Annotated in this window: 63 protein-coding genes (1 of these 63 only partly in view); 33 read left to right on the top strand and 30 right to left on the bottom strand. The window is 38.4% G+C overall.

Going from position 1 to position 56,693, the window contains the following annotated elements; genetic code table 11:
* Positions 1 to 248 precede the first annotated feature (248 nt).
* The 5 genes from HCCG_RS02665 to HCCG_RS02685 all read right to left on the bottom strand — a co-directional run bounded on the left by HCCG_RS02665 (position 249) and on the right by HCCG_RS02685 (position 6,206).
* On the bottom strand, positions 249 to 1,646 hold the full coding sequence (locus HCCG_RS02665) for an NFACT family protein (protein WP_015453860.1): 1,398 nt from the start codon (positions 1,644 to 1,646) through the stop codon (positions 249 to 251).
* 3 nt (positions 1,647 to 1,649) lie between these two features.
* Positions 1,650 to 3,200 carry an AAA family ATPase gene (locus tag HCCG_RS02670; RefSeq protein WP_015453861.1) on the bottom strand — a complete coding sequence of 517 codons (1,551 nt, stop codon included), beginning with the start codon at positions 3,198 to 3,200 and terminating at the stop codon, positions 1,650 to 1,652.
* Positions 3,201 to 3,260: 60 nt separating this feature from the next.
* Positions 3,261 to 4,154, bottom strand: coding sequence for an NAD(+)/NADH kinase (locus HCCG_RS02675; RefSeq protein WP_002955875.1), 894 nt, complete (start codon positions 4,152 to 4,154; stop codon positions 3,261 to 3,263).
* A gap of 17 nt (positions 4,155 to 4,171) precedes the next feature.
* On the bottom strand, positions 4,172 to 5,458 hold the full coding sequence (locus HCCG_RS02680; protein ID WP_002955876.1) for a hypothetical protein: 1,287 nt from the start codon (positions 5,456 to 5,458) through the stop codon (positions 4,172 to 4,174).
* Between the two features lie 127 nt (positions 5,459 to 5,585).
* Positions 5,586 to 6,206 (bottom strand): hypothetical protein, encoded by a 621-nt coding sequence (locus HCCG_RS02685; protein WP_002955877.1) that lies wholly within the window; start codon positions 6,204 to 6,206, stop codon positions 5,586 to 5,588.
* 158 nt (positions 6,207 to 6,364) lie between these two features.
* Between HCCG_RS02685 and HCCG_RS02690 the strand changes: the two genes are divergently transcribed.
* Complete coding sequence (locus HCCG_RS02690) at positions 6,365 to 7,063, top strand: endonuclease (RefSeq protein ID WP_081445313.1); 699 nt, start codon at positions 6,365 to 6,367, stop codon at positions 7,061 to 7,063.
* Positions 7,064 to 7,125: 62 nt separating this feature from the next.
* Positions 7,126 to 7,605, top strand: coding sequence for a TM2 domain-containing protein (locus HCCG_RS02695; protein WP_002955879.1), 480 nt, complete (start codon positions 7,126 to 7,128; stop codon positions 7,603 to 7,605).
* Positions 7,606 to 7,621: 16 nt separating this feature from the next.
* On the opposite strand, the gene HCCG_RS02700 is transcribed toward HCCG_RS02695, so the two are convergent.
* The 7 genes from HCCG_RS02700 to fabI form a co-directional block, all read right to left on the bottom strand.
* Positions 7,622 to 8,530, bottom strand: a complete 909-nt coding sequence (locus tag HCCG_RS02700; protein WP_002955880.1) for a J domain-containing protein — start codon at positions 8,528 to 8,530, stop codon at positions 7,622 to 7,624.
* Between the two features lie 165 nt (positions 8,531 to 8,695).
* Positions 8,696 to 9,241 carry an isochorismatase family protein gene (locus HCCG_RS02705; protein WP_002955881.1) on the bottom strand — a complete coding sequence of 182 codons (546 nt, stop codon included), beginning with the start codon at positions 9,239 to 9,241 and terminating at the stop codon, positions 8,696 to 8,698.
* Between the two features lie 24 nt (positions 9,242 to 9,265).
* Complete coding sequence (locus HCCG_RS02710; protein WP_002955882.1) at positions 9,266 to 10,471, bottom strand: acetate/propionate family kinase; 1,206 nt, start codon at positions 10,469 to 10,471, stop codon at positions 9,266 to 9,268.
* Between the two features lie 34 nt (positions 10,472 to 10,505).
* A complete protein-coding gene (gene pta / locus HCCG_RS02715) occupies positions 10,506 to 11,522 on the bottom strand; it encodes a phosphate acetyltransferase (RefSeq protein WP_002955883.1) in 1,017 nt (338 codons plus the stop codon).
* Positions 11,523 to 11,713: 191 nt separating this feature from the next.
* Positions 11,714 to 13,720 carry a methyl-accepting chemotaxis protein gene (locus HCCG_RS02720; RefSeq protein ID WP_002955884.1) on the bottom strand — a complete coding sequence of 669 codons (2,007 nt, stop codon included), beginning with the start codon at positions 13,718 to 13,720 and terminating at the stop codon, positions 11,714 to 11,716.
* A gap of 118 nt (positions 13,721 to 13,838) precedes the next feature.
* Complete coding sequence (rimO, locus tag HCCG_RS02725) at positions 13,839 to 15,182, bottom strand: 30S ribosomal protein S12 methylthiotransferase RimO (RefSeq protein WP_002955886.1); 1,344 nt, start codon at positions 15,180 to 15,182, stop codon at positions 13,839 to 13,841.
* Positions 15,183 to 15,217: 35 nt separating this feature from the next.
* The gene (gene fabI, locus HCCG_RS02730; RefSeq protein WP_002955887.1) at positions 15,218 to 16,054 is read right to left on the bottom strand and encodes an enoyl-ACP reductase FabI; all 837 of its coding nucleotides are present in this window, start codon (positions 16,052 to 16,054) and stop codon (positions 15,218 to 15,220) included.
* Positions 16,055 to 16,183: 129 nt separating this feature from the next.
* On the opposite strand from fabI, the gene HCCG_RS12145 reads away from it, so the two are divergent.
* Positions 16,184 to 16,345: a hypothetical protein gene (locus HCCG_RS12145; RefSeq protein WP_002955888.1), complete on the top strand. Its 162-nt coding sequence runs from the start codon at positions 16,184 to 16,186 to the stop codon at positions 16,343 to 16,345.
* A gap of 52 nt (positions 16,346 to 16,397) precedes the next feature.
* Positions 16,398 to 16,526, top strand: coding sequence for a hypothetical protein (locus HCCG_RS12790; RefSeq protein ID WP_268257949.1), 129 nt, complete (start codon positions 16,398 to 16,400; stop codon positions 16,524 to 16,526).
* 102 nt (positions 16,527 to 16,628) lie between these two features.
* Here HCCG_RS12790 and HCCG_RS02735 read toward each other — a convergent pair whose 3' ends face one another.
* Positions 16,629 to 17,351 (bottom strand): triose-phosphate isomerase, encoded by a 723-nt coding sequence (locus HCCG_RS02735; RefSeq protein WP_002955889.1) that lies wholly within the window; start codon positions 17,349 to 17,351, stop codon positions 16,629 to 16,631.
* Positions 17,352 to 17,522: 171 nt separating this feature from the next.
* Here HCCG_RS02735 and HCCG_RS02740 point away from each other — a divergent pair, with 171 nt between their 5' ends.
* From HCCG_RS02740 to HCCG_RS02795, 12 genes are all read left to right on the top strand, one after another.
* On the top strand, positions 17,523 to 17,825 hold the full coding sequence (locus HCCG_RS02740; protein WP_002955890.1) for an aldo/keto reductase: 303 nt from the start codon (positions 17,523 to 17,525) through the stop codon (positions 17,823 to 17,825).
* Between the two features lie 409 nt (positions 17,826 to 18,234).
* Positions 18,235 to 20,274, top strand: a complete 2,040-nt coding sequence (locus HCCG_RS02745) for a DNA methyltransferase (protein ID WP_002955891.1) — start codon at positions 18,235 to 18,237, stop codon at positions 20,272 to 20,274.
* Complete coding sequence (locus tag HCCG_RS02750; RefSeq protein WP_002955892.1) at positions 20,267 to 22,900, top strand: DEAD/DEAH box helicase family protein; 2,634 nt, start codon at positions 20,267 to 20,269, stop codon at positions 22,898 to 22,900. The genes HCCG_RS02745 and HCCG_RS02750 overlap by 8 nt, the downstream gene beginning before the upstream one ends.
* A gap of 74 nt (positions 22,901 to 22,974) precedes the next feature.
* The gene (locus tag HCCG_RS02755) at positions 22,975 to 23,406 is read left to right on the top strand and encodes a MerR family transcriptional regulator (RefSeq protein WP_002955893.1); all 432 of its coding nucleotides are present in this window, start codon (positions 22,975 to 22,977) and stop codon (positions 23,404 to 23,406) included.
* Between the two features lie 119 nt (positions 23,407 to 23,525).
* Positions 23,526 to 23,780 carry a DNA adenine methylase gene (locus tag HCCG_RS02760; protein WP_002955894.1) on the top strand — a complete coding sequence of 85 codons (255 nt, stop codon included), beginning with the start codon at positions 23,526 to 23,528 and terminating at the stop codon, positions 23,778 to 23,780.
* A 25-nt stretch (positions 23,781 to 23,805) separates the two neighbouring features.
* Positions 23,806 to 24,084 (top strand): hypothetical protein, encoded by a 279-nt coding sequence (locus tag HCCG_RS02765; protein ID WP_015453864.1) that lies wholly within the window; start codon positions 23,806 to 23,808, stop codon positions 24,082 to 24,084.
* Positions 24,085 to 24,087: 3 nt separating this feature from the next.
* Positions 24,088 to 24,891 (top strand): DNA-methyltransferase, encoded by an 804-nt coding sequence (locus HCCG_RS02770; RefSeq protein ID WP_002955896.1) that lies wholly within the window; start codon positions 24,088 to 24,090, stop codon positions 24,889 to 24,891.
* 3 nt (positions 24,892 to 24,894) lie between these two features.
* Positions 24,895 to 25,470, top strand: a complete 576-nt coding sequence (locus tag HCCG_RS02775) for an Hpy99I family type II restriction endonuclease (protein WP_002955897.1) — start codon at positions 24,895 to 24,897, stop codon at positions 25,468 to 25,470.
* Positions 25,470 to 26,366 (top strand): Dam family site-specific DNA-(adenine-N6)-methyltransferase, encoded by an 897-nt coding sequence (locus HCCG_RS02780; protein WP_002955898.1) that lies wholly within the window; start codon positions 25,470 to 25,472, stop codon positions 26,364 to 26,366. The genes HCCG_RS02775 and HCCG_RS02780 overlap by 1 nt, the downstream gene beginning before the upstream one ends.
* Positions 26,347 to 27,405 carry a DNA adenine methylase gene (locus HCCG_RS02785; RefSeq protein WP_015453865.1) on the top strand — a complete coding sequence of 353 codons (1,059 nt, stop codon included), beginning with the start codon at positions 26,347 to 26,349 and terminating at the stop codon, positions 27,403 to 27,405. The genes HCCG_RS02780 and HCCG_RS02785 overlap by 20 nt, the downstream gene beginning before the upstream one ends.
* A gap of 308 nt (positions 27,406 to 27,713) precedes the next feature.
* Positions 27,714 to 28,862 (top strand): MFS transporter, encoded by a 1,149-nt coding sequence (locus HCCG_RS02790; RefSeq protein WP_034547933.1) that lies wholly within the window; start codon positions 27,714 to 27,716, stop codon positions 28,860 to 28,862.
* A 97-nt stretch (positions 28,863 to 28,959) separates the two neighbouring features.
* Positions 28,960 to 29,541, top strand: a complete 582-nt coding sequence (locus tag HCCG_RS02795; protein ID WP_002955902.1) for an NAD(P)H-dependent oxidoreductase — start codon at positions 28,960 to 28,962, stop codon at positions 29,539 to 29,541.
* Between the two features lie 21 nt (positions 29,542 to 29,562).
* Here HCCG_RS02795 and HCCG_RS02800 read toward each other — a convergent pair whose 3' ends face one another.
* The 4 genes from HCCG_RS02800 to ribE all read right to left on the bottom strand — a co-directional run bounded on the left by HCCG_RS02800 (position 29,563) and on the right by ribE (position 32,115).
* Positions 29,563 to 29,937: a fluoride efflux transporter FluC gene (locus HCCG_RS02800; protein ID WP_002955903.1), complete on the bottom strand. Its 375-nt coding sequence runs from the start codon at positions 29,935 to 29,937 to the stop codon at positions 29,563 to 29,565.
* A gap of 75 nt (positions 29,938 to 30,012) precedes the next feature.
* A complete protein-coding gene (locus tag HCCG_RS02805; RefSeq protein WP_002955904.1) occupies positions 30,013 to 31,188 on the bottom strand; it encodes an ABC transporter permease in 1,176 nt (391 codons plus the stop codon).
* Complete coding sequence (locus HCCG_RS02810) at positions 31,188 to 31,463, bottom strand: EscU/YscU/HrcU family type III secretion system export apparatus switch protein (RefSeq protein WP_002955905.1); 276 nt, start codon at positions 31,461 to 31,463, stop codon at positions 31,188 to 31,190. Before HCCG_RS02810 ends, HCCG_RS02805 begins: the two co-directional genes overlap by 1 nt.
* A 10-nt stretch (positions 31,464 to 31,473) precedes the next feature.
* On the bottom strand, positions 31,474 to 32,115 hold the full coding sequence (gene ribE, locus HCCG_RS02815; protein ID WP_002955906.1) for a riboflavin synthase: 642 nt from the start codon (positions 32,113 to 32,115) through the stop codon (positions 31,474 to 31,476).
* A 111-nt stretch (positions 32,116 to 32,226) separates the two neighbouring features.
* Here ribE and HCCG_RS02820 point away from each other — a divergent pair, with 111 nt between their 5' ends.
* The 16 genes from HCCG_RS02820 (at position 32,227) to HCCG_RS02895 (ending at position 47,355) form a co-directional block, all read left to right on the top strand.
* The gene (locus tag HCCG_RS02820) at positions 32,227 to 33,018 is read left to right on the top strand and encodes a TatD family hydrolase (RefSeq protein ID WP_002955907.1); all 792 of its coding nucleotides are present in this window, start codon (positions 32,227 to 32,229) and stop codon (positions 33,016 to 33,018) included.
* The gene (locus tag HCCG_RS02825; RefSeq protein ID WP_002955908.1) at positions 33,019 to 34,125 is read left to right on the top strand and encodes a lytic transglycosylase domain-containing protein; all 1,107 of its coding nucleotides are present in this window, start codon (positions 33,019 to 33,021) and stop codon (positions 34,123 to 34,125) included.
* Positions 34,126 to 34,152: 27 nt separating this feature from the next.
* The gene (locus HCCG_RS02830; protein WP_014667403.1) at positions 34,153 to 35,046 is read left to right on the top strand and encodes a septal ring lytic transglycosylase RlpA family protein; all 894 of its coding nucleotides are present in this window, start codon (positions 34,153 to 34,155) and stop codon (positions 35,044 to 35,046) included.
* 38 nt (positions 35,047 to 35,084) lie between these two features.
* Entirely contained in the window at positions 35,085 to 35,681 is a 597-nt protein-coding gene (hisB, locus tag HCCG_RS02835; RefSeq protein WP_002955910.1) for an imidazoleglycerol-phosphate dehydratase HisB, read from the top strand.
* Entirely contained in the window at positions 35,678 to 36,172 is a 495-nt protein-coding gene (locus HCCG_RS02840) for a KdsC family phosphatase (protein WP_002955911.1), read from the top strand. The genes hisB and HCCG_RS02840 overlap by 4 nt, the downstream gene beginning before the upstream one ends.
* Positions 36,153 to 36,689, top strand: coding sequence for a hypothetical protein (locus HCCG_RS02845; RefSeq protein ID WP_014667405.1), 537 nt, complete (start codon positions 36,153 to 36,155; stop codon positions 36,687 to 36,689). Before HCCG_RS02840 ends, HCCG_RS02845 begins: the two co-directional genes overlap by 20 nt.
* A complete protein-coding gene (gene lptA / locus HCCG_RS02850; protein WP_002955913.1) occupies positions 36,686 to 37,171 on the top strand; it encodes a lipopolysaccharide transport periplasmic protein LptA in 486 nt (161 codons plus the stop codon). Before HCCG_RS02845 ends, lptA begins: the two co-directional genes overlap by 4 nt.
* The gene (yihA, locus tag HCCG_RS02855; protein WP_015453868.1) at positions 37,168 to 37,872 is read left to right on the top strand and encodes a ribosome biogenesis GTP-binding protein YihA/YsxC; all 705 of its coding nucleotides are present in this window, start codon (positions 37,168 to 37,170) and stop codon (positions 37,870 to 37,872) included. The genes lptA and yihA overlap by 4 nt, the downstream gene beginning before the upstream one ends.
* On the top strand, positions 37,862 to 38,332 hold the full coding sequence (locus tag HCCG_RS02860; RefSeq protein ID WP_002955915.1) for an N-acetyltransferase: 471 nt from the start codon (positions 37,862 to 37,864) through the stop codon (positions 38,330 to 38,332). Before yihA ends, HCCG_RS02860 begins: the two co-directional genes overlap by 11 nt.
* On the top strand, positions 38,296 to 38,748 hold the full coding sequence (locus HCCG_RS02865) for a Ycf66 family protein (RefSeq protein ID WP_002955916.1): 453 nt from the start codon (positions 38,296 to 38,298) through the stop codon (positions 38,746 to 38,748). The genes HCCG_RS02860 and HCCG_RS02865 overlap by 37 nt, the downstream gene beginning before the upstream one ends.
* Entirely contained in the window at positions 38,745 to 40,532 is a 1,788-nt protein-coding gene (gene mrdA / locus HCCG_RS02870) for a penicillin-binding protein 2 (RefSeq protein ID WP_002955917.1), read from the top strand. The genes HCCG_RS02865 and mrdA overlap by 4 nt, the downstream gene beginning before the upstream one ends.
* Before the next feature lie 30 nt (positions 40,533 to 40,562).
* Positions 40,563 to 41,552 (top strand): UDP-N-acetylglucosamine 4,6-dehydratase (inverting), encoded by a 990-nt coding sequence (gene pseB, locus HCCG_RS02875; RefSeq protein ID WP_002955918.1) that lies wholly within the window; start codon positions 40,563 to 40,565, stop codon positions 41,550 to 41,552.
* A gap of 74 nt (positions 41,553 to 41,626) precedes the next feature.
* On the top strand, positions 41,627 to 42,118 hold the full coding sequence (ftnA, locus tag HCCG_RS02880; RefSeq protein ID WP_002955919.1) for a non-heme ferritin: 492 nt from the start codon (positions 41,627 to 41,629) through the stop codon (positions 42,116 to 42,118).
* Positions 42,119 to 42,170: 52 nt separating this feature from the next.
* A complete protein-coding gene (gene coaBC, locus HCCG_RS02885) occupies positions 42,171 to 43,415 on the top strand; it encodes a bifunctional phosphopantothenoylcysteine decarboxylase/phosphopantothenate--cysteine ligase CoaBC (protein WP_002955920.1) in 1,245 nt (414 codons plus the stop codon).
* On the top strand, positions 43,396 to 44,121 hold the full coding sequence (locus tag HCCG_RS02890; RefSeq protein WP_015453871.1) for a hypothetical protein: 726 nt from the start codon (positions 43,396 to 43,398) through the stop codon (positions 44,119 to 44,121). The genes coaBC and HCCG_RS02890 overlap by 20 nt, the downstream gene beginning before the upstream one ends.
* 21 nt (positions 44,122 to 44,142) lie before the next feature.
* A complete protein-coding gene (locus HCCG_RS02895; protein WP_002955922.1) occupies positions 44,143 to 47,355 on the top strand; it encodes an FAD-binding and (Fe-S)-binding domain-containing protein in 3,213 nt (1,070 codons plus the stop codon).
* Here the strand turns inward: HCCG_RS02895 and HCCG_RS02900 are convergent.
* Genes HCCG_RS02900 through HCCG_RS02915 form a run of 4 tightly spaced genes read right to left on the bottom strand, consistent with a single transcriptional unit; the run spans position 47,324 to position 49,257 of the window.
* The gene (locus HCCG_RS02900) at positions 47,324 to 47,680 is read right to left on the bottom strand and encodes a hypothetical protein (protein ID WP_002955923.1); all 357 of its coding nucleotides are present in this window, start codon (positions 47,678 to 47,680) and stop codon (positions 47,324 to 47,326) included. The genes HCCG_RS02895 and HCCG_RS02900 overlap by 32 nt on opposite strands.
* On the bottom strand, positions 47,667 to 47,870 hold the full coding sequence (locus HCCG_RS02905) for a hypothetical protein (RefSeq protein WP_015453872.1): 204 nt from the start codon (positions 47,868 to 47,870) through the stop codon (positions 47,667 to 47,669). Before HCCG_RS02905 ends, HCCG_RS02900 begins: the two co-directional genes overlap by 14 nt.
* A gap of 39 nt (positions 47,871 to 47,909) precedes the next feature.
* Positions 47,910 to 48,878 carry a hypothetical protein gene (locus HCCG_RS02910; RefSeq protein WP_002955925.1) on the bottom strand — a complete coding sequence of 323 codons (969 nt, stop codon included), beginning with the start codon at positions 48,876 to 48,878 and terminating at the stop codon, positions 47,910 to 47,912.
* A gap of 28 nt (positions 48,879 to 48,906) precedes the next feature.
* A complete protein-coding gene (locus tag HCCG_RS02915) occupies positions 48,907 to 49,257 on the bottom strand; it encodes a hypothetical protein (protein ID WP_002955926.1) in 351 nt (116 codons plus the stop codon).
* A 134-nt stretch (positions 49,258 to 49,391) separates the two neighbouring features.
* Here HCCG_RS02915 and HCCG_RS02920 point away from each other — a divergent pair, with 134 nt between their 5' ends.
* A complete protein-coding gene (locus HCCG_RS02920; protein WP_002955927.1) occupies positions 49,392 to 49,649 on the top strand; it encodes a helix-turn-helix transcriptional regulator in 258 nt (85 codons plus the stop codon).
* Here HCCG_RS02920 and polA read toward each other — a convergent pair.
* From polA to HCCG_RS02965, 9 genes are all read right to left on the bottom strand, one after another.
* Entirely contained in the window at positions 49,641 to 52,382 is a 2,742-nt protein-coding gene (gene polA / locus HCCG_RS02925) for a DNA polymerase I (protein WP_002955928.1), read from the bottom strand. The genes HCCG_RS02920 and polA overlap by 9 nt on opposite strands.
* 185 nt (positions 52,383 to 52,567) lie before the next feature.
* Positions 52,568 to 52,927: a hypothetical protein gene (locus HCCG_RS02930; protein WP_014667410.1), complete on the bottom strand. Its 360-nt coding sequence runs from the start codon at positions 52,925 to 52,927 to the stop codon at positions 52,568 to 52,570.
* 10 nt (positions 52,928 to 52,937) lie between these two features.
* Complete coding sequence (locus tag HCCG_RS02935; RefSeq protein WP_002955930.1) at positions 52,938 to 53,711, bottom strand: hypothetical protein; 774 nt, start codon at positions 53,709 to 53,711, stop codon at positions 52,938 to 52,940.
* Positions 53,711 to 54,025 (bottom strand): hypothetical protein, encoded by a 315-nt coding sequence (locus tag HCCG_RS02940; RefSeq protein WP_002955931.1) that lies wholly within the window; start codon positions 54,023 to 54,025, stop codon positions 53,711 to 53,713. Before HCCG_RS02940 ends, HCCG_RS02935 begins: the two co-directional genes overlap by 1 nt.
* Complete coding sequence (locus HCCG_RS02945; RefSeq protein WP_002955932.1) at positions 54,022 to 54,651, bottom strand: hypothetical protein; 630 nt, start codon at positions 54,649 to 54,651, stop codon at positions 54,022 to 54,024. Before HCCG_RS02945 ends, HCCG_RS02940 begins: the two co-directional genes overlap by 4 nt.
* Positions 54,652 to 54,671: 20 nt before the next feature.
* Entirely contained in the window at positions 54,672 to 55,343 is a 672-nt protein-coding gene (locus HCCG_RS02950; protein ID WP_230197840.1) for a hypothetical protein, read from the bottom strand.
* A 119-nt stretch (positions 55,344 to 55,462) separates the two neighbouring features.
* On the bottom strand, positions 55,463 to 55,663 hold the full coding sequence (locus tag HCCG_RS02955) for a DUF4006 family protein (protein ID WP_002955935.1): 201 nt from the start codon (positions 55,661 to 55,663) through the stop codon (positions 55,463 to 55,465).
* Positions 55,664 to 55,673: 10 nt separating this feature from the next.
* On the bottom strand, positions 55,674 to 56,543 hold the full coding sequence (ccoP, locus tag HCCG_RS02960) for a cytochrome-c oxidase, cbb3-type subunit III (protein ID WP_002955936.1): 870 nt from the start codon (positions 56,541 to 56,543) through the stop codon (positions 55,674 to 55,676).
* Positions 56,544 to 56,557: 14 nt separating this feature from the next.
* On the bottom strand, positions 56,558 to 56,693 hold the 3' portion of the coding sequence (locus tag HCCG_RS02965; protein WP_002955937.1) for a cytochrome c oxidase, cbb3-type, CcoQ subunit. Its footprint extends 95 nt past the window's final position; the window shows 136 of its 231 coding nt (coding positions 96-231); the start codon falls outside the window, past its right edge; the stop codon is at positions 56,558 to 56,560.

The raw sequence follows: 56,693 nt of genomic DNA on the forward strand, positions 1-56,693 counted from the left end.
AGATTTAAGTATTTTTCACATCTTAAGGGGTATTGAATACTCCTTTCTTTTTTAATCTCGCATTTTTGATTTATACACTCATTGACAGGAACTTGTTTGTAGCATATATTGGGGGGTGGGGAGGCATAAAATCTAATACTTTATTACAAAAACTACCCGCCAAAGTGTAAAAATGTAATTTTTCTTTAATTTACAAAAGAGCTACAAAAACCCTAGCGATAAATAAGGCTTTTACCTTATGCCTTGTCTCAAACAGATATTCTACCCACGACTTTGCATTCCGTGCTATCAGCTTTGCAAATAATGCTTGTATATTTGGCATAGGTTACCTGTGCGTTTTGGGAGAGCTTTACAAATCGCCTTTTTGTATAATCCACCACAAAGTCTCCGACACCCTTTCGTGCGATATATAGCCCTACGAGAATCTCCGCACTCTTATGTAGCACTTCATTTGGCGGGGTGTTTTTCCCACAATGGATAATCAAATGAGAGCTTGGCACATCTTTGATATGAAACCACAAATCTTCAGCCCTAGCCACTTCTAAAAGCCTTTGATTTTCCTTTGCGTTACGCCCCACACTGATTTTATACCCATCAATAAAAAAGCTCTCAAACTCGGCTTTTTCCGCCTTTTGCTTCGCCCCAGCATTTTTTAGCTTAGGATTCTTAGAAAACAGCTCAACTTCCCCAAATCGCTCCACAAACGCCATTTCATCGCATATAAAATTGATTTTATATTCTAAATTCTCTTGCTGCAAATGCAAATGTTTAGCCTTTTTATTAAGCTTTTTACTCTGTGTGTAATAAAAATTCCCCGCTTCTGTGAAATCCCGCACATTTTGTGGCAGCGGCACAAGCACATTTTTGCCATTGAAATCTTTTACTTCAACTTCTGCATTTTGGCATTTATAAGGTGGCAAGGTATGTAAATGTGTAAAAAGCAGTTCCCCATATTTCGCATACAACGCCGCAGATTCTATTAAGCTTTCATATTGTGGCAAATCTGCTAAAACCTGCTCTAGCTTTGCTTTTTTCGCTTTTAGGCTCATAATGGCATTGTGCTTTTTCTGCTCCTGCTTTGAAAGATAATGCTTTTGATAGGCTGCAATAAGCTCTTCTTGCGTCTCACTCTCGCTTAAAGATTCTATTTTCTCCCCCGCCCTTTGTGGTAGAGATTCTAAAAACGCACCGACTTTTACTTCACGCCAAGACTTGCTTTGTGGGATATGCCGCAAAGCCTCAATCACAATGAGCTTTTCATCGCAAATAATCATATTAGTATGTTTGCCTGTAAATTCACACATTAGCCAAAAGCTCTGCTTTTTATATTTGCCTTTTTGGGTGAGTAAAAACTGCAAGATTCTATTCTCCCCATCAACACGCACCTTTTGAATCTCCGCATTTGTGGTGCATTGCGTGAGCTTGGTATCAAAAGGGGCGTTAAACTCACGCGTTTGCAAAATCTCTTTTGGAGCGATGAAAATATGACTTTGAGCCTTACTCATATCAAAATACAAACTCTGCCTTGCCCCGCTTGTATCCCTAAACACAAATAAAAAAAGATTAGAATCTTTGCGTTTAGCCACAGCAATGCTTTGCATCCCTTGCAAATACCGCTCCACACCTTTCAGCAATGCTAGATTCAAAACTTATTCCTTTAATGCTTTTAAATGCTTCCTAGCAAACTCCATTGCTTCATTTGTGATATTTGCTCCACTTATCATACGCGCAATTTCTTTTACCCTACCTTCAAAATCAAGCTTTGTAATCACACTAGAATCTTGAGCCTTTTCCACAAGGTAGTGCGTATCCGCAAGGGAGGGCATATGGGTTTGATGAGAAATCGCAAAGATTTGATAATCTTTTGAAAGCGTTTTTAGAATCTTGGCCACCCCCTCGCTCTCTTCCCCGCTTAAATTCGCATCAATCTCATCAAGCACCAAAATCCCACTTCTGGGTGTAAGCTCGGTATCAATACACATTATCGCTAAACGCAAACGATTATACTCCCCAGAAGAGAGCACAGACACATCGGCATCGCCTAGTTTTAATATAAGCTCACAATTCCCACTTTTTTGCATTGCCACTTCTTGAAGCTTCAATACACTAGCCTTAAGCCGCAGTCTCTCACAAAGCTCTGTGATTTTAGTATTCAACGCTTCAAGGGACTTGGAGCGGTTATTAAATAGCTCCTTAGCCATATTTTCACAAGATTTACTTAAAATTGTAATTTGCTTTTCTAGCTCCTGCTTATTAAAATCTAAATTTTCATATTCTTTGAGTTTTTGCTTTTGCTCCTCCATATATGCCAATGATTCTTTTACCCCGCCAAATCGGCGGTTTAGCTCGGCATAAGCAGCAATTTTATCAAGCATAGATTCAGGATTTAGCCCCTCTATCTCGCTTAAACGCTCTTCTTGTGTCTCAATAATGGCTTCAAACTCACTTAGCCCTTCAAGCAAGGTGGGGCATTTCTCATCAATAAGGCTTAAAAACTCTTCAAAATGCTGTGTCGCATTTAACGCTTCTCGCACCTTATACATCTGCTCTTTAATCCGCTCTTGTTTGGATAGCATTTTTTTTAGGGCTAAAAGCTCTTCATACTCGCCCTCTTTTGGCTGGAGTGATTGTATTTTTTGTATTTCAAAAGTGGCAAATTCCTTGAGTGTGGCGATATTTGCCTCCTTAGATTCTAGCTCTTTGAGCTGTTTTTGAGCCTCTTGCAGTGCTAAAAAATCTCTCTCATAGTTTGTAAGCAACTCTAAATGTGCCTTATGCGTTTTAGCAATAAAATGATCTAAAATCCTTAAAAGATTTTGCGGGCTTAGCTCATCGCCACTTTTGGTGCTGATATGTTTAGCAAAGCCGCAAACAAGCTCATTAAGGCGTTTTTTTGAGCTTGAAGTGTGATTAAGAAAGTAGCGTGTTTTATCCTTTTTTACAATGCTTAGCACAATCTCATTTTCTAAATCATTAGGAATGCCATAATTATCCCAATCAAATGCAATGTGCGATACATCAATATTTGCCTCTATCAAGTCCGCATTGCTCTCTTTAATCCCAAAAATAGCAGTCAAAGATTCCATAAAGACAGACTTTCCGCTACCACTTGCCCCACTAAAGACATTAAAGCCCCCTTGCAGATATAGCTCTACATCTTTAAACGCAGGGGAGTTGTGGATTAAGATTCTACTCATCATTCTATTTCCTTTTGTGTGCTTGGGCTAAGAATCTAACACTCTTTTGATGATCTTGCTAAATTAATGCTCCTGCCCCCAGCTAAACTTTTCTTTCAAAACGCTAAAGTAATCCCTATTTGGCGGATAAATTAGCATAGCACTTTGGGGCAAAGCACGAATCTGCACCTTGTAATGTGGCAAAATATCTAGCATTTCTTGCCCATCAATAATCAGCTTTGCTCTCTGCTTGACATAAAATTCTAACACAAATTCATCACTTAACACCAAAGGGCGTTGCGTTAAGGAATGCGGAGCTATGGGAGTAAGCAGAATATTGCGACAATATGGATAGATGACAGAGCCTCCCGCACTGATATTATACGCCGTAGAGCCTGTGGGTGTGCCGATAATCAAGCCATCGCAACGATAGGAGTTAAAATACATCTCATCAATATGTGCGTCAATCTGCACCATACCGCTTAACTCGTGCTTGTTAATAAGAAACTCATTAATCGCTAGAATGCTGTGCAGTGGCGTTGTAGAATCTTTGCTTTCAAACACAAGGGCTTGCAACACAAGATGAGATTCTAAAGCGTAGCTGCCATTTTGCAAATGCGGGATAAATGCTTGTAATTGATCTGGCATAAAAGCGGTTAAAAAGCCTAGCCGTCCTGTATTTATCCCCATACAAGGCAGATTATAAGCAAAAGCTCGTCTTAGCATTGAAATGAGCGTCCCATCGCCCCCAAGACTCATAAAGCCATCGCATTGCGAGGCGATTTTGGCAAAATCTCGCCCTAAAAGCTCTATCATTCCTCCGCTTATGCTTTCAAGCATTACTTCAATGCCTGAATCTTCAAGCATTTCACGCGTTTGTAAAAATACGCCTTTAAGCTCGGGGCTACTTGGTCGTAGCACAATGCCGACTTTGCGTATGGGCTTGTTTGTATTCATTCTATCGCTCATTTTTATCATTCTTAATCAAGCTATTTTCAAGGCAAATCGCCCATAACAAGCTGTGATTTATGGATATAACCTATCTTTGCTTCCGTGATTGTTTGTGTCTTTGGCGAAAGGCTTGGTGGGAAGTAAAGCACCTTTATCCATTCTTGTCCCATAACTTCTTTATAACCACTAAATTCAGCCCTTTCAAAGCCAAGCTGCCTTTGCCATTCACTCACACCTTTAACTTCCCATAGCGACATATTGAGATTAAGCAATAAAATTGCATCACTTTTAGCAGTAGGGATTTGCTCTAGAATCTTACCATTTGGCTTTTCGCGCAGATTCACATATCTATCTGTGCTGTTTAGTTTAAGCCTATATACATTCAATTCACTCTCTATGTTTTCATAGTCTTTTCTAGTATTTGGGTTATCTTGCAGCTTTTTTTCCACTTTGATATTTGTGATAGTTACATATTTCCCATCTGCACACGCTGAAAAACTCCAAGGCATAATACCTGCAATCTCTACTTCCACTTCATAGCCTACACTCCCACCAAGCCCATTTTTATACCACTTTGGCAAAAGCTGGGCAAGCTTGTCATAATACTCACGCTTATCTAAAACAATATGCCCATCATTGATAAACTCTAGCCTAGAATCTTGCGTCTTAAAAGTGCTAAAATATGCAGGATAATCACACGCACCCACTTCATTAGGCGGCGAAGAAAAGTCAGCATTAAAAGTAAGTATGCCTTTTGCCTTTACAGGCTTTTTAAAGATAAACTCACACTCGCCACCACCTGCATCACCATAGGCACAATTTCTTATCTCTTGCCCTTCTTTGTCTATTTTTGTGGCAAATGCGGCATTATGCTTAAAAAAGAGAAAAGATTCATAAGCCTTTTTTGTGAAAATCTGCTTAGAATCTCTAAGATTTGCTCCATTAAACCAGAATACTAACTCATTATACAAGTAATATTCAGGCTTAATCTCCTCAATGTCATTGCCTAAAGGAATGCCGTATTCTGCAAACAAATCCCCAAATTCTTTAGCAAGAAATGGGGAAAGTTTAGAGTAATAAACACTCGCAAACTCCCTATTACTCCCGCCATTATACACGCCATCTATCCCATCTACAATGCCAAATCTAGCAAGTGTTTGATATTCATTAAAGTTTAAATCCCTTTGCTTAGATATGGATTTTAGCTGTGTGAGATAGGCTTTTAGCTCTGTAAAATCCCCTTGCTTTATGCGATTTACATCAAGCTCCTTTGCAAATAAAAACGCACTTAACAAACATAGAAAAACTAGAATCTTTTGAATCTTTTGCATATTAGCCCCTTTAAATCGTACAAATCAACATAGCCTAGATTCTAAAATAGAAAAGCTAATATCATTACAGCCCAACGCCTACATTCTTTATCCTAACGCTATTTTGCCTTAAGAGATGAAAGGCATTTTATTTATTCTCTACATAAAACGCACGGACGACAAAACCCCGCTGATTTGCCCTCTGTTGAGATAATCCCTCAAATGCCGCTACACTTGGCATTTGCCGAGTGGCTATCATAATGGCTTCTTTTGCACGAAAACTCGCTAATCCTTCTTGCTTTAGCTCTGGGCTACGCCCCGCATAAGGACGCGTATCCACAATGCCTGAAATCTCAAACGCCACAATCGTATTATCTTGCTTAATTATCTCATTTATGCCACTTTTTAGCGATTCGGTGCAGTTTTTAGGCATAGCATAGCGTCCTACTTTCATATTGACACAATGAGCTACGATTTTATCCTTTGGCTTAATGGAGTAGCGTAGCTTCATCGGTGCGTTATCCTGCTGTTTTTGTAGGCTCTCTTTTTGAGCCTTTAAAAGCTTGATTTGTGAATTTGCAGAATCTAGCTGGGATTGCTTAGCGATATTATCCTGCTCTAAAAGTTTAGATTCTATATTTTGGGTTACTTCTTCTAAAGAATGCGTTGAGAACTCCACCATATAGTAATACACCCCGCCAAGTGTAGCAAGAAGCAAGAGCGCAAAACCCATAAGATAAAACTTCGCCTTTGATGACTTCCTTTCCATTGCGATACTCCTTTATCAAACACGCACATTCCGTGCTTTGAAGTAGGATTTAGCAAAAAGCATTCCTTTCATCGCCCTTGTTGTATTTGCCCTTTTTCATCTTCAAGGCGACTTTACTTATTCCTGCTAGAATCTGCTAAAAATCATAAGAAGTAAAAATGTCAAAACCCAAGTTCCAAGCCCTTTTTAGCCATAGTGTTATTGCTGTGCTTTTTGCTATTTTTGCCTATGGTTGTGCGAATGTTAGCCCAGAATCTATAAGCTTTTCTCAAAGCAAACAGCAGCTCAAACAAGCCTATAAGCAGCACAATTTCCACACGGAGTTTTATTGCGGAGTGGAGTTTGATATAGACAGGCTAAAGATTCTAGAATCTCCGCAATACACCCAAAGGAAGCCTTTTACAAGCAAGGGCAAGGCAAATATACGGGCAAAACGCATTGAGTTTGAACACATTATGCCAGCCCATCGCTTTGGTGGGAATCTTGAATGTTGGCAAAAGGGCGGTAGAAAAGCGTGTGCGAATGATGAAAATTTTAGAAAAATGGAAGCAGAAAAAAGAAATCTCGTCCCCGCCATAGGCGAGATAAATGCCGATAGAAGCAACTTTGCCTATGCTGAATCTAAGCAAGTCCCACAAGGGCAGTATGGCAAATGCCAAGCCTACACGGACTTTAAAAACAAAAGATTCTATCCACGCGATGAAGTCAAGGGCATAATCGCTAGAATCTATTTGTATATGGCAAAGCAGTATAAAATCACCCTTACACAAGAAGAGCAAAGCCTAATGGAATCGTGGAATAAAGCCTATCCACCGACAGAATATGAGATAAGATTGCTTCAAATGCAGGGTTTTTAGGAAGTTAAAGCATTTAATAACTTAGACTATAATTTTGCTTTTCATCAACAAAGGATTTCACTATGGATAATTACGCATTTATGCTCACTCAACAATGGGCAAATAAGATTCCAGCAGAGACAGCCTTCTCACTTCAACAGCAGCTTGATAAGTTCCCAAATGATAAGATTTCTTCCCTTGGCTTTTTACCGCTGAAAGATCCTGTGATTGGCTTGGTGCTAGGCTTGTTTTTGGGACATTTTGGAGCGGATAGATTCTATAAAGGCGATATTGGACTTGGAATCTTAAAGATAATTCTTGGGATTTTAGGCTTTGTTTTCTTTGCAGTATTTATTGTAGTTGGGGCAAGTATCGGTAGGACTGATGGAGATGAGTATTTTTTCATAGGATTTTTTTTGGGGTTGTTAGCCTTACTTGTGCCATTTATCTGGGTAATTGCGGATTGGTTTTTTGTGTGGAAGGGCATTAAGCAGGATAATTTTAATAAAATCACAAAATGTCTGTCTATGTTAGAAGCTGGGGATTCTAGCGGGATAAGGTAACTACATATCACAAAATTTAGGAGGCTTTGAGATAGGTTTTAATCTTTTCATACGCTTCTTGAATCTTCCTAAACCTATCATTATAGCTCTCTACAATCTGTGAATCTTGCCCAAAGACATTATCAGGGTGATATTCTTTAGCAAGTTTGAGATAGTTTTTCTTTACCAAGGCAAAGTCATCTTGGTAATGACACTCTAGCGTCATATAGCACCCTCGCAAGATTCTCTCCTCATCAGTCAAAAATGAACTCTCAAAGCTCCCTAACCCCCCGCGATTTTTAAAGCTATCATAATCAAAGTCTAAAATGACATTATGTATCACTTTGAAACTAATAAGATTCATTATGCTTTCCCAAAAATAGGGCTTTGTAGAATCTAGATAAATCTCATCTCTATCGCAGCCCACATAATATTCCTCAAACATTTGTGCGATATAGCGTCTAGCGACAGAATTTGCCTTATCCATTTTTAGCATTATGCGTTTTGTGTTGAGTAATCGCAGGGAGATTTTCACGCGTTCAATAAGAGAGTTTTTCCCCACAATCTTAATGCGTATAGGGAGATAGGTAAAATCAAGCAGATATTTTAAATCCTGCAACGGCTCTTCTATGGGTTGTTGCAATTCATTAGATTCTAGAGATTCTAGCGTGGGATTCTCACGCCCTTGATACTCGCCAAGCTCACCTTTAGAATCTAGCAGATGATGAAGCTTTTGGTGCTTTTCATCTTGCCCAAAGGCGTGATACGCCCAATTTACAAGATAATCTTTCTTAAATCGCTCCCCATCATCAAGGATAAGAATCGTGCGGGATAGACGATAGCTTTTGGAGAAGTATTTTTCGGCATAGGCAAGGGCTTTGTGTAGGAACTCATTATCTTCTTCAACCGTGATTTGAATATATTTTTGCAGTAGTGTTACATTCATAGCCCTTGTGCCTCACTCTTTGTAGAATCTGCCCTTTAGAAATTATGTAAGATTCTATACTATCGGCAAAATAAGCAAATAAAGTTCCTAAGATTAATTTTAAAGACTATTCAAACCACCCAGATTCAGTTAAATAGACCAAAGAAAACAAGGTAGAATCCAAATCTACTTCACAAGATTTGAGACTGCCTTAAAATGTTCGTGTTTAGAATCTCCTAGCATTCTAAACAAAATCGCCTCTGTGGGTAGGACATTCACACCAATGGTGCGGAAAAACTCTAAGGCAAGGTCGTGATTGAGAGCATTGCGTGAGCTAGAAGCATCAGCTACAAAGTAGCATTCGTAGCCTAGATTCCTAGCTTCTACTATGCTTTGAAGCATACAAATATGACTTTCAATGCCAAAAAACACTAAAGTCTTACATTTGCTTTTAGCAATATGATTTTTTATGCCCTCACTCCCAAAGATTCCAAAGCTCGTTTTTTCTAAAATAGGCGTATTTGCTGGAATCTTAATTGCACTATGCGTTTTGCCTAGCCCCTTTGGATACTGCTCTGTAACCAAAAGTGGCGCTTGTAAAATCTGTGTAGCTTGAAGCAAGATATTCGCATTTTTTACCACACTCTCTTTATGAGCCATAAGCTCCAAAAGTCGCTCCTGTATATCCACGCATACAAAAAGCATTTTCTTTGCTTTTAATACCGTACGCATTTTCCCCTCCTAAGTAAGATTTAGCTAGTCTTTAAGCTGTGAAACGATAGTCTTTGTATCCCGCGCAATGACAAGCTCTTCATTTGTGGGGACAACACACACCTTGACTTTAGAATTTGGTGTTGAGATAATCGCCTCTTGTCCGCAGATATTATTTGCCTCTTCATCAAGCTCTACACCCAAAAACTCAAGCTGTTTTACTATCATACCGCGGATAAACTTCGCATTCTCACCTACACCGGCACAAAAACTCACCGCATCAACGCCATTCATCGCCGCACAATATGCTCCCACATACTTCATCACACGATAGGCAAAGGCTAGACGAGCGAGTTTTGCCCTTTCATTACCGCCCAAATCCGCATCAAGCAAATCTCTAAAATCACTTGAAACGCCCGAGATTCCAAGCACACCAGATTTTTTATTCAGCATATTTAAAATGCTTTGTATATCTAAATCCTCTCGTTTTGAGATGTATTCCAAAATGGCAGGGTCTAAATCCCCACTGCGAGTCCCCATAATCAACCCCTCCAGCGGAGTAAGCCCCATACTTGTATCCACACATTTACCATTTTTAACTGCTGAAATTGATGAGCCATTCCCCAAATGGCATACGATGATTTTAGAATTATGATAATCTAGCCCCAAAAACTCCGCTGTTTTTTGCGATACATACTTATGACTTGTCCCGTGGAATCCATATCTCCGCACCTTGTGCTTCTCATACCACTCATAAGGCACACCATAGATATAAGCTTGTGGGGACATAGTTTGATGAAATGCTGTGTCAAAAACAGCCACCATAGGCGTATTTGGCATTTTCTGCCGACAAACATCAATCCCCATAAGATTAGCTGGATTATGCAATGGGGCTAAGTCTGCACATTCCTTAATATGAGCAATAACCGTATCATTAATAAGCACAGATTCTTTAAAAAATTCTCCCCCGTGCACCACACGATGCCCCACAGCACGAATATCAGCAAGTGAGCTAATCGCACCATTTTGCTTATCAGTCAAAGCTTCTAGCACCATTTCAATAGCTTTTGTATGATTTGGCATTGGCTCTTTTTTCTCACGCTTTTTACCCTCACTATCTTTGTAGTTTAGCACACTGCCTTCAATGCCGATTCTATCGCAGATTCCACTTGCTAAAACCTTTTCCGTATCAGCATTAAAAAGCTGAAATTTTAAAGATGAACTCCCACAATTAATCACTAAAACATTCATTTTCTCTCCTTTAGATTCTAAAATTATTTGATATTTATTTGGCTTGAAGTGCTGTTAAAGCCACTACGCCCACTATATCATCAGCACTGCACCCACGCGAAAGATCATTAATTGGCGCACCCATACCCTGCGTGATTGGTCCATAGGCTTCTGCACGAGCAAATCTCTGCACGAGTTTATAGCCGATATTCCCCGCATCTAAATCTGGGAAAACAAGCACATTTGCCTTTCCTGCGACACTTGAGCCTTTTGCCTTAGATTCTCCCACACTTGGCACAATCGCCGCATCAAGCTGCAACTCCCCATCAATCTTAAGATTAGGTGCTAAACTTTTAGCTATTTTCGTAGCCTCTACCACTTTATCCACATCGGCGTGCTTAGCGCTCCCATAAGTAGAATGACTAAGCATTGCTACCATAGCTTCACTATGCATAACAGATTCAAAACTTTTTGCACTTGAGATAGCAATGTGGGCGAGTTCTTCAGCGGTAGGATTTTGACATAAACCGCAATCAGAAAAGACAAATGTCCCATTCAAGCCATAATCACAATGTGGAATATCCATAATAAAAAAGCTTGAAACAAGCTTTGAATCTGCCGCTGTGCCAACAATCTGCAATGCCGCACGCAACACATCGGCTGTGGCGTGTATCGCTCCTGCAACCATACCATCAGCCCTGCCACTTTTGACAAGTGCTGCACCAAAATATAAGTTATCATTGACAAGTAGCTCTCTAGCCTGTGTGCTATCCATTCCCTTATGAGCACGAAGCTTCACAAGCAAGGCTGTTAGGTCATCAAGCAATGCACTGTCTTTAGCATTAAGAAAAGTGGCGTTATTTAAAGCTTCTATAAGCGGCAGGTGAGCTTGGCTCAAGCCTTTAGCTTGAGTAAGAATCTCATCTTTTTGCCCAACAAGAACAATGTCTGCAAAGCCCTCGCTCAAAATCTTTACAGCCGCTTCAATCGTCCGCAAATCAGTCACTTCAGGCAGGACGATTTTCTTTTTATTTGCTCGTGCTTGAGCTTTAATCGTGTCAATAAAACCCATTTTCTCCTCCCAAGATTCTAAAATATTGTAAAACTCAATCATAAACTAAGTGTGTTAAAAATATACATTATTGTTAAAATAGCTTTTATAAAATGTGTAAAAATGATACATATTTTTATGAGTTTATACAAGATTTTTTTATCTTTTTTGAGAGAATCTGCCCTATCTTAATGATATATTATATCAATACATCAAATTTTAAAAGTGCCAATCATCTCATCAAGCTCTTTTGTCTGTGTGCCTAAATTTTTAGAACTTTCCTGCATTTTTTCATTAATATCTACAATCTCATCAACGCACACTGCTATTTTTGCACCATTATCTAGTATTGCACTTGTATTGGCATTGACCTTTTTTGCACCCTCCAAGCTTGAGAGAGATTTTTCCATAGCTTCTTGCACAAGATGTATAAGTGCTTCTATATTACTATGCATAACCTCTGATTGCTCGGCAAGATGTTGCATTGATTTAGAACTATTTTCCATATCTGTGGAAATCTCATCAATAGACTGCAAGATAGATTGAATAATGCTACTTGTCTCCGTGATGGAATGCTGTGTGCGTTCAGCCAACTTTCTCACCTCATCAGCCACAACCGCAAAGCCCCGTCCGTGTTCCCCAGCACGAGCAGCTTCAATGGCGGCATTTAAAGCTAGTAGGTTTGTTTGATCTGCAATATCAGTAATCACGACAAGCACACCTTGAATATTTTTTGCTTCATTGGCAAGAGAGAGAATCTTATCGGCATTTTGGCTTTCTTTTATGGCATCATCACGAATCTCTTGATTAGTAGATTCTATAATTTCCCGTGTATGCCCTACATTATCCAACACAGATTCTAAAGCTTCTTTTGTCGCATTAGAAAGGGTGATATTCTGCTCTATAATGCTGCGACTTTTTTCTCCTAAGCTTTTGTTGTCTGCCGAAATTTGAGAAATATGCTTTGTGTTGCTATCAAGTTTGCTTGAAACATTAACAAGAGCTTGTGTGATAGAGAGATTGTTTTTAGCCTGTTTGGCAAACTCTACAAACACATCGTGAATATAACGGATAAAGGCATTTACAGAACGCGCCATTGTAGATATCTCATCATTTGCCAACACCTTTATCTGCTCTTTTAAATCGCGATGTTCGGTGATATAAGAAAGCTTTGTATTGACATTATTAAGTCGTGTAAGAATGCTTCGCAGCACAAGCACACATAAAATAAGTACCAAAAGAATCAGGATTCCACTCACAATAAGCCAAGTTTTTAGCTCACTATAAAGCTCATTAAGATAAGAATTTATAAAGGTATCAAGACGACGAGAGATAAAATCCTCAATCTCTTTAAGCGTGTCAATCTTTGTTGTAATAGTATCAAACCACTCTTTTGCCTCCACGCCAAAATCCCCGCTATGTCGCTTTGTATGAAGTATCTCTCGCATTTCTTGCACTTTAGCAAAGCTTGGATGTTTAATAGCATTAAAATAAAATCTAATACTCTCTTGCGAAGCAAGGGAAACAAAAAGTTTCATAAATGCTTCTTGTTCAGCAATAAGCGATACAAACTTGTTGTAGTTTGTATCGCTTGGCACAACATTACTCGCAAAGATTCCATTTGCTGTGGCTCGCTCTAACCCCGCTCGCTCCTTTGCATACAAAAAAATCACATAAGCAACCATTGATTTTGCCAAAGTTGCATCGTGGATAAGCTTTGTAGATTCCAACACACTATCAAGCAAAAATGCTATTGTCGTGGTGTAGTATCCTATGACTTGCGGCGTTACATTGCTATGGCTTAATAGAGAATCATCAGCCATAGTGCGTATTTGCGTAATTTTAGAAACAGATTCTAATCCTTGATTAAGTTGAGCTTGGTAACTTTGTGGTAAATCCTTGCTTTGTGCGAATAAATCACTCAAATTCTTATATGCTTTATCCGTAAGAAGTCGTTGGGCTTGAAGCTCACTTGCAAACTTCTTACCCTTACTTGCGAGAAATCCCGCACTCATACCGCGTTCTTTTTGCATTTCGTGCACAAGGGCAGAGAGTTGCTCGGAGATTCTAATCTGCTCTTTTAGAATTTCAGCTGATGAAATGGAATGTAAAGTTTGGGAAAGTTGTACAAAAAATAAACACACAAGTGCAATAATAGGAATGGCAACAAGAGCGAGAACTTGCCCTTTGATGCCCAAATGACGAAGAAAGAACAACATAGAGAACCCCCTAAAAACGATATGCAAATTATAACACTCTATAACCTAAACTCTTAAAAAGAAACCTAGCAATACTAGCAAAATTTGTCAAAATGTGTAAATTTTGCTAGTTTTACAACTACAAACGCTCCAATGCCCTAGCGAAAAGAAAATCCTGCTTCTGCTCCGTGATAAGGATACGATAATAGCCTTCATCTAAAGGGAGCATTTGCCCTAAATTATCGCAAATCTCACTATCATTTATAAGAATCTCCCCATCAATATCCTTGCCCCACGGCTGCAAACGAGCTTTGTAAAAATACTCACTTATCTCACTTTTGCCCTCGCAAATAGCGATAACTTCCTGTCCTAGCAGGGCTTTACTGTGAGCTTTAAACTGCGATTTGACAATGCGGTTAAGCTTGTTAATGCGTTCATTTGTAGTTTTAACACTCACACTTTGGGGCATATCATAAGCAAATGTTCCAACCTGTGGCGAGTAAGCAAAGAGATTAATCCTATCAAAGTTAAAGCCCTCCACAAAATCGTGTAATTCCCTAAACTCCTTTTCACCCTCCCCCGGATGTCCTATCACAAAGCTTGTGCGGATAAAACTCTTTGGAATCTTCCGCATAGATTCTAGCAATTCTATGTGTTTAGCCCTATTTGCCCCACGCCGCATAAGTTTCAGCATAGAATCCGCGATATGCTGAATGGGCATATCAAAATAAGGCAAAAAGCAAGTGGAATTAGCAATAGTCTCTATAAGCTCCAAAGTTGTGGTGGTGGGATAGAGATATAAGATTCTACAACTTATGGGTAATTGCAGATTGTCAATAGCTTTTATAAGCTCTATTAGCCCATCTTTTTGCCCCAAATCCCGCAAATACGAGCTAGAATCTTGAGCGATAAAGCTAAAATCTCTAAAGCCCCTTTCATACAGGCTTTGCAATTCCTTGATTGTAGAATCCAGTGTGCGGGAGTGGAGCTTACCTTTAAATGAGGGAATCGCACAAAAGCTACAACTTTGATTGCATCCTTCACTTAGCTTAATATAAGCGTGAAAAGATGAGCCTATAATCACGCGTTCATTAGATTCGGTCGCTAAAAACACCCTTTGAGATTGGAGAGATTTTAGCTCCTTTACCATTACATCAATCTTGTCATAATCCCCCACACCCGTGATAATATCAATCTCTGGAATCTCCTTTTTCAATTCCTTGGCATACCGCTCACTTAAACAGCCACTCACCACAAGCACTGCCCCGATCTTACGCAAAGCAGAAGCTTCAAGGATAGTTTGGATACTCTCCTGCTTGGCAGATTCTATAAATCCACAAGTATTGACAATGATAATGTCAGCTTTTGTAATTTCAGGGGTAAGTTGATAGCTTTTTAACTTCCCTAGCATCACTTCAGAATCTACAAGATTCTTCGTGCAGCCAAGGGAAATGAGATGAAGATAATTTGTAGAAAATTGCAAAAAGCCTACCTTTTTATTTGTGTTGATTGTATGAGCTATTTGCGAGTGTTAGCTGTGAGTATATCCCATCGTGGCGTTACCTTACCATCAATGCTTTCAGTAGCACACATACCCATAATGTTATATCCCGCATCAACATAATGCACCTCACCCGTAACGCCACTTGCCAAATCACTCAAAAGATACATAGCCGAGTTCCCCACCTGCTCAATGCTAACATTTTTACACAATGGTGCATTTGCCTCATTCCACTTAAGCATAATATTAAAATCACTTATCCCACTTGCTGCAAGTGTTTTGATGGGACCAGCGGAGATGGCATTCACACGCACACCTTGTTTGCCTAAATCATAGGCAAGATAACGCACACTAGATTCTAACGCTGCCTTTGCCACACCCATAACATTATAGTTTGTTACATACTTCACACTGCCTAGGTAAGTCAAAGTCAATATAGACGCTCCATTATTCAGTAATGGAACAAGTGTGCGGACAAGCTCAATAAGAGAATACACAGAAATTTCCATTGCTGTGTTAAAGGCTTCCTTGCTTGTTTGGATAAAATCCCCCTCTAATGCATCTTTTGGTGCAAACGCCACAGAATGCACGATAAAATCAAAAGAGCCAAAATCTTTTTTAAGACTTGAAGCAAGAGAGCTAAAATGTGCTTCCTTGCCCACATCAAGCTCATATACACGCTCCTTTGCTCCTAATTCCTCAGCAATAGGACGCACACGCTTCTCTAATGCTTCATTCAAAAATGTAAAAGCAAGCTCTGCTCCTTGCTCTCTACACGCCTTAGCTATGCCATAAGCGATAGAGCGATTATTTGCCACACCAACGATAAGTCCCTTTTTGCCTTTTAAGATCATATTTGCCCCTTCTACATAGATTTTTGCACGAATTTTACAAAGTGTTTTAAAAGTGCAAATTATACTTCTTTTGCATTAATATTTTTCAGGCTTTTACAAGACTTTTAAAGAAAAAACAAGGAGAGAAAAATGAAAAAAGTTGGTTTTACCTATTATCTTATCGGTTTATCTTATCGGTGCGGTCCTACACCTCAAGCGGAGCTAGAGCAAAACTCTCAAGAAAATATCTACACTTACACAAAACCGAGCATTGATGAGCTATACAAAAAGATATTGAATGAAAAAGAATGAGAAAACCTTAATGCTTGTGTAGCTAAAGAAATGACAAAAAGGCTTTCACAAGATGAGAAATTTTTCCTTGGCGGTAACGCTCAAGAAAAACTCCAAGCCAAATGCACTAAATTCACTCAAAGACAAAGCTAAGCCTACAAGCAAAGAGATAAAAGAATCTATTGGGCCTTGCAGTGTGTGAGTATAGAAAAAGCTATTAAAAAGCTTAAATAAAGTTTCCTACAAGCCCTTTTAGTCTATCGTTGCGGGGGCTTGTAGCTTCTTTTACTTGATAGCAAATCCCCTAAAGTGCAGATTTAATAATCTTAGCAAAGCTTTCCATTTCCAAACTTGCCGAGCCTACAAGCACACCACTTACATTTGGAATCTTTAGAATTTCCCCCGCATTATCCGCATTCACACTCCCGCCATACAGCAATGGAGCTTGTGTCATCTCCGCTAGAATCTTATGTGTTTTTGCAATCTGCTCCGCCTTTGCACTTACCCCCGTGCCAATCGCCCAAATAGGTTCATAGGCTACAACCAGTTTAGGATAACTTACATCAATGTTTGCAAGTTGTGCATTCAAAAAGTTCTTTAACGCTTCTTCGCCTTTTTCACGCGTTTGCAAATCCTCCCCTATGCAGTAATAAATCTCAAATCCCGCTTCAGCATAGAATCTAAACTTTTTGGCAATACATTCACTATTTTCACCAAGCAGATTCCTACGCTCACTATGCCCAATCAAAATACGATGAATCTCAAATTCTTGTAATTGTAAAAGCCCAATTTCGCCCGTAAAACCTCCAGATAGAGCAAAATAGCCATTTTGTGTGCCAATGTGAAAATGCTTAAAATTATCCTCAAGTAACGCCGTGTATGAGGGGAAAATATCCACTTGTAGCTTATGATTTTTAATAGAATCTGCACATTGAGATTCTAAAAACTTCTCTAATCCTTGCGTATAAGCCGCCACCTGCTTTCGCGTTAGATTTGCCTTAAAGTTCCCAGCAATAATTGTTTTCATATTACTCCTTTACATCGCTTATTGCTCAAACATAAAAAGCCCAAATTCTACCCTAAAACCCCCAATCATTCAAATTTATCATTTTCAGCTACAATTCCCATCATCTCACTTTATCTCACAAAAGGCATTGTATGAATACTCTTCAAGCACATATTTTATTCCAACAGCACATTGCAAACATTTTTAGAATCTAAGCATATCCACTTACAAGCGTGGAGTCCTTTAGCCTGTGGGAAAAATGGCATTTTTACAAATGAGACTTTGCAAAGTATAGCAAAAGCTCATCATAAAAGCACTGCACAAATTGCTTTGAAATTTTTGCTAGATAAAGGAATGAGTATTATCCCAAAGGCTTCAAGCTTAAAGCGACTGCAAGAAAATCTCACGCTTTTTGACTTTAGCTTAACGCAAAAAGAGAGAGATTCTATCACGCAACTTGATAGGAATAAAAGCCTTTTTGGCTGGGACTGCTAAGGCTATCTCTATACACAAACTGCCCACAAAACGCTAGATTTTAGTATAGATTGCCACGAATTTGTTAATGCAAAATCTCGCAATGACAAAAATTTAGATGTCTCCCCTTGTCATACTGAGCCTTTAGGCGAAGTATCTAAAAATACAGAATCTAAAAGAGATTTTTCGTTTGCTACGCAAACTCAAAGCGAAGCTTCTTTAGAAAATGACAAGGGATATTTCGCTAACGCTCAATATGACAAGCAAAGTGCGGTTTCTTAAAAAAACAAGCAAAGCAAAGTTTCTTTGAGAGAACAAAGCGTAAGTTTTTTTAGACACACAAAGCCTAGTTTCTTTGAGAAAATCCTGCAATTATCAATCTTTGGCTACAATTTTATGCAGTAATTACCAAGCTTTTAAAGGATACACAATGCAAAAAGCAACACACAAAGAGCATAATCTACTACAAACCTTGCAAGAGAAGTTTCAAAGCATAGAGAATCTTCGCACTCTAGCCATAGATTCTAATAGAGAGCTTTTAAGCTTTTTGCTAGAAAATGCCGAGTTTAGAGAGCGGTTTTTCACTAGAGTTGATAGCGTAGCAGTCTTTGAAAAGGATAAGTTTTTAGACTTTTTAAAGCTTAGAATGCTTAATAAATCCTACACTGCTTTTAGTAATAAAATCGGTTTGCAGTTAGAATCTAGCTTTGAAAACACTTCAAAAGTCGTGCTAAACTTCCCCTTTAAAGACTGCGTTTTAAAGGGCGCACAAAGCAAAGATGAGCAAAAGAGCAAGGAAATATTTTTTAATGAAGTGTTGGCTAGAAGTGAGATTGATATTTTATTTTCTCCAAAAGCTTTGCAAAATTTTGAGCTTATAGGGCAAGGGGATTTAAAAGAAAATCTTAACAATGCTAATCTCTTAATCAAAGGCAATAACCTTTTAGCTCTGCACTCTTTAAAAAAGAAGTTTGCAAATCAAGTAAAACTTATTTATATTGACCCACCTTATAATACAGGCAATGATAGCTTTAATTATAATGACAACTTCAATCACTCCACTTGGCTTACTTTTATGAAAAATCGCCTTGAAATCGCAAAAGAGTTTTTAAGAGATGATGGCGTGATATTTATACAATGCGATGACAACGAACAGGCTTATTTAAAAGTGCTAATGGACGAATTTTTTGGGCGGGAGAATTTTATTTGTATGATTACTTGCAAAGTTAAAGCACCTAGCGGAGTTGGTAGTGGAAAAGAAGCTTTTTTTGATTGTGCTGAGTATATATTATGTTATGTTAAAAATAAATCTGCGAGCGATTTAAAAACTTTAAAAATTGACACTTCTGTTGTTGGTAGCGATTGTGATAAAACGAAAGATAATTACAATAAAATTTTTACAAAATTTGATTTATCCAAAAAAACTAAACTACCAAATTCAAATAATATTTTTTATCTCAATAAAGAACATTATGAGATAGAGAATATTTCAAAAAAAGATAGATTAAAAAGCTTTTATTTTGAAAATATCAAAAGTATTTTTAGAACTGCTCCCAATGATGAAAAAACAATTCGTGGAATAATTGCAGATTCTGGAATAGAAGCTGATTTTTTCATTGTGGAAAAAGATGATACTGTCAATTTTATTTTCAAAAATGAAGATGTGCTAATGCTTGAAAAATTTTGCAGAGTAGATATAAAAAATAAAGTTGTTATAAAAATGGATTATTTGACAAATATTTTCACAGATGATTTTTGGCAGGGTATATCAAAAGAAGGACAAGTAAAACTTAAAAATGGTAAAAAACCAGAAGCACTTTTAAAACGCATTATAGAAATATCCACGCAAGAAAATGATTTAGTAATGGACTTTTTTGCAGGAAGTGGAACGACTCTAGCAGTAGCTATGAAAATGAATAGACGCTGGATAGGGATAGAGCAAATGGACTATATAGAATCTATCACAAAAGAGCGGCTTAAAAAGGTGGTAGCAGGGGAGCAAGGAGGGATTAGTAAAGCGGTAAATTGGCAAGGAGGTGGGAGCTTTATCTACTGCAAGTTAATGCCTTTGAATGTGGTGTATAAAGAGAAAATACAAAATTTAGCTTGTCATACTGCCCCTTGTCATACCAAGCCTTGCGAAGTATCTAAAAATGTAGAATCTACAAAAGATTTGCATAAAGATATTTCGCTATCGCTCAATATGACAAGTATAGAAAAAGAGCTAGAAAAAATCTACAACGATTTAGAATCTAAAGCCTTTGTAGATTATAGAGTGGATATACAAGCAATGCTAAAGGATAAAGAATTTTGCGCATTAAGCCTTGATGAGAAACGAAAGGTTTTATATGCGATTTTAGATTCTAATATGGATTATGTTTTGTATGATGATATAGATGATAGTGAGTATGGGGTAAGTGATGAACTAAGGGAGCTAAATAAAATCTTTTATGGGGAAAATGATGAGTGAAAATACACAAAAGCTACAAGACCAAATTGCAAAAGAATATGGCGAAAGGCATTTGAAAAAGCTTGAAATCCCAAGCTATATCACAGATAATCTAAGCAAAGAGCTAAGAGAGTATCAAAAAGAAGCATTAAAGTATTATCTCGCACAAAGGGAACTTATCGCTGATAGTGAGAGTAGCATAGGCAAAAGTGAGAGTAATCACTATGGCAATCACTTAATGTTTAATATGGCAACAGGCAGTGGGAAAACGCTCATAATGGCGGCGTTAATGCTGGACTTGTATAAAAGGGGATATAGGGAGTTTGTGTTTTTTGTGAATTCTAATGCGATTGTGGAAAAGACTAGGGATAATTTTTGCGATAAAACAAGTAGCAAATATCTCTTTAGTGAGAGTATTATCATAGATTCTAAACGCGTGGAAGTAAGGAGTGTGGATAGCTTTAGTGCGTGTGATAGTGAAAGCATAAATATAAGCTTTAATACCATTCAAGGACTGCATTCACTTTTTACCCAAGAGAGAGAAAATAGCCTAACTTTAGCGGATTTAAAAGGGCGTAAAATCGTGCTTATCGCTGATGAAGCACATCATCTAAACACAGATACCAAAAGTAAGCTAACTAAAGCACAAGAAATAGAAAAGCAAAGCTGGGAGGGGACGATAAAAAGTGCTTTAGGGCAAAATAGCGAAAATCTCTTGCTAGAATTTAGCGCGACAATCTCAAATGATGAAAGCGTCCTAAACAAATATAGAGATAAAATCGTGTATGAATACGCATTGAAGCAGTTTTATAACGATAGATATAGTAAGAAAATCTTTTTAGTCAAATATGAGAGCAGGGAGCTAAAGGAGCTATTTTTAGGAGCGTGTATTTTGAGCCTTTTTCGGCAGTTTGTAGGCAGAGATTCTAGCGTGTATGTCAAGCCTGTGATACTCTTTAAAAGTGGGAGTATCGCTAAGTCAAAAGAGAATGAAAAGGACTTTTATGAGTTTTTAGAAAAGCTAGATTCTAAAGAGATTGAGAGATTTTTGCAAAATGTGGATTCTAGTGGAGATGAGCTACTGCAAAGGGCAAAGGGCTACTTTGAAAAGGCGTTTGAAAACTACGCGGTAAAAGTAGCGGAGCATATAAAGGCTAGTTTTGATAAAAGCTACTGCATAAATATGAATGATGAAAAAGACTTAGAAGCAAATCAAAAAAGAGTCAATACTCTAGAATCTAGAGATAATGCTTTGCGCGTGATATTTGCCGTAGATAGGCTAAATGAGGGCTGGGATGTGCTAAATCTCTATGACATCGTGCGACTTGATAATGCTAAGGATAATAATAAAACAACGAGCAATGCCCAGCTTATAGGGAGAGGGGCAAGGTATTATCCCTTTTACTATAAAGAGGGCTATGAAGTGGATAAAAGGAAGTTTGACAATGAGCAAAATGCCTTAGATGTGCTAGAGGCTTTAAGCTATCATTCCTTTAATGAGAGTAGCTATATCACTGCTTTACAAAAAGAGCTAGAAAATCAAGGCACACCCGCACAAGATACAAGGAAACGCTATATTCTAACCCCACAAGAAAAGGCACTCACACTTGCAAGGGAGTTTGCTAAAAATGCGACACAAGATTCTAAAGATGTTGCTAAAGATATTGCAAGACACGATGAGAATCTAAGCTTACCTATAATGAGCAATGATATAAGAAAGCTTAAGGAAAATGAGAGTTTGTTTCACAAAGCAAAAGAGATAGAAAATACTATAAGCACACTCTCTATACCGCTACTAGGAAGCAGGGAAAAATCACAAGTAGAAGCCTATAAAAAGCAAGAATTTAGCGAAGATGAATTTGCTATAAAGAGCTTAAAATCTATCAATGAAGCCGTGTTTCTAAAGGCGATGAATAAAGAGAACATAGGCTTTAATATGCTAAAAAATCTGCGTGAAGTGGGGAGTAAGAGGGAGTTTATAGAGAAGCATTTATATACGCTAGAAGTGCGATTTCACAAAAAGCAGGAATTTAGCAGAGCATCGCAACTGCATATCGCAACTTTCATAGTAAAAAGGCTAAAAGAGATTCTAAACGCTAAGGGTGCAAAGTGGGAGATAGAGCCATTTAGGATAAAGTATTTTACGCTAAGGGCTAGAGATCTATGGAGTGAAAAAGAGCTAGAAAAAAGCAAATATCAATGGCTAGTGTATGACAAAATGCTAAAAGCGGATTCTAGCTATGAAGGGGCGTTTTTAGACTTTATCAATGGCTATAAAGATAGGCTAGATGAAACATATCAGCACTGGTGCGTGATACGCAATGAATGCTTTAGCGAATTTAAGCTTTTTGGCAGGGATAATGTGGGGGAAGTGCGGGGGTTTAACCCGGATTTTGTGTTTTTTGGTGTGAGTGGGGATAATAAGGAAGTGCTATTTGAATGCGTGATAGAGGCTAAGGGGGAGCAACTAGAATCTAATGATAAGTGGAAAGAGAATCTTTTGCTAGATTTAGAGAGCGAGCTTGTAAGCGTGAGAGAGAGGGAGAAGAATGCTAAGAATCTAAGGCTAAGGGGACTTGGGTTTTTTAGTAAAGCAAAAGAAGAAGATTTTAAAAAAGAATTTAGAAAAGTGGTGCTAGGGGCGTAAAAGGAATGAGAATCTATAAGGGTATAAATTTAGCTTAAATCTTTATGCGATAAAAATGCTATAAAGGACAACAAATGGCATATACAATCATAGAAGTTGAGAGAGCGACAAATATCCCTTCAAGAAAGATAAGATTCTGGCTTGATAAGGGGCTATTCCCCTTTGTGGAACGCGATGAAAATGGGGTGCGTTATTTTGCAAAAAGTGATATTGTGTGGGTGGAATGGGTGGATTGTTTGCGGAGTTGCAGTATGAGTATAGATGACATTAAGCATTATATTAAGCTTACAATGGGTGGCATAGAGACTGCAAAAGAGAGAAAAGAGCTATTAGAGCGGCATTTTGATTTGTTAAACAAAGAGCTTGAAATCCTGCATATCGCCCGTAAAAAAATGAAGATGAAAATCGCCCTGTATAATGAGATGATAAAAACAGGCATTGACTATCTAAATCCAAACAACACGACATATCAATGGTCCCTAGATTCTAAGGGTAGGGCAAAATAAACACGCTTTAGATTCTATATGCAGAATCTAAAAAACCCACGCAGGCAATGCTTACGCAAATATTGTATAATTTTGCTTTGATAATCTTTGCTTAGAATCTTTTAAATTGAAAGGCTATAATGTTTTCTCTCTCAAATCGCCGCTATACAGGAGCTAAAACAAAGCTTTTAAATGCCATTGATGAAAGCATTTTGCAAGTGTTTGATTATAAAATTAAGAAAAATCTTAGCTTTTTTGATGTGTTTGGTGGCACAGGGGTTGTGAGTGAGTATTTTGCTAAAAAGAAAGAGTTCAGTCATATTATCATCAATGACTTTTTACACTCAAATTTCATCATTTATCAAGGATTTTTTACGCAAGATTCTGTGGTATAATCCCTACAAAACACAAAGGCAAACAATGAATCTCTATATTCTCACAGAAGAGCGACCAAAACAGGAAGTGTTGCATACTGTCATTACGAGATTTTTACAGGATAAAAAGTTTTGTGCTTTTATAGATACGCTTAAGATTTTGCCCATTGTTAAAGAGAATTGCTTTACCTTTAGTTATGAGATTCTAGGCGTGTCGTGCAATGGGCTTAAAAAAATCTATGTCAAAATTGTAAGTGGGACGAGTAGTTTTTTTGAATATTTGTGTGTTTTAGGTTATGTTATAATAAACGGAAAATTGAGGTAAAGAATGACAAAATCTATTGATGTAAGCACCAACAATTTATTAAATAATTTTTATATTGATGATTGTGTGCATTTTATGCAAAAGAGAATGCACGACAATAGTGTTGATTTAGTTGTAACTTCTCCACCATATGATAACCTAAGAGATTACAAGGGGTATAATTTTGAATTTGAGAGTATAGCAAATGAAATTTTTAGGATTGTAAAAAAAGGGGGAATTGTTGTTTGGGTTGTTGGTGATAAAATCAAAAACGGAAATAAAAGCTTGACAAGTTTTAAACAGGCCTTATATTTTCAAAAAATTGGATTTAATGCACACGATGTTATGATATATGCGAAAAAAAACACACCTTTTATGCGTTCAAATGCCTATACTAATGGGTATGAGTATATGTTTATTTTTTCTAAAGGAAAACCGAAAACTTTTAATCCACTTAAAGAAAAAACCGCAAGAAATGGTTTTGAAATGTTGGTGGCAAATAAAAAATCAGATGGTAAGAATAATAAAGTTCTTAAAGAATTGAAACAGGAAAAGACAAAGACAAATATTTGGTATTATGCCGTAGGGCTTGGTGGAACAACAAATGATAGAGAAGCTTTTAAACACCCAGCTATGTATCCCGAACAACTTGCTCTTGATCATATTTTGTCTTGGAGTAATGAGGGAGATATTGTATTTGACCCAATGTGTGGCTCTGGGACAACTTGCAAAATGGCTTTTTTAGCTAAGAGAAATTTTATAGGAGTAGATATAAGTTGGGAATACATTGAAATAGCAAAAAAAAGACTAGATAAATATAAGGAGTAATTTATGCTTTTAAATATTGATAATTTTGTGATTGCAAATAAGCAAATTGGTAGTGTGGTAAAAAATTCTGTTGGTATTGTCAAGGCTATTAATGGAGAATCTGCAATGGTTTTATTTATAGGTGTCAATGAAATTAAAAAAGTAAATTTTGAGAATTTAGAATCAATTGACATTTACAAAACTGGAAAAGGATTTGATTGTAAAATATGCAATATTTGTCATATTTTGAAAGATACTGGTAGTTTTGAAATTAATCAAACCGATGCAAAGGGTAACAAAACCACTAGACCAAGTTGCAGAGAGTGTAGAAAACATATTGATGGCGTAAAGCTTTCTAATAATGAAAAAAAGCGAATGGACAAAATTGCACCACCTAAAGGCAGTATTTTTACTTGCCCAATTTGCGAAAAGAGAAGTATTGTAGGAGTAACAGCAAATCTTGTCAGGGATCACAACCACGAGACAGGTGAAGGTAGGGAATGGATATGTGATAGTTGTAATACTGGACTTGGCAGATTTAAAGATAACCCAAAGTTTTTGGAGAAAGTGATAGAATATTTAAGAAAATATGAGAAGTAATGCACCATATCAAATCTCCGCTCAATTACATTGGCGGAAAATACAAAATCTTATCCCAAATCCTACCTTTATTTCCTAAAAGAATTGATACTTTTATAGATGTATTTTGTGGGGGTTGTAATGTAGCAGTTAATGTCAATGCCAAGCGAATTTTGGCAAATGATAATTTAAGTTATCTTATCGCTCTTTTAAAATTTTTACAACAAAATCCTTTAGAAAAAACACTGCAAGAAATAGAGCAAATCATACATTTTTATGCTTTAAGCAAAGAAAATGCAGAGGGTTATAAACTTTTAAGAGATGATTATAATACCCGTAAGCTTCCTTTAAAATTACTTGCTCTTATTGCCTTTAGCTTCAATCATCAAATACGCTTTAATAATGCCCACCATTTTAACACCCCTTTTGGCAGAAATCGCTCAAGTTTTAACCCACAAATGCAAATCAATCTCATCGCTTTTATACAATCCTTACAACAAATAAATATCACACTTTTTAGCCTTGATTTTAGTGAAGTTTTTAGCACTTTAGATTCTATGCAAGATAAAGAAATATTTGTGTATTGCGACCCACCCTATCTTATCACGCAAGGCACTTATAATGATGGCAAAAGGGGCTTTAGTGGCTGGAATGAAAGCTTAGAAAAAGATCTTTTAAATTATCTTAGCAAACTAGATTCTAAAGGTATTCTCTTTGGACTTTCAAATGTCCTTACCCATAAAGGAAGGGAAAATAAGCTTTTAAAAGAGTGGTTAGAAAAGCATGATTTTTATATCCACACCATACAAGCACACTATACAAATGCAAATTATCAAGCAAAATATAGGGATAAACAACATACGCAAGAAGTATTCATTACAAATTACAAGGCGGATAATGCGTTTTATTGGCAATAAAGAAAAACTAGCTCCTATCATTTATGACTTTTTACAAAAACTTGAGCTTATTAAAACACAAAAACAAAGCTTTTTTGATGTTTTTAGCGGTAGTGTGAGTATGGGGAAATTCTTTAGACAAAAAGGTTTTAAAGTATATAGTAGTGATATGCTGTATTTTTCTTATGTTTTGCAAAAAGCCTATTTAGAGTATAAAAGTCCAAGCTTTAAAAAGCTTTTGCCACTTATAGAAAAACAATCTTCACAAAATAACGCATTTTTTAACACCCCTTATGAAAAGGTGCTAAATTTTTTAAATTCTTTGCGTGGTGTGCAAGGCTTTATCAGCACACATTATGCACCCAGTCCCATAAATGCAAGAATGTATTTCACACAAGAAAACGCACAAAAAATAGATGCTATGCGTTTGCAAATAGAGCAGTGGAAAAATGACAATCATATCAACGAGAGTGAGTATTTTATCCTCCTTGCCACACTTTTAGAATCTGTGTCTTTATTTGCAAATGTGGCAGGTGTGTATGCGGCATTTTGTAAAAGTTGGGACAAAAGAGCTTTAAAGCCTTTTTCGTTAAAACCTATTGTGTTTTTGCAGGGCATAAGTGGGAAGTGCTTTTGTGGCGATAGTGTAAAGCTTTTGCAAAGTTTTAAAGAGTCCATTGATATACTTTATCTTGATCCACCTTATAATCAAAGACAATACGCCCCAAATTATCATTTACTAGAAACCCTTGCAAGATATGATAATCCTAGCATTAAAGGTGTGGCTGGAATGCGTGAGTGGGGGAAGCAAAAAAGCCTATTTTGCAACACAAAAACTGCTTTAATACAGCTAGAAAAGATTGTAAAATTACCTTGCTATAAAACCTTAGCATTAAGCTACAATAGCGATGGAATTATGCAAAAAGATTCTATTTTCAAGCTTTTAGAATCCTTTGGTAAAGTAAGTTTTTATGAAATTCCTTATAGACGATTTAAAAGCAACGCTAAAGTGCGAAAAAATGATGTATTTGAATACTTATGGGTGCTTGAAAAATTTTAATTGCAATTTGTGAAGAAATTTTTACAATTAAACAAAACACATATCAAAGGAATGCAGATTCTGCCCCTAAGTACAGATGATTTAATTAAAATCTTAGAATCTTGCCTAAGCTACAACACCCTATGCCAAAGTTTAAACAAGCCCTTAGCAGTAGTGAAACTTGGGGTAGTAAGTGGTATCAAACCCAGATTCAAACAATGCTTGAAAATTTATAATAATCCTACAAAATTCACAAATCCCTTGACAAATACTAGGTGTCAGGCTTTATACTTTCACTTCACATTTATTTTTATACGAAAAGGAAAAAGATGAATCATAATTTTTTATTGTGGATTTTATGTTTTGGTGTATTTGGAATTTTAAGCACAGAGCTTGGAATGATGGGGATTATCCCCATTGTAGCACAGAAATTTAGCGTATCGATTGATGATGCGGGCTGGAGTGTGAGTGTATTTGCATTAATGATTGTGTTTTGTGCGCCTATTGCCCCTTTGCTTGGCTCAAAATTTGCCCCAAAAAAACTTATGCTTTTTTGTCTCGCTATCTTTAGCCTGACTTCCTTAGCGGCGGCGTTTGTGGATAGCTTTTGGGCGTTGCTTATCTGTCGTGCTATCCCTGCATTTTTTCACCCTATTTATATTGCCCTTGCCTTAAGTATGGCTGCTTCACTTGCTACAACCAAAGAAGAATCTCTTAAAAACACTGCTAAAGTGTTTGCGGGAGTTTCTGCTGGTATGGTTTTGGGTGTGCCTATTGCAAGTTTTTTAGGAGGGAATTATTCCTTTGCTTTTGCTATGGGGTTTTTCGCCCTTTGCACAAGCCTTGCATTTATTGCTACCCTACTTTTCGTGCCAAATATGACAAACAATGAAGCCCCCAAAATCACTACGCAATTAGAGATTCTCAAATTCCCATTTTTATGGGTGTCTATCTTTGCGGTTGTGTGCGTGAATGCTGGGGTTTTTGGATTTTATTCTTATTTTTCGGACTTTTTACATAGCATTACACAAGTGTCGTTTGATTTTATTAGCGTTGTGCTTGCGGTATATGGCAGTATGAATATCGTGGGTAATATCATCGCTGGAAAGGCACTAGCTAAAAATGCAAACGCTACCATTCTTGCGACTTTGCTTGGAATGATATGTTTGTATGCGTTGATATTTGTGTTTGCAAAGCAAGGGGTTGTGCTGCTTATATTTGCGGTACTGCTTGGAATCTTAGCAGGTGTTGTCAATAATGCCACACATTATGTGATAACACACCCCTATCCACAAGCCCCTGATTTTACCAATGGTTTATTTCTCTCAATCGCAAATATCGGCTTAAGCACAGGCGTGGCTCTATGCGGACTTTGCATTTCACTGCTTAATACGCAATACACCGCCCTTTGTGCCATTGTGCTTTTATCTATGGGTGTAGCTACAATGCTATTTAGAATGCGATTAGAGAAGGCATAAGGGCTAAGGGGGATTTAACTTTTGCTAGATTCCCCCTTGACAGACACTAGGTGTCAGGTTTTATAATATCATTCAAAATTATGTAAAAGGATTCAATATGCAAGCATTACTTATAAATGGCAGTAAAAAGTTTGGCAATGATGGCACAAGGCTTAATAGCACTTTGCAAAGCGTGGCAAAGGAGTTTTTAGAATCTAAGGGCTATAAGGTGCTAGAGACTATCATCGATAAAGGCTACACACCACGAGAGGAAATAACAAAAATTAAAGAATCTAGCCTTATTATTTATCAAATGCCTGCGTGGTGGATGGGTGAGCCTTGGATTGTGAAAAAATATATTGATGAAGTGTATCTTAATGGTGCTTCTATTTTGTTTGCAAATGATGGGCGAAGTCGTGCGAATGAGAGCTTAAAATATGGCAGTGGCGGACTAGCACGGGATAAAAAAGTAATGCTTAGTGTAACTTGGAATGCTCCAAAAGAAGCTTTTACAGAATCTAATGGCTTTTTTGAAGGCGTGGGCGTGGAAGGTGTGTATTTGCATTTACGCAAGGCACACGAGTTTTGTGCTTTTGCGTGGTTGCCGATTTTTATGTGTAATGATGTGGTGAAAAATCCGCAAATAGAGCGATACATAAGCGAGTATAAAGCACATTTGCAAAAGTATGTGAAAGGCTAGAATCTTAAAGCTTTGTAGAATCTAGCCCTTAAACACATAGCCTAAATACACGCATAAGATTCCACATATATTGGAAAATAGCATATAAAGCATTGTGGTAAGGATACAATGATTTTGCAGGAGTTTTAGCACTTCTAGGCTAAAGGTAGAAAATGTGCTAAATCCCCCAAGCAAACCGATAGTAAGAAATGCAAATAAGAGTGAATCTTGCCCTTTTATCATCGCCACACATAGCCCTATGCCAAAACACGCTAACATATTGATACAAAATGTCGCTATGAAGCTATAATGCAGATATTGACTTGGCAAAATAGATACAACACCATAGCCTATACAAAAGCGTAACGCCGCCCCTATGCCACCACCTAAGCTGATAAGCGCGAGTTTGGTTAGCATTTGTGTCCTTTTGTGAGAATTGTTTAGTATAGTTAGAGTAGCACGATAAACTGAAGGGGCTTTTAGATTTATAATTTACTCATCTTCTATTTTCGCCTCTCTTTTGCGATAGATTAAGATTCCAAAGCTTAGAAAAAGTAAAAAGGGCAGTAGCTCACACATTGTTTTTAACGCACTAAGAAAATCTATGCCATAGTTTGCCACCTGCACATAGAGTTTCAAATAATGGCTAATAGGCAAAATGATATGCCAAAAACTCGCAAAATTCCCCATAGAATTTACCGGAAAAGTAAGCCCTGCAAACGCAAAGCTAGGCGCACAATAAATCGCTGCCACAGCTAAAGCTCTCGTATGGTCTCTTAAAATCGCATAGGCAAACACGCCCACACTAGAATACGCTAAAATCGTAAGCAAAGCCCCGATGTAGAGTGTGATATAACTCCCACGAAAGCTAAAGCCAAGGAGATGAAAAAACAGCATCATCACACCCCACCAAAATGAAAAGATTCCCGCATAGGCAAAGACTTTGGTAAGGATATATAATCGTGCGTGGATTCCATCTGGCATTTGGGATTTTTTACCTTTGACAAAGCCCACATCAGCTTCATCTCTAGCTAGAGAGTTAATCACACATAAAATCACAAGCATAATAAGTGAGCAAGGCAGAATCCCTGTCAGCAGGAATTGCGCGTAGCTATTATTGATATTATAAAGTGGGGTGATTTGCATAAGGATAGGAGAGCTTTTTGCTAAAGCCGCATCAATATTATGCGTTTGGATAAGGTTTTTGCCAAGCTTTGCTTTGACATTACTTGTTAAAATAAGTTGCTTAAAAGCTCCTTCAATAGACTTTGCCACAAGCATAAGCTGGGCATTATAATAGATTGGAATCTCCGTTAAAATACCCTTTTTGCTATGAGATTCTAAGCCTTTTGGAAACACAACAATCGCATAAATCTGTGTGCTACTCATATCATCTTTAGCTTCACTTAGGCTAGAGTAGCTCCGCGTAACGCTAATAGCAGGAATGGCGGAGAGATTGCGTGTAAGCTCTTGGCTTAAAGGTGTTTTATCTAAATCCACTACGCCAATGGGTGCAGAACGCACAAAGCTTTGCGAAAATACCGCCCATATAAAAAGCCCTAAAAGCAAAGGTGCGAGTGTGCAAAGAAAGAGTGAAAATCTATCATTTAAAAAGCCATAAAATTCCCGCTTAAAAAAGCCTAAAATCGGCTTAAAATGCTCTCTCATTACATATCCTTGCTTAATTGAGCGTTTTTCTCACATTGCAAAAGCCATACAAACACTTCCACCACGGCATTATACATTTCAGGTGGGATATGTGAATCTAGCGGGATTTGTAGTAGGGACTGCACAAGCAGAGGGTTAGAAAATAATGGCACATCAAATTCCTTTGCTTTAGCAATAATCTTTAAAGCAATATCATTTTGCCCCTTTGCCACCACACGCGGGGCATTATCAAACTCCGCATTATAGGCTAGAGCCACAGCTTTTTTGTTCTTCAACTCATATTCCTTAATAGTTTAGATTCATCATATCAATATCACGCCACGAGAGTGCATTTTTGCTATTTCCACTCATATTCCGCAGGGTGCTTACCACGCTACGCGTGATGATATCAGATTCTAGATTCACTCTTCTGCCGATTTGATATTCACCAAAAAGCGTGTTTTTAAGCGTGTGTGGGATAATGGTAAGCTTAAAACCCTTTGTATTTGAAGTTGCAACTGAATCTACAATCGTTAAGCTTATGCCATCAACACACACCGAGCCTTTGGGTATCATAAGCTCAAGCATTACTTCATCTGTTTGTATAAAAAAATCACTTGAATCTGCATTGTGCGTAATGTGGTTAATTGTGCCTATGCCATCAATATGCCCTTGCACGATATGCCCATCAAATCTATCTCCAAGGCTTAGAGCCGGCTCCAAATGCACCTTTGCATTGGGAGTAAAATTTTCAATAGCGATGTGTTGTTTGGTGTGATTACTTAGCTCCATTGTAAGCCCCCCTTGAAAAAATGCAATAGCCGTTAGACACGCCCCATTAATCGCAATAGAATCCCCAAGCTTTGCTTGATAGTCTGTATAAATCTCAAGCGTGTTGTTAGTAAAGCTTTTTACCCTTGCGATTTCACGCACAAGTCCGCTAAACATTAATCTCCTTATTGTTTGTAAAGATATTTATGCTAAAATCTCGCCTTTTATTCTAACATAAATCTAGCACAAATAAACAAATTACAGGGTTGCAGAATGAGTATTCCATATATGATAGACACGCATTGTCATTTAGATTCTACGCGGTTTGATGAAGATTTAGATTCTGTCATACAAAGGGCGTTTTCACATAATGTCAAAAAAATCATCATTCCCGGAGCGGATATTCACACCTTGCCAAAGGCTAGGGAAATAGCTCATAAATATGAGGGCGTGTATTTTGCCACTGGGGTACATCCAAATGATATGGGCGGTTTTGACTTGCAAACATTACAAGAATATGCCAAAGACGAAAAGTGTATTGCCATCGGGGAATGTGGGCTAGATTATTACCGCTTGGCTGAATCTATTGAATCTGGTGAGGTGGGGCAGAATCTTGAAGAGATAAAGTTAAGGCAAAAAGAAGTCTTTATTGCTCAAATAGAGCTTGCCCTAAGCTTAGATAAGCCCCTTATCGTGCATATACGAGAGGCAAGTAATGATAGCTTTGAGATTTTACAAGGCTATGAAAACGCTAGGGGGGTGTTGCACTGCTATAATGCGGATAGAATCTTGCTAGGGCTTAGTCAAAGATTCTATTATGGCATTGGTGGGGTTTGCACCTTTAAAAATGCAAGGCGACTCATTGAAGCCCTGCCGCTTATCCCAAAGGAACGCATTGTGCTTGAAACTGACGCACCCTACCTTACCCCGCACCCACATCGTGGGGAACGCAATGAGCCTTATTTCATTCCATTGATTATGGCAAAACTCGCAAATGTGCTTGATATGAGCGAAGATGAAGTGATTGCCACAAGCACGAGCAATGCAGAACATCTCTTTAGAGAACTAAAAGGAGTATAAATGCGATTTGTAAAGATTCTTATTCTTTATGTAATGCTCCCTTGCCTAGCCTTTGCCACAGAAGATGACTTTTACACAATGACTTACAATAAAAATACAAATATTTTAAACTCATTTGGTGTGCATACAAGCTTTATGACAAGCATTGCCGATGATGAAAAGGCTCAAAGGATTAGAGATAGGTGGCAGTATTTTGTGCAGCGGTTTACCCAAAGCTATGAGTTTATTCCAACGCTTAGAAATATGATAGCTAAAGAGCAGATTCCACAGGAATTTTTATTTCTTGCTATGGCTGAATCTGAATTTGCACTCAATGCTAAAAGCTCAAAAAAAGCCATAGGGATTTGGCAGATTATGCCAGCAACCGCAAGGGGCTTGGGGCTAGAGATAAATGAATATATTGATGAGCGTAAAGACCCCATTAAAAGCACACAAGCAGCGACAAAATACTTAAAATATCTCTATGAATCCACAGGGGAGTGGTATCTTGCGGCAATGGCGTATAATTGTGGTTTGGGGCGGTTAAAAAGGGGTATTGAAGAAGCTGGAGGGGATTCTCGCATTGAAACACTACTTAATGATGAAGCTCAATATATCCCTGCTGAAACGCGTAACTATATCCGCACGATTTTGGCAATGAGCCTACTTTTTAATGATGTAGATTTTTTGAAAGCTCAAAATGCGGATTATCTGCTTAATCGCGGTGCGACAGATAGCATTGCAAGTGTTGATGTAAGGGGCGGTATATCGCTTAGTGCCATTGCTAAGAGTGCTAAGATTCCATTAAGTGAATTGCAAAAATATAATCGCCATTTTACCCGCTCTTTTCTCCCGCCGGGCAATAAACGCTACAATGTCTATCTCCCCTATGATAAGCTCCGCACATTTAAGCAAAATTTTGATGAAAAAAAGCACTCTGAATCTGTGTTTGTTACACATATTGTGCAAAAAGGCGAGAGCCTTAGCACCATTGCGAGTAACTACAAGATTCCATTAAGTGAGCTTAAAGCAGTCAATAATATCAAAGGCTCACATATAAGCATTAATCAAAAGCTCACTATCCCAAAGCTTAAGGGCAAAACCGCTACAATTGCTGATGGGCGGTAAAAATTGATGACAAACAAAAGGAGTAGTATGAAATTTTCTTATGCTGTATGGATTTGTATCTTTGCTGGATTGAGCTTTTTAGGCTGTGTGGAGAAAAGTGCAGAATGGAGTGAAAGCAGCACAAAAGCAAAAGGCTTTAATGATAGCTTTGATGACTTAGATGCCTTTAATCAAGGCATAACGCCAAATATCGGCGGCAACTCTATGCGAGAATCTCCAGCCATTCAAGAAGCCACAATGCGTCCTTATCAAGTCGCTGGGAAATGGTATTACCCCGAAAAGGTGAGCCTTGGGGATAAATTTGATGGGTATGCGAGCTGGTATGGGGCTGACTTTCACGCTAAAAAAACTTCTAATGGCGAAACTTACAATATGCACGCTCACACTGCTGCACACAAGACTTTCCCTATAAATACCGTTGTAAAAGTGCTCAATGTTGAAAATGGCAAAAGCACGATTGTGCGGATTAATGATAGAGGTCCTTTTGTGGAGGGGCGGATTATTGATTTAAGCAACGCTGCAGCAGAAGATATTGATATGGTGAAAGTTGGCACAGCAAAGGTGCGGTTAGAGATTATCGGCTTTGGCGGTGTGATTAACAAAGACAATAAGCAAGAAGCCCAAAATGTGCAAAGTGATGATGTGCTAAGCAATGAATTTAAAGTAGATAGCACGCCAAAATCTGTGAGTGGTGGGGCATTTGCTATCCAAGTTGGGGCATTTAGACGCAAAGAAGGCGCACAAGTTACCCAAGAGCGATTTTCACATATCCCACCTTATCAAAGCGTGATTCAGGAATTTGAGCTAGATAATGCACCTATTTATCGTGTGTTTTTGCGAGGATTCCAAAGTGAGCAGGAAGCCAGGGATTTTTTAAAGAAAAACACACAGATTCAGGGAGGCTTTTTTATCCGCGATTAGAATCTAGTGTATTGATACTTTAAAAGGAGTAAGGGCGTATGGAAACACAAATAGAATTAACACGAAAGACAAAAGAGACAGATATTACTCTCTCTTTAAATCTCTATGGTAGTGGGAATGCGGAGATAGAAACAAGCATAGGCTTTTTTAATCATATGCTTGAATCGCTGACCAAGCACAGCCTTATGGATATAAGGCTTCACTGCAAGGGCGATACAGAAGTTGATGGACATCATAGTGTGGAAGATTGTGGCATACTCTTAGGCAAGGCATTACATCGGGCAATTTATCCAGCTAGTGGCATTGAGCGATTTGGCAATGCGAGTGTGGTAATGGACGAATCTTGTGTGGAATGTGATATTGATGTAAGCAATCGTGGATTCTTACTTTTTGACACTCACGCATACAAATTGCCCTTTAAAGGAATGGTTGGGGGCTTTGATGTGGAGTTAGCAGAAGAGTTTTTTAGGGCGTTATGTTTGAATACTGGACTAAGTGTGCATATCGTGCTAAAACGCGGGAAAAATCTACATCACATTGTAGAGGCGATGTTTAAGGCTTTTGCAGTGAGTTTTAGACGCGCTATAAGTCAAAATCCTAGAATCTTAACACCTTCAACAAAGGGGATATTATGATAAAGCTACTTGTATTTGATGTAGATGGGACATTAAGCGATGGTAAGGTGTATTACTCTCAATCAGGTGAGGAGATAAAAAGCTTTGATATACGCGATGGATTAGCCATTAATGTGTGGAATAGACGCTTAAACTATCAAAGTGCCATTATCACGGGAAGAGAATCTCAAATGGTGAGAAAACGCGCAGAGGAGCTAGGCATTGAGCATATTTTTATGGGGATAGAAAATAAGGGAGAAGTGCTTACAGAGCTTATAGCAAAGCTAAATCTCAAAGCGAGTGAAGTGGCGTGTATAGGCGATGATCTCAATGATTTAAGTATGTTTAGAATCTGCCAAAAAGCCTATATGCCAAAAAATGGGGCTAAGGCGTTAAAAAAATATGCCTACAAAGTTTTAAAATCTAATGGTGGCAATGGGGCGGTGCGTGAGATGATAGAAGATGTGCTTAAACTCAATGGAGATAAAAAGCTTGAAAAATATTTCTTATAGAATCTATGGCTTTTTTTTCGCACTTTTATGCTTTAGCTTAAGCAGTATGGTGCTTTTCACACAGGATAATGACCTGCATAAAGCCATAGGCAAAGAAGTGCCAAATATAGAGATGACAAATTTCACACTCTATATGCTGACACCACAATATTGCCAAGCCATATCGGAAGGGACTTTAGCAATGCGGTTTGAAAATAGAGAGGAACTCTATGAGCTTTTTATCCATCAAGTGAATAATAAGCTTAATGAATATCTCTACGCTCCTTATGTGCTAAGCAAAAATAGAATCTACACTTTTTCTCAAGGGGCAGATTATCTGCGACTAGATGGACTAAGCTTTTGGAGCAAATGGGGTGTGTATGACTATAATAAACGCATTTTTCAAGGCAAAGAGGACTTTATCCTGCGGCATAACACCACACAAGCCACAGGACAAAATATTTTTTATGATTCTGTGTTGGGGGAAGTGAAGGCAGATACATTTAAAGCAGATATTCTGCTAGGGGAAAAATTATGACACATACCTTGCTAAAACTTATGCCTATACTGCTTTTATGTGCTTTTGCGTGGGGAAAAGAAGAAGTTTTGCAAGTGAGTGCAAAAAACTTCCAAAGTGATATGAAAAAGGGCATTACAGAGCTGAATGGTGAAGTTGTCGTAACAAAGGGCGGAGATACGCTATGGGCGGATAAGGTCATCATAGAAACAGATAAAAAAAACCGCCCACAAAAATACACCGCCATAGGCAATGTGAGATTCCACACTAAAATGCCCGATAAAGAGATGAAAGGTAAGGCAAAAAAGGCAATTTATGATGTAGCCAAAGATGAATATCAGCTTATTGATAATGCGATGATTGAAGAGATAGGCAAACAAAACACCATAAAAGGCAATGTGATTGTGTTTAATCCACAAACCCAAGAAGCCTCAATCAAAGGCTCAAATCAAAAGCCCGGTGTGATTACTTTCATCATTGAAGATAAAAAGCAAGACCAATGACACAGAATCTAAAAGAGACAAAAAAGCAAGATTCACCAAAAAATCTTACGCAAAATGGAGTAAAGATTCTAGAATCTGCCTTTATGACAAGTGCGACAAATCCCAAAAATGCCTCCGCTCCTAGCATTACCGAAATAGTCTTTTTAGGACGCAGTAATGTCGGCAAAAGCTCACTTATTAATGCCTTGCTTAACGCTCCATTAGCCAAAAGCTCTTCAACACCCGGGAAAACACAGCTCATTAATTTTTTTTCATCATTATGGCTTAAGGAGAATCAAAAAATACCGCTTTGTTTTGTGGATTTGCCCGGATTTGGCTATGCAAAAGTGAGTAAAAGCATTAAAAAAGAGTGGGAGAAGAATCTGCTTTCATTTTTGCTTTCACGCCAAAGCATTAAGCTGTTTTTACATTTAGTGGATTCTCGTCATACGGATTTAGAGATTGATAAAAGTGTGGAGGCGTTTTTACAAGAGATTTGCAAGGGCGATCAAAAAATCTTAAGAATCTACACAAAAGCTGATAAGCTTAAGCAAAACGCTCTTAGCTCTTTGCAATGTAAGCTCACTCAACAAAATATACTAGATTCACAAACGCAAAGCTATTTGTGTAGTATCACTGCCAAAAATCACAAAATTACTTCAATTCCTGCGTTGCGTGAGAAAATCTTAGATTTTACTTTGGGGGTAGAAAATGGCATTTGAGTTTATAAAGCCCACATTGGCTGATATTAAGGAAATGCGGAATCTTGTCAGCGTGGAAGTGAAAAATGGCGTGATACTAGATAGAAGCGAAGATGAAATGGCAAATACCATTCGCTCTTATATCGTGGCTAGAGATAAGGGTAGCGGGGAGATTGCAGGATTCTGTGCGTTGTATGTGTATTCTGTGGATTTAGCTGAAGTGCGATCTTTAGTAGTGAAAGATTCTTATCGTGGCTCTGGGCTAGGCAGTGAGCTGGTAACAAGGGCATTGCAAGAGGGAAAAGAGCTTGGGATTAAAGAAGTGCTTGTTTTGACCTATAAGGCAAAGTTGTTCCAAAGGCTAGGTTTTGCTATAATAGAAAAATCTCTTTTACCAAATCACAAAATATGGGTGGATTGTATTAAATGCAAACATTTTCCAATATGCGACGAAGTGGCTCTTATAAACAAACTCTCTTAGGCATTGCCCTTTTTATCGGGCTATATGCGTATGAAAGCTTAGCAAGTATGACGATATGGCTGCCCCCACTTATTGGCGTGTGCTTGGTGCTATTTATGAAGTTTGATAAAGAGGATAGATTCTATTCTTTTATAGCCTTGCTTTTTGGTGTAGCCCTTATAGAATCTGAAAACAATCTTCCTTTAGGTATGCTTTTAGGGTTATTTTTATTTTTAGCCCTTTTAGTTGTGCCAAGCATTCAAACACTCCTTAATACCCCCAAACTTGCCAAAGCAAGCTATGTCGCCCTAGCGTATTTGGGATTATATATTGTGGCTGTGATGATTGATATAGCCACAGACAGTAATGTTACACCGCCTTTTTTTATCGTGCTGTATTATTTAGTGATTGAAATTGTGATAGTGATGTTTTTATGATGAGTTTGCGTTATAAATTCCTTATCATCTTTTTTGTTGTTGTGTGGCTTATTATCTGTATGCGTTTATTTGTGATAAATGTCATCAATCACGAGTATTATGAAAAATTTGCCGAGAAAAATGCCATACGCACAGAAGTGCTTTTACCTATGCGAGGGCTTATCCTTGATAGGAATAATGAACCTTTAGCCATTAATGAGATAGGTTTTTCTATCTCGCTTATTCCTAAGATTCGCAATAAGCAAATTATAGAATCTGAAGTGGATAAAATTGTCTCTTTTCTCCCACATTTAGATAAAGATGAGCTTATAGATACATATAACAAAAACAACCACGCTTATAATCACGCCCCTGTGGAGCTAGTAGGCTTTGTCCCTTATGCACAAATGCTCAATATCTATGCGTATTTGAAACGCTCTTCAAATATCATTATTACCGCTAATAGCAAACGACTTTATCCCAATGAGAGTGCGGCTTCACATGTGATTGGCTATGTGGCAAAGGCAAATGATAATGATATACAGAAAAATCCCCTTTCGCAATACAGTAAAGTCATAGGCAAAGATGGCATTGAAAAAACCTATAATACATATTTGCAAGGTGAAGCGGGGTATAGAAAATCTCAAATCAACTCCTTGTATAAACAAGTGCAACTTTTACAAGAAGATGATGTGCTAAAACGCAATGATTTGCGTCTCTCGCTTGATTTAAAATTGCAAGAAAGCATTGATAGGGACTTTGAGTTTCACTCTGGAGCAGTGATTGTAATGAATGTGCATAATGGCGAGATTCTAGCTGCTGGAAGCTACCCGGAGTATAATATTAATCTTTTTGTTGATGGTATTAGCCATAAAAATTGGCAGGAGCTTACAGAAAATATTCATAAACCTTTGATTAATAAGCTTGTGTATGGACGCTATCCGCCCGGCTCGGTTATCAAAATGGGTATGGTTTTAGCATTTTTAGAGTTTGCCGGGATAACTGAGCATAGTGTCATTCAAACACCACCCTATATTGAATTTGGTAATCGTAAATTCCGCGATTGGAAGGCTTCTGGACACGGTAGCTCTGATGCAATAAAGGCAATTAGAGAATCTGTTGATGTGTATTTTTACACGCTTTCACAAAGAGCAGGTATTGAAAATATGGCAAGTGTGCTAAGCCAAATGGGTATAGGCGAACTCACCGGCATTGACATTCCAAATGAAGTTAAAGGCATTCTGCCAAGTCCGGAGTGGAAGCTCCGCCGATATGGGGAGCAATGGTATGGTGGCGATACGATTACCACCTCCATCGGGCAGGGCTATTTTCTCTCAACCCCTATGCAGATTGCAAGATATACCGCACTTATTGCTTCAGGCAAACTTGTAACGCCACATTTTGCAAAAGATTTTAATAATGAACCTGCAAGGTTTGAATCTAAAGATGTTTTGAATGAGTTTCAAAAATCAAAGCTTGATGTGCTAAAAAAAGGAATGTATCAAGTATGTTCTGTCCCGGGTGGAACGGCATATTTTCGCACACAAGGGACAAAAGTAAAACTTGCGTGTAAGACGGGCACGGCTCAAGTTGTTGGGATTCCACAAGATATTCAAAGACGCGTGAGAGAAGCAGATATGGAGTATTTTCATCGCTCTCATTCGTGGATTACCGCATTTTTACCCTATGAGAATCCACAATATGCGGTAACAATTCTTATAGAACACGGCGGAAGTGGGGGGAATGGCGGACCATTGCTTGTAAAAATCGCCAATAAACTTAAAGAGCTTGGCTATGTTAAATAAGGCAGACAAAATTATGCAAGGGGAAAATCTATGCTAGAGAATAAAGTCATTTTAATCACCGGAGGCACGGGGAGCTTTGGAAAAAAATTTGTTGAAAAAGTCTTAAAAAAGCATAATCCTAAAAAGATTATTGTATATAGTCGCGATGAGTTAAAGCAATATGAAATGGCACAAGTCTTTAATGATAAAAGAATGCGATATTTTATCGGCGATGTGCGGGATAAAAGTCGCCTTGAAGTGGCGTTAAATGGTGTGGATATTTGTATCCACGCTGCGGCGTTAAAGCACGTGCCAATTGCCGAATACAACCCTATGGAGTGTATTAAAACAAATATTGATGGGGCAAGTAATGTCATCAGTGCCTGTCTTAGCAATAATGTCAAACATATCATTGCTTTAAGCACAGATAAAGCGGCAAATCCCATTAATCTCTATGGTGCGACAAAGCTGTGTTCGGATAAGCTTTTTGTAACCGCAAACAATATCAAGGGGAGCAAAGATTCTAAATTTAGCGTTGTGCGTTATGGCAATGTTATCGGCTCTCGTGGATCTGTTGTGCCGTTTTTTCAAAAGCTCGTGTGTCAAGGGGCAAAGGAGCTGCCTATCACTGATGAGCGTATGACTAGATTTTTTATCACGCTAGAATCTGGCGTGGAATTTGTGCTGCAAAGTTTAGAGCGAATGCACGGGGGCGAGATTTTTATCCCTAAGATTCCAAGTGTGAAGATTAAGCAATTAGCTCAAGCACTAGCACCAAATCTCAAACAAAAAATCATCGGCATACGCCCGGGCGAAAAGCTCCACGAAGTAATGGTGCCAAAAGATGATTCTCATTTGTGTATTGAGTTTGATAAGTTCTTTATCATCGCACCAACGATTAATTTTCAAACGCCTGTTGATTATCACACAACACGCAAGGGTGAGGTTGGCAGGGCTGTGGAATCTAGCTTTGAGTATAGCAGTGAAAGCAATTCTTGGTGGCTTGAAAATGATGAAATTCTCAAAATAATTAAAAAATGATAAAATTTTAAGCCATTTATTAGAAAACAAAAAATATAATTCCGCGTTTTTAAATTCTCATTAAAGGAGTCAAAATGATTAAGACGGAAATTGTAAAAATGCTTAACGAGCAAATTGCAAAAGAAATGTATGCGGCAAATCTCTACTTGAGTATGAGTTCTTGGTGCTATGAAAATAGCTTTGATGGTGCGGGGTTATTCCTATTCCAACACGCTGATGAAGAAAGCGGACACGCAAAGCGTCTTATTACTTATCTTAATGAAACAGATTCTAAAGTAAGTATCGCTCAAATCACCGCTCCTGAATCTAGCTTTAGCGGGTTGCTTGATGTGTTTGAAAAAACTTACGCACACGAACAAAAAATCACGCAATCCATTAACGAGCTTGTGGATTTTACATTACAGAGCAAGGACTATGCGACTTTCAACTTCTTGCAATGGTATGTGAGCGAACAACACGAGGAAGAAGCACTCTTTAGGGGCATTGTGGATAAGATTAAGCTCATTGGCTCAAATGGCGATGGTCCTTACCTTGCAGATAGATTCATTAAAGAACTCTCAAAATAACTAAAAAATAAGCTCTTCTGTGCTAGATTCTCTAGCACATAAAGGAGAGTGAATGCAACATATTTTCCACAATAAAAATGTCCTTATTCTCATAAGTGGCTCAATCGCCGCATACAAAATGCTTGATTGTATCTCACAGCTGAAAAAATATAATGCTAACATCAAGGTTGTAATGAGCAAAGAAGCTTGTAAATTTGTTAACCCCTTAAGCTTTGAAGCAATGAGCGGGAATCTTGTCCTAACTGAACATAATCAATCGTGGGTTACTCAATCAAATGTAGTAAATGGGGCAAATCATATCGCTTATGCAAGGTGGGCGGATATTGTCCTTATAGCACCAGCCAGTGCCAATAGTATTGCTAAAATCGCTTGTGGCATAGCCGATAATGTCTTGCTTACCACACTCCTAGCTACAAGGGCAAAAAAGCTTATCGCCCCTGCGATGAATACGGCTATGCTAGAATCTCCGCAAACTCAAGCCAATCTCACTACACTTAAAAATCTAGGCTTTGAATGTATAGAATCTCGCTCAAGCCTTTTAGCCTGTGGGGAGATGGGAGATGGGGCGTTAGCGGAGATTGATGAGATTATTTTTAGACTTGCTCGTGGGCTACATACAAATGTATTTTGGCAGGGCAGAGATGTCATTATTAGCGGCGGTGGCTCAAAAGAGAGCATTGATGAGGTGCGATTTATCTCAAATCATAGCAGTGGCAAACAAGCAAGTGCCTTGGCTATCGCATTCTATACACTTGGAGCAAAGGTGAGTTTTGTTTCAAGCGTTTTCCCTTGTCCATTGCCAAAGCAGATTACGCAGATTGCAGCCCAAAGTGTTGCTGATTTTCACACGGAGATTCACAAACTTATTAAACAAGCAGAATCTAAGCCCTTTGTCTTTATGGCAGCAGCCTTGGCTGATTATGCTCCCAAGCCACAAAAAAGCAAACTTAAAAAAGAGCAGGTGGGCGAGACACTCACATTGCAATGCTTTCAAACACAAGATGTGTTATTCTCCATTTCGCTAGAATCTGCGTATAAAATAGGCTTTAAAGCCGAGATGGATAGGGCGAATGCCCCGCATTATGCGAAAACTATGCTAGATTCTAAGCAATGCGATATGGTGTGTCTTAATGTCATAGGGGAGCAAAATCCCTTTGGTGCGAATAGCAACACGATAAATATTTTCACACACGACTTTACTCAAGGTGCAAGTGGCTCAAAACTTGAAGTCGCCTTTAGCATAGCCAAAGCCTGTGAAAGCCTTACAAAGCCTAGCAATGATTCAAAAAATCGCTAATTTAGCTCAAAATCTTAAAGTCTCTAGCCCCACGACCTATAATGCCGCCCTGCCTATGCTGATTAAAGTCTTAGCACAAACAAAGGGGGACACCTATCTTTTACAAGTAGGTTCAAAGCAGATTCAAAGTAAAAGCCACAAAGAGCTTTTTATCGGGCAGAAGTATTGGGGCGAAATGGGGAAAAGCTCACTAGGGCATATCACTTTAAGAAATCTTATTCCGCAACCAAATCTTTTAGAATCTTTTAGCAAAGCCCCTTTGCAGTTTAGTTTGCAGGATTTGCAGGAATTAGGGGAGCAAAAGGACATATTTGAAGGATTTAAAGACTTTTTAAGTCAAAAATTAGCTACTTCTCAAAGCAAGGAAGAGTTTTTATTTTTAAGTAATCTCCTGCTTGGACTAAAAAGCGGGGTGCTAAGCCTTGCTATTGCTGAAAAAAATGAGATTTTACAAATGAAAAAGGTAGAGGCAAATACGATGCGATTTAGTGCGATAATGCATTCCCTTGGCATTATTGAAGGCGAGATAAGCATAACAAAGGGCGGAAATACTCTAAGTCTCAAAGTGATGTATGAAAGCACAAAGGTTTTGCTGGAAAAAAATCTTTCACTCCTTAAAGGCTTTAAGTTAAGTAAAATCACTCTAGATTCTAGTCTTAAGCCCTTGTATGAGTTTAAGGAAAGTTTGCTTGATGTGCGTGGCTAAAACAACTTAAAAGGAGTAAAAATGACAACACAATACAGAGACTTTGAAGGCTTTATAACAGAAGCAAGGGAAATATTTAAAGATAGAATCTACACGGACTATCTCCGCCGATTTGCTTATGGGATTGATGCCTCTTGCTATGCGTATGTGCCGCGTGTGGTGGTTAGAGCGGTGAATGAAAATGAAATCATCAATCTTTTTACACTTAGTCAAAAATATAATACCCCACTCACATTTAGAGCCGCAGGGACGAGTTTAAGCGGACAGGCTTGTAGTGATTCTGTGCTAGTGTTAGCCAATGCGTTTTGGCAGGATATTGAGATTATCGGCAATGCGGAGAGTATAAAATGTAGTTGTGGCGTGATTGGCATAGAAGCAAATGAAACCTTAAAGCCCTATGGCAAAAAGATAGGACCAGATCCAGCGACTATTAATAATGCAATGATTGGTGGAATCTTTTCAAACAACTCTAGCGGTATGTGCTGTGGCGTAAAGCAAAATAGCTATAACACCATAAAATCCGCACGATTTATCCTGCATAATGGCACGATCCTTGATACAAGTGAGAATGCTAAACCAAATGAAAGCATAGAATCCTTTTTACAAACGCATAAAGATAAGGCAGATTCACTTCTAGCCTTGCGTAAAGAAATATTGCAAGACACGGAGCTTTGTGAGCTTATCAAAAGAAAATTTGCTATCAAAAATACCACCGGTTATAGTATCAACGCCCTGCTAGATTTTAGTGAAATTAAAGACATCATCAATCATCTTTTTATCGGTGCGGAGGGGACTTTGGGTTTTGTGTCTTTGGTGGAATATGAATGCGTAGAAGACTATGCTTACAAAGCGTGTGCCTTGCTTTTTTATGAAAATTTAGCTCTTGGGGCAAAGGCGGTTGAGATTCTAGCAGGGAATGAAAGCCTTGTGAGTGCGGCGGAGATTATGGACTATGCGTGTTTAGATTCTGCTAGGGGCTTGGAAAACGCACCGCGTGAGTTAGAGAGAATAGAGAGTGGGGCTTGTGCGATTTTGGTGCAGTTAGAATCTAGCACACAAAAGGAGCTAGTTTCTAAAATCGCTCATATAAGCAAGGAGTTAGAATCTGTGCCAAGCCTTTTTGGCGTACATTTTAGCAGTGATGAAAAGCTTATGGCGTCTTGGTGGAAAATCCGCAAAGCCCTTTTGCCCTTAGCAGCGGGGAGTCGCCCAAGTGGAAGCATTGTCATCACTGAAGATATTTGCTTCCCTATATCCACTTTCGCACAAGGCATAGATTCTATAACTAAGCTTTTTGATAGATTTAACTTTCAAGGTATTATCTTTGGACACGCTTTAAGTGGGAATGTGCATTTTATCATCACGCCTAATCTTAACGATGAAAAGGAGAGCCAAGCGTTTGGGGAGTTTATGGAAGCGATGGTAGATTCTGTCATTGCCTTGCAGGGTAGCACAAAGGCAGAGCACGGCACAGGGCGTATGATAGCCCCATTTGTGGAAAAAGAGTGGGGTGCGAAAGCGTATGCTATAAATCGCAGGATAAAAGAGATTTTTGACCCACATAGCCTTATCAATCCTGATGTTATTATTAGCGATAATCCCCAAATCCACACACAAAATCTCAAGCAAAGCAGCGAGGTAGAGGACTTTATCGATCAATGTATGGAATGTGGATTCTGTGAGAAAGTCTGCCCTAGTAGAAATCTTACTTTGACGCCAAGGCAGAGAATAGCGGTGCGAAAAGAAATCGCAAGGCTAGAGGCTTTGCTTGGCGTGGATTCTATGGATTCTAAAAGTGTTATGGAATCTGGTGCAGAGACACGAAGCGAAGCAATCGCTGATTTAAGAGCCAAGCCACAAAAATCAATCACTACAAATGCGGAAGGATTTTGCGATGATTTTGGGAGTTTTCAAGGTGGAGGCGAAGGGAGTTTGCTAAAGGCAAATGACCGATCCGACACCGCAGAATCTGCCAAAAGCACGCAAAAGCCAACGCATATAAAAGCAATACTAAAAGAGTTAAAACAGGGCTATCAATACTTTGGCATCGACACCTGTGCCACCTGCTCTATGTGCTCTCTCTCCTGCCCCCTAGAAATTGATAGCGGTAAAATCGCCTCCAAACTTAGCCCTGCCACAAAAGGCATATTTTCACGCTTTGTTGCTACACAGAGTGCCGAGCATTTTAGCACCACTCTTAGCCTTGCTAAAGGGGGCTTACGCATAGCAAACTTTAGCTCTAATATGTTGGGCAAAAATACACTAAGCAATTTAAGCAAAAAGATAAAGTTTCTGCCCTATATCCCAAGCTCACTGCCTAGGGCAAATGCCTATCGCCTAGAATCCAAGCTAGATTTTACAAGCAACGCACAATCCCAAGTGGCAATTATATATTTTAGCACTTGTATCAATCGCTCCTTTGCCCCGCAATCAAGCTTGAAAGATACAAGAGCCTTGCAAGAAGTCTTTGAATCTTTGTGCAAAAAAGCTAATGTGAGTGTGGTGTATCCGCATAATCTTAGTAATCTCTGCTGTGGCAAGGCGTATAAAGACTATCCACAAAGTGCAGAAGCCAAACGCAAGGAAGTGTATAAGGCATTAGATTCTACTATGAGAGAATTACAAAGCAAAGGTGTAGAGCAAATCCATATCGTGTGCGATCATAGTGCGTGTAGCTATGAGCTAAAAAATGGGCTAAAAGAGCTAGATTCTACTCTCACCATTTTAGATATGCCCGAATGCATAGAATCTACTCTTTTGCCTCGCCTACATATCACGCCTTTAGATGAGGATATTGCCCTTTATGCGATGTGTGCTACAAGAAAGGGCAAATGGGATAAGTCTCTAAAATCTATTGCCAAAACCTGCACGAATGGCGAAGCTATAGTGCATTCTAAAACGCAGTGTTGTGGCTTTGCAGGAAACAAGGGCTTTATTTGCAGTGAGTTAAATGCTTCAGCTTTGCGGGAGTTAAGTGAGTTTTATGCAGATAAGCAAAAAGGGTATTTGGCTTGTGGGCTAGAATCCCAAATAGAGAGTGAAAAAATGGATTCTAGCGTAGAATCTACAAAAAAATCCGCCACGCACAATAACACCCAAAGCAACAAAACACAAAGGCATAGAAAACTACGACTTGGCTTTTCAAGCTCTAGCACTTGTGAAATAGGACTCAATGACAAAACAAATATTATTTGGCAAAATCTTATTTATCTTGTGGATAGGGTGAGCAAGTGAGGGTGCAACCCTCAAAATCATCGGGTGCTTTCTCGTATGTTGCGTATTTATCTATAAAATCATCAAGTTCAAAGTATAAATCACATAAACTAAGGACTGGTGGATAATCTCTCCACCACTCGCAATTTAATGAAACTATGAGAGGGTGCGACAGGTGAATCAAACTCTCAAACTCCGCATCACCCATAAAGATTCCTTTGAATTCTAGCTCGGTTTTAATGCGATTGCTCCAATAGGTAGTATAGTCTATCCATCGCTTAGATTCTGTATCATAATATTGAGGATATTCGTCTCCATAGTAATCTCCATAATCAGTAATCTCCATAATCCCACCACCACATTTCTGTATCGCACATATCTTCCCACAACTCTTGCTCTTCTGCTTCCTGCTTCATATTGTGGGGTTTATCCTGTGTTTCAAAGCAAATGCTTTGTGAATCTTCATCTAGCACAGCCTTAAATGTAAAATCATCAGGCAAAGTCTTTAAAATTTCGCTCAATGTATGCTTATCCATAGCTTCCCCCTTGATATGTGGATTAAAAAGCAAATCTACTTATTGGTCGCGTTTTGTTTTCATATCGTGTTGTTTGACATATTCTTCCCTATCTTCATCACTCAAGTATTTATCATAATCCTGTGGCACAGGCTCTTCACGCTTGCCTTTTGTATCTTTTATAATATCATCTAGTAGCTTTTTAAAATCATCATTTATCCTGCCTAGCTCATCAAGCATTGAAATATCAATATCTTCTCGCCTTTTAGCTGGAAAAAGAATCTCCCACTCTTCATTGTCTGTGCCAAAGTTAATAACGCCAATGCCAAATCGTGCATTAAGCTTCCTTAGCTCATCTTTTATGCTAGGCTCTATGGGTCTAAACACCGCTAAATATCCATAGTTCGCCCAGCTGGAGTTTGACACCGCTTGGAAATATATCTTTTTCAAATCAGCGGCGGATTTTATCTCTACTTTTAGCTCAAATGAGTAAAACTCTATTTTTGGGTAATTGAATGTATGGATAAACTCTAATATCTCTCTTTGGCATTTGCTTTCTTTAAAGTCTTGGATACTAAATTTCACTCCTACAATATCAGGGTGAATCCACTCATTTATGCCTTTTTCACGCTTTTGGCTTTTCTCGTGGAAAATTGTCTTACAAAAGAGATTAAGCTCATCTCTAGCAAATTTCACAAATAGTGGGTGGAGAGAGCGTTCAAGCTGCTCTTTACTTGCTTTGTCATTCTCATTTTCTTGTGGGTCGTTTGCAACTTCAGGGACTATGGCTTGATGTTTGCCTGTGATACCAAAGAGTGTGGGAGACTTTGAAAATGCAAAAATATTGTAGGCTTTACGCCTTATTGGTGAGTGTAAGGCAACTGATAAGGCTTGTTTTCTAGCGTTTTCACTCTCTAGCTTTTTGTCTAAGCCTTTTTGCTTGGCTAGATTCCATATTTGCCCAAGTTGCAAAGGCGTAGCAGAATCTAGTAGCACTTCTTGTGCGAGATGAAGATAAGTGTAAGACATAGGAACTCCTTTTTTTGTGTTGTTAATCTCATTCTTTTGATTGTCTAGCTAATTTTTCAATTGAATCTCCAAAAGCTTCTTTGCCCACCTCTATGCCTTCTTCATAGAGAGCATTCCACTTTCTATTTTTAGATTTGCTTTTTGCTATACTTTCTTTTTTAAAAGTTAGCTCTCCACATATTTTTAAACGCTCTATTGAAGAATTTGTAGCTTTTTCCTTATTCATTCCATTTTGTAGTCGCAAAGCTATTGCCACCTCTTCACTTGCTCCACAAACACCCATCATTATTCTATTTGTAAAAGCTTCTAATGCCTCTTCCATTTCAAGCCCAAAAGCACACATTGTAGAAATCATTAAACCAAAGATTGTTTTCTTCATTTTGCTCCCTTAAGTCAATTTATCCCATAGGATATATAAAAACGCATTGTATCTTTGTAAATTTTAATTCTCAATTAATCCTATAGGATAAATATGAAAGCAAAAGAAACAAAAAGGCAAGGAGAAAAAGGGCAGTGCAAAAGCTTTATAGCAATGCAACACAAGAAGAGATTAGCGAGTTTTACAAACGCATATCCGCTAATATTAGAATCTTGCGTGAAGAGCGGGGAATCTCCCAGCTTGACCTTGCCCTTGAGATAGGAATTAAATCTGTGGCGTTTTATTCAAATTGTGAAAATTGTCGCTATGGGAAGCATTTTAATTTAGAGCATTGCTATAAAATCGCTAAAGCCCTTGAGATTGATTTAAAAGACATCTTTTCCCTACTTTAACTCCGCCCAGTTTGTGCCAATGGCAATACCGCATTTAAGCGGCACTTCAAGCTTATAAATGCTATTCATAATATCCGCCACTTCCTTAGCATAGTTTTCTGCCCTTTCACTTGGGGCTTCAAAAATCAGCTCATCGTGCACCTGCAAAAGCATTTTTAAATCGCTTTTTGCATACCGCTTGTGAATCTCACACATTGAAAGCTTGATTAAGTCCGCCGCACTGCCTTGAAAGATAGAGTTTATCCCCTCACGCAAGAAGTTTGCTTTCATAAAATCAGTAGCCCTTTTAAAGTCAAAATACCGCCTATGCCCCAAAAGCGTTTGGGAATAGCCATTTTCAAGCAAAAATTCCTCCTGTGCGTTCAAAAAGTCCTTAATCGTGGGGAATAGGGCAAAATAGCTTTCAATATACTCTTTAGCCTGTTTGAGTGGAATCTGCAGGGTTTGAGAGAGCTTTTTACTCCCCATACCATAGATAAGCCCAAAGTTAATGCTTTTGGCAATAAAGCGTTTTTGCATAGCTTCCTGCTCCCCAAAAAGCCTAGCTGCTGTTTCAAAATGAATATCCTTATCCTGCATAAAAGATTCCACAAGTGAAGGGTCTTTGCAAAAATGCGCTAAAAGTCGCAACTCAATCTGTGAATAATCAATGCTAATAAGGCTGTGTCCTTCTTTGCTAATGAATGCTTGGCGGATTTTACGCCCTTCTTCACGGCGGACGGGGATATTTTGTAGATTTGGCGATTTAGAGCTAAGGCGTCCTGTGGCAGTGCCATTTTGCAAAAATGAAGTATGGATTCTATGCGTCTCATTTGTCCTGCCAAGCCGCAAAAGTGGCTCAATGTAGGTGCTTTTTAGTTTATTGCTCTCTCTATAATCTAAAATCAGATCAATCACAGGGTGGCTATCAATAATGGCTAGAAGTGTCTTTTCATCAGTGCTTAAGCCCCCCTTCACACTTCGCCCGGGCTTCAGTCCAAGATTCTCAAATAAGATATGAGCGAGTTGCTGGGGGGAGTTAAGGTTAAAAGTCTCTCCGCATAAATCATAGATTTTTTGACTAAGCTCGGCGATGTGTTCGCTTGATTTATCTTTTAGAATCTCTAAAAGCCCTATATCTACCCGAATCCCTTCTAGCTCCATATCCATAAGCACCTTAATAAAGGGATATTCAAGATTTTGGGCTAGCTCCAATATCCCACCCCATTCTCTTTTGTGAAACTCATCTTCCAAACGATGATAGAGCTTAAAGGTTGCCGCAGCATCTTCAGCGGCGTATTGCGTAGCAGTAATGATATTCACTTGTGAGAAATTTTCCCCCTTTGGCACAACACTATCAAAGCTAATCATTGTGTGATTAAACCATTTTAGCATTTGCTTATCAAGTCCCACAGGTGCGATACTATCATAAAGCCAACTTAGAATCATACTATCATAAATCTTGCCAATGTGTTCTAGCCCAAGTGTGCGGTAGATAAGACTAAAGTCAAACTTGAGATTATGCCCGATAAGCGGGTGAGTGAATATTCTGCTTATGGCACTTTTGGCTTCTTGTAGGTTAAGCTGATTACCCACACCTAAATATCTATGCCCCACAGGCACATAATAAGCATTTTTTCCATCAAAGCAAAATGAGAATCCCACAAGCTGGGCTTCCTGCAAATCAAGGCCATCACTCTCGCAGTCAAAGCCCACTCTCACCCCTTGTGGAATAGAATCTAGCACGAATTCTACGGATTCTAAAGTATCAAGCAAATGGGGGGTAAAGCTAAAGGCTTCATCTTTTTTACTCTCTATATTTTGGGGTGATTGTGTGCCTTGAAGTGAGCCAATGCCCATTTGAGCGGATTTTTTCTGTGTGTATCGCTCATAAGGGGATTGAATCTTGGAGATGATATTTTTTAGCTCATATTTTTCTAACTCATCAAAAATCTTAAGCATAGGGTTAGATTCAGGCATTAGACATTTATTTAAATCAATATTTTCAAGCAGATTATCATAGAGTGTAACAAGCTTTTTGCTTAAAAAGGCATTGTCCTTGCCCTCTTTAATAAGCTTAGCAATTCTTGGTGTGGTGGCAGATTCTACCTCATCAATACGAGCGTATAAAGATTCTATACTCCCAAAGCGTTGGATAAGCTTTTGAGCGGACTTTGCTCCTATGCCCTTTACTCCCATTACATTATCACTACTATCGCCTACAAGACTTTGATAATCAATAAAATTCTTGGGATATACGCCATATTTTTGCAAACATTGTGCTTCTTTAATGTCCTTTTTGCCGATAGGATCGTAAATATAAGTATTCTCATCAATGAGCTGGTATAAGTCTTTATCGTGGCTTATGATTCTTACCGTGATATTTTGTGCGTTAGCGACTTTGTTGATTGAAGCGACAACATCATCAGCCTCATAGCCTTCAATGCTGATATTTAAAAAGCCCATTTTAGCAATCCACTCAATCGCAATGGGGAGTTGCAAACGCAACTCTTCTGGGGCGGCTTGGCGATTGGCTTTATACTCACTATAAATATCTCGTCTTTTATTTCTCCCCCCACCTTCTAAAGCAAAGGCAATATAGGTGCAAGAGGGATCTTTGTATAAAGACTGCAAAAGGTTGCAAAAGCCCACAAGCAATCCTGTGGGGAATCCTTGTGAATTTTTAAGCGGAGGGAGAGCATAAAAACTACGAAAGAAAAATCCAAAAGTATCAATGACGCTAAGAGTATTCATACAATGCCTTTTGTGAGATAAAGTGAGATGATGGGAAGTCAAAGGTTGCTAAGAAAAGTTTGTAATTTTCACTTTTCAAACCTGCCAACTTCCTTGCTGTGCTTAACTATATCTTTTTTTCTTAAATGCTTTTGAAACTTTGGAGATTTATTTGACACTCTAGCTTGTGAGAAAGGTTTAGAATCTTAAGGCACAAGAATATAACGCCTTGTGATACGCACAAGATTATTGCTCGCTGGGTGGGTAACTTTGCCGTGAATATCAAGCAAAATAGTGCTACTATTAAGAGGCGTGAGATGGGCATAAAAATGATAATGTGAAAAGATAAACTCCTGCCTATCACATTGAGCCATATCCTTTTGCCTTAGGCACATTAGAGCCATTTGCTTCACACTTCTTGCGTGGAGCTGGAGCTGGGTTTTGGCATAGACTTGAGAGAGTGCAAAGGAGCTGTGATAATGCTGCTGGAGATAAAACGCACACGCTAACCCAATGAAGACAATAAACAACACCGCATAAAGCATATAAAATCCGCTATGTTTCATCGTCCTGCCTTTACAAAAATTCCACGATAGAATCTAGCCAAATGCCACGAGTCTGGCAGAAAGGCTTATTTGGTGTTTTGACACATAACTGAATCTCTAGCAAGATTCCCTGTGAAAAGCTTAAAGGTGTGATTTCAAAAGATTCTACATCATAGGCAATAGGCACAGAATCTAGCCACAAGGCATTATCATACACACTTAAAGTATGATGAGTGATAGGCAAAATGGCTAAAGGCGTGTGAGTTATGGGCTTATCAAGCGTGAGTGTATTGCCTGTTGTAGCAGTAATGGCAAAAGGAGTAAAATCGCCCTGTGGCTTTGAGACAAGATAAGCAGACATTCCATTAGACCAACCAGTGCTGTTATGATTGCTTGGGTTATTTGTGAGTTGGGCAAGATTCAGTGTGTTTTGATGAGAGTGTAAAATCTCTATGGAAAGTTTAGGCAGAAGCGTGTTGCCTTGCATAAGGGACTGAACATTTTTATCCCCACCGCCAAAAAGCAAATCCTGCTGAATGGTGTAAAAGGAAATATGTGAGCTTGGGGCGGAGAGTGCCTTGCCATTTGAATCTTGTAAAGATTCTATAATGGCGGATTCTAAAAGATTTTCAATCTTTAGCAATGCAGTGAGTGCTGTGCTGTCGTTTTTAGCCTGTGTGTAGGCGATATGCTTACTTATATCTAAAAGCATAGAGCTACAAACAAGTCCTATTATGCCTAAAATCACAACCCCCACGCTCACTTCAAAAAGCGAAAAAGCGGAGCGTTTGGACTTAAAAAACATTAGCGAATATGTGTGGGAGCAAAAAATGAGAGATTAGATTCTGTGCTGCGGTGGATATTGCCTTGATAAATAAGCGTGGGCGTGGAGTGGGTGCTAAGCTGTGTTTGTGTGAGCTGTGGGCTTAAAAGTAGCTGTTTGTAATATGTATAACTGCTTATCTGCTGGGGATTTTGTAGTGATAGAAAACTAAATGCAAGGCTAAAGCCTAACGCACAGATAAAAATCCCCATTACCGCATCAAGTAGCACAAATGCACGATGAGTGGTGTGTATTCTGGGGCTGTTGGCTATCGTGGAATTAGGCGGATTTTTCATATAGATTCTTGTGTCTTAGGTGTAGGAGTAGAATCTTTGGCGTGAAGCTCACCGATAAACACTTCGGATTCTAAATAGGCTTTTTTGGTTGTAGAATCTTGTGAATCTGCAGTAAAGCTTAGCTCAAGGATAAACTTCCACCGCCCATTTGGGAGATTATCAAGCATTTGACTCATAAATGTGTGAGAATCATTTGTGCTAAACTCGCCTAGATTCACTAGCTCCACGGCTTGGATAGGGGAATCCAAAAAGAGAGTAATACTTTTTAATTGTGTCGTGGGCTTATCTAGTTTAAAAGTTAGGCGGACATTATCTGCTGGGATTTCAACAATCTCGCCCCTCTTAATATCTGGGCGGTGAGATGGTGCGTAATAAGGAAAGACAAAATCAAGCTTTTTAGCTGTGTTGGCATTTAAACTTATGGTGTAAGAAAAGAGATTATTAAAAAGATTTTGATTTGCAATAATCTCGTTAATGCGTTCATCAACATTGCGTTTTGTGTCAAAATAGGTGCTTTCATCTTGAATGGGGTTTTTTAACGCAATGGTGATTGACACACTCACCATAAATACACCAAACAACAAAACGCCAATAATGCCTAGGGGCCAATAGTTTTTCTCCTGCATACACTCTCCTTATTTTTACCTTATGTCTTTTTGCGTGTAAGATAAATCACGCCGATAATGCCAAACATCACAAGCAACATTACATACATACTAAACCGCACAAACTCCCGCCCACCGCTTTCATCAACAGGCATATTATTCTCTAATTTTACATCAAAATAATGAGCTATCATATCCGCAGCTTGAGCATAGCCATTTAGCACAATAGCAGAAATAAGCTGTGGGGTTAGAATCTCATCTTTTTGCTTTGGCAGAAGCGGCACCATATATTCATAATACACTTTTTCTTCATCAAAATATTTTTTAGGCTCTGAACTGATAATATCAATCTTTTCATCTTCTTTCATAAAAACAATAAGGGTGTAGGGCTTTTGAAGTTTTTCTAAAAGCATATTTTTATAGGCTAGACGCTTTTGTTTTTGGGTAAGCTTTAAAGTGGAATCTTGTGGGGATTCTAAAAATAAATCTTCCATAGGCACAGAATCCACAACCGCCACATAAAGATGATAGCCGGTTTTTGCTTGCAATTCAGTTGATAGGGTTTCAACAAAATCTACACTTTTTGGTATCAAAAGCTTATGTGTGTTATCAACAACATGAGCAGGGCTGGTTTGTGCCAATGATATATCTGCATAAAGCATCACCGCCCATAAGAAGCTAGAATACACTAGCCCCTTTAGAGAAAAAGGCATTTTAAACCAAATGCAGGAATAAATTAGGGATAAAAGGAATGACGATTGTCATAACAATGGTGATTATAAGCAATGCTCCAAGGAGCTTTTCAATCGGTGTGAGTTTCATTAGATTCTCCTTATTGTGCAGTTGTGTGGTGTTTAGCATTATCCGTGCTGATTTGCTTAATCGCACTTGCATCTTCAATCTTATAATAACTTGTAGCCACTTCTTTTTGTGTAAGGACAGCACAAGTGCCAAGCACACCAACTACACTCAGCAAAAGCACAACGGCAACAAAATATCCTGTCAAACCATTAATACCAAATAAACCATTCATACGCTACTCCTTAGTCTGCTTGAGATTCCAAAGAACGGATAAACACATTCAATGCTTCTTTTTGGCTTGTCGCAAAATTTGCATAATTAAATGAAGGCATTACACCAATCATTCCTTTTTTACCTTTTTGCAACACTTCTGTTAAAAATTCTGTCGTGCCATACTTGCTTAAATCCGGTGCAAAGCCATCAACGCCACCGCCATTGCCTTTACCCTCATCGCCGTGGCAAGCCGCACATTGCATTGCAAATACTTCCTTGCCTTTAGCCACTTCAAGCGGATATTTTGTGCTTTTCACACTTGAAATATCTTGCATAACATAAGCTGCTACCGCTTTTGCTTCATCATCACTAAGCTCAACAGGCACCATCTCACCTGCCATATACTCTAAGCCTTTACTTCCATCTCTAATCACTTCAATAATACCCTCTTCCTTGCCCCATTTTGTAAGATCTTTTGCCTTACCATTCATACCTTCAGCGGTAACGCCGTGGCATTGAGAACATTGCACCAAAAATATACCCTGCCCCATTTTTGTAAGCCCATCTTCATCAAGCTTATCCCAAGTGGCTGCATACTTTTGATTATAACTTTGCACTTCTTGGTTATATTCGCCAATTTGTGAATATGCATTGAGTGGATATCCTAAGAATAAATACCAAAAGCCCCAAATAATCACACCCAAAAAGCAAGCTGCCCAACCAATAGGAATATTATTTGTCTGCTCCCCTATGCCGTCCCAGCTCTCGTGTGTGAGTTCGCCATCAGCCTTGCTATCTTTGATTTTTTTGAGATACACACCCATTACAAAAATAGTGAGTATTAAGATAACAAAAGCACCTAATAGCCCGAGTGTCGTTATATTATCTGACCAATTCATTTGCTCTTTCCCCTTTATTGATTTTGTTGTTTATGGATAACTTCCCTTGGCTCAATAAGCTCATCATCAAGGTTATCTTTCAATGCAAGATTCGCATACTTCTCATAGTCTTTTACACCTTTGCGTTGTGAGGAATACAGATGATACACA

It is taken from the genome of Helicobacter cinaedi CCUG 18818 = ATCC BAA-847 (assembly GCF_000155475.1).
GTDB lineage: Bacteria > Campylobacterota > Campylobacteria > Campylobacterales > Helicobacteraceae > Helicobacter_C > Helicobacter_C cinaedi.

Bases quoted from the DNA above. Each gene is read 5' to 3' on its own strand.
- HCCG_RS02825 (WP_002955908.1), top strand. From the start codon at position 33,019: ATGCGATTTGTAAAGATTCTTATTCTTTATGTAATGCTCCCTTGCCTA.
- HCCG_RS02780 (WP_002955898.1), top strand. From the start codon at position 25,470: ATGCACCATATCAAATCTCCGCTCAATTACATTGGCGGAAAATACAAA.
- hisB (WP_002955910.1), top strand. From the start codon at position 35,085: ATGGAAACACAAATAGAATTAACACGAAAGACAAAAGAGACAGATATT.
- mrdA (WP_002955917.1), top strand. From the start codon at position 38,745: ATGATGAGTTTGCGTTATAAATTCCTTATCATCTTTTTTGTTGTTGTG.
- HCCG_RS02895 (WP_002955922.1), top strand. From the start codon at position 44,143: ATGACAACACAATACAGAGACTTTGAAGGCTTTATAACAGAAGCAAGG.
- HCCG_RS02735 (WP_002955889.1), bottom strand. From the start codon at position 17,351: ATGAAAACAATTATTGCTGGGAACTTTAAGGCAAATCTAACGCGAAAG.
- ftnA (WP_002955919.1), top strand. From the start codon at position 41,627: ATGATTAAGACGGAAATTGTAAAAATGCTTAACGAGCAAATTGCAAAA.
- HCCG_RS02910 (WP_002955925.1), bottom strand. From the start codon at position 48,878: ATGTCTTACACTTATCTTCATCTCGCACAAGAAGTGCTACTAGATTCT.
- HCCG_RS02940 (WP_002955931.1), bottom strand. From the start codon at position 54,025: ATGAAAAATCCGCCTAATTCCACGATAGCCAACAGCCCCAGAATACAC.
- HCCG_RS02905 (WP_015453872.1), bottom strand. From the start codon at position 47,870: ATGGATAAGCATACATTGAGCGAAATTTTAAAGACTTTGCCTGATGAT.
- HCCG_RS02745 (WP_002955891.1), top strand. From the start codon at position 18,235: ATGCAAAAAGCAACACACAAAGAGCATAATCTACTACAAACCTTGCAA.
- HCCG_RS02805 (WP_002955904.1), bottom strand. From the start codon at position 31,188: ATGAGAGAGCATTTTAAGCCGATTTTAGGCTTTTTTAAGCGGGAATTT.
- HCCG_RS02790 (WP_034547933.1), top strand. From the start codon at position 27,714: ATGAATCATAATTTTTTATTGTGGATTTTATGTTTTGGTGTATTTGGA.
- HCCG_RS02765 (WP_015453864.1), top strand. From the start codon at position 23,806: ATGAATCTCTATATTCTCACAGAAGAGCGACCAAAACAGGAAGTGTTG.
- HCCG_RS02720 (WP_002955884.1), bottom strand. From the start codon at position 13,720: ATGTTGTTCTTTCTTCGTCATTTGGGCATCAAAGGGCAAGTTCTCGCT.
- HCCG_RS02915 (WP_002955926.1), bottom strand. From the start codon at position 49,257: ATGAAGAAAACAATCTTTGGTTTAATGATTTCTACAATGTGTGCTTTT.
- pseB (WP_002955918.1), top strand. From the start codon at position 40,563: ATGCTAGAGAATAAAGTCATTTTAATCACCGGAGGCACGGGGAGCTTT.
- HCCG_RS02930 (WP_014667410.1), bottom strand. From the start codon at position 52,927: ATGAAACATAGCGGATTTTATATGCTTTATGCGGTGTTGTTTATTGTC.
- HCCG_RS02840 (WP_002955911.1), top strand. From the start codon at position 35,678: ATGATAAAGCTACTTGTATTTGATGTAGATGGGACATTAAGCGATGGT.
- HCCG_RS12145 (WP_002955888.1), top strand. From the start codon at position 16,184: ATGAAAAAAGTTGGTTTTACCTATTATCTTATCGGTTTATCTTATCGG.
- HCCG_RS02690 (WP_081445313.1), top strand. From the start codon at position 6,365: ATGTCAAAACCCAAGTTCCAAGCCCTTTTTAGCCATAGTGTTATTGCT.
- HCCG_RS12790 (WP_268257949.1), top strand. From the start codon at position 16,398: ATGAGAAATTTTTCCTTGGCGGTAACGCTCAAGAAAAACTCCAAGCCA.
- HCCG_RS02950 (WP_230197840.1), bottom strand. From the start codon at position 55,343: ATGCCTTTTTCTCTAAAGGGGCTAGTGTATTCTAGCTTCTTATGGGCG.
- ccoP (WP_002955936.1), bottom strand. From the start codon at position 56,543: ATGAATTGGTCAGATAATATAACGACACTCGGGCTATTAGGTGCTTTT.
- HCCG_RS02935 (WP_002955930.1), bottom strand. From the start codon at position 53,711: ATGTTTTTTAAGTCCAAACGCTCCGCTTTTTCGCTTTTTGAAGTGAGC.
- lptA (WP_002955913.1), top strand. From the start codon at position 36,686: ATGACACATACCTTGCTAAAACTTATGCCTATACTGCTTTTATGTGCT.
- HCCG_RS02710 (WP_002955882.1), bottom strand. From the start codon at position 10,471: ATGAATGTTTTAGTGATTAATTGTGGGAGTTCATCTTTAAAATTTCAG.
- HCCG_RS02945 (WP_002955932.1), bottom strand. From the start codon at position 54,651: ATGCAGGAGAAAAACTATTGGCCCCTAGGCATTATTGGCGTTTTGTTG.
- HCCG_RS02795 (WP_002955902.1), top strand. From the start codon at position 28,960: ATGCAAGCATTACTTATAAATGGCAGTAAAAAGTTTGGCAATGATGGC.
- HCCG_RS02775 (WP_002955897.1), top strand. From the start codon at position 24,895: ATGCTTTTAAATATTGATAATTTTGTGATTGCAAATAAGCAAATTGGT.
- pta (WP_002955883.1), bottom strand. From the start codon at position 11,522: ATGGGTTTTATTGACACGATTAAAGCTCAAGCACGAGCAAATAAAAAG.
- HCCG_RS02705 (WP_002955881.1), bottom strand. From the start codon at position 9,241: ATGCGTACGGTATTAAAAGCAAAGAAAATGCTTTTTGTATGCGTGGAT.
- HCCG_RS02830 (WP_014667403.1), top strand. From the start codon at position 34,153: ATGAAATTTTCTTATGCTGTATGGATTTGTATCTTTGCTGGATTGAGC.
- HCCG_RS02685 (WP_002955877.1), bottom strand. From the start codon at position 6,206: ATGGAAAGGAAGTCATCAAAGGCGAAGTTTTATCTTATGGGTTTTGCG.
- HCCG_RS02755 (WP_002955893.1), top strand. From the start codon at position 22,975: ATGGCATATACAATCATAGAAGTTGAGAGAGCGACAAATATCCCTTCA.
- HCCG_RS02820 (WP_002955907.1), top strand. From the start codon at position 32,227: ATGATAGACACGCATTGTCATTTAGATTCTACGCGGTTTGATGAAGAT.
- HCCG_RS02900 (WP_002955923.1), bottom strand. From the start codon at position 47,680: ATGGAGATTACTGATTATGGAGATTACTATGGAGACGAATATCCTCAA.
- HCCG_RS02700 (WP_002955880.1), bottom strand. From the start codon at position 8,530: ATGAATGTAACACTACTGCAAAAATATATTCAAATCACGGTTGAAGAA.
- HCCG_RS02670 (WP_015453861.1), bottom strand. From the start codon at position 3,200: ATGATGAGTAGAATCTTAATCCACAACTCCCCTGCGTTTAAAGATGTA.
- HCCG_RS02770 (WP_002955896.1), top strand. From the start codon at position 24,088: ATGACAAAATCTATTGATGTAAGCACCAACAATTTATTAAATAATTTT.
- HCCG_RS02955 (WP_002955935.1), bottom strand. From the start codon at position 55,663: ATGAATGGTTTATTTGGTATTAATGGTTTGACAGGATATTTTGTTGCC.
- HCCG_RS02680 (WP_002955876.1), bottom strand. From the start codon at position 5,458: ATGCAAAAGATTCAAAAGATTCTAGTTTTTCTATGTTTGTTAAGTGCG.
- HCCG_RS02890 (WP_015453871.1), top strand. From the start codon at position 43,396: ATGATTCAAAAAATCGCTAATTTAGCTCAAAATCTTAAAGTCTCTAGC.
- HCCG_RS02865 (WP_002955916.1), top strand. From the start codon at position 38,296: ATGCGACGAAGTGGCTCTTATAAACAAACTCTCTTAGGCATTGCCCTT.
- HCCG_RS02860 (WP_002955915.1), top strand. From the start codon at position 37,862: ATGGCATTTGAGTTTATAAAGCCCACATTGGCTGATATTAAGGAAATG.
- HCCG_RS02760 (WP_002955894.1), top strand. From the start codon at position 23,526: ATGTTTTCTCTCTCAAATCGCCGCTATACAGGAGCTAAAACAAAGCTT.
- HCCG_RS02750 (WP_002955892.1), top strand. From the start codon at position 20,267: ATGAGTGAAAATACACAAAAGCTACAAGACCAAATTGCAAAAGAATAT.
- ribE (WP_002955906.1), bottom strand. From the start codon at position 32,115: ATGTTTAGCGGACTTGTGCGTGAAATCGCAAGGGTAAAAAGCTTTACT.
- coaBC (WP_002955920.1), top strand. From the start codon at position 42,171: ATGCAACATATTTTCCACAATAAAAATGTCCTTATTCTCATAAGTGGC.
- HCCG_RS02675 (WP_002955875.1), bottom strand. From the start codon at position 4,154: ATGATAAAAATGAGCGATAGAATGAATACAAACAAGCCCATACGCAAA.
- HCCG_RS02695 (WP_002955879.1), top strand. From the start codon at position 7,126: ATGGATAATTACGCATTTATGCTCACTCAACAATGGGCAAATAAGATT.
- fabI (WP_002955887.1), bottom strand. From the start codon at position 16,054: ATGATCTTAAAAGGCAAAAAGGGACTTATCGTTGGTGTGGCAAATAAT.
- HCCG_RS02785 (WP_015453865.1), top strand. From the start codon at position 26,347: ATGCGTTTTATTGGCAATAAAGAAAAACTAGCTCCTATCATTTATGAC.
- HCCG_RS02800 (WP_002955903.1), bottom strand. From the start codon at position 29,937: ATGCTAACCAAACTCGCGCTTATCAGCTTAGGTGGTGGCATAGGGGCG.
- yihA (WP_015453868.1), top strand. From the start codon at position 37,168: ATGACACAGAATCTAAAAGAGACAAAAAAGCAAGATTCACCAAAAAAT.
- polA (WP_002955928.1), bottom strand. From the start codon at position 52,382: ATGAATACTCTTAGCGTCATTGATACTTTTGGATTTTTCTTTCGTAGT.